Annotated in this window: 60 protein-coding genes and 3 pseudogenes (1 of these 63 running past the window's edge); 27 read left to right on the forward strand and 36 right to left on the reverse strand. The window is 57.7% G+C overall.

Translation table 11 applies throughout. The features are described from left to right. The 5 genes from GGE33_RS23560 to GGE33_RS23580 all read left to right on the forward strand — a co-directional run. Positions 1 to 92: the 3' end of an alkene reductase gene (locus GGE33_RS23560; protein WP_183828766.1), read on the forward strand. It extends 1003 nt beyond the left edge of the window; only the last 92 of its 1095 coding nucleotides appear in the window; its start codon lies off the left edge, out of view; the stop codon is at positions 90 to 92. Positions 93 to 207: 115 nt separating this feature from the next. Further along, on the forward strand, positions 208 to 1032 hold the full coding sequence (locus GGE33_RS23565; RefSeq protein ID WP_183828770.1) for an oxidoreductase: 825 nt from the start codon (positions 208 to 210) through the stop codon (positions 1030 to 1032). Positions 1033 to 1109: 77 nt separating this feature from the next. Continuing rightward, a complete protein-coding gene (locus GGE33_RS23570; RefSeq protein WP_183828774.1) occupies positions 1110 to 2114 on the forward strand; it encodes a zinc-binding dehydrogenase in 1005 nt (334 codons plus the stop codon). Positions 2115 to 2863: 749 nt separating this feature from the next. Beyond that, the gene (locus GGE33_RS28035) at positions 2864 to 3133 is read left to right on the forward strand and encodes a DUF982 domain-containing protein (protein ID WP_183828777.1); all 270 of its coding nucleotides are present in this window, start codon (positions 2864 to 2866) and stop codon (positions 3131 to 3133) included. 517 nt (positions 3134 to 3650) lie between these two features. Then, entirely contained in the window at positions 3651 to 4367 is a 717-nt protein-coding gene (locus GGE33_RS23580) for a Crp/Fnr family transcriptional regulator (RefSeq protein WP_183828780.1), read from the forward strand. 179 nt (positions 4368 to 4546) lie between these two features. Here GGE33_RS23580 and GGE33_RS23585 read toward each other — a convergent pair whose 3' ends face one another. From GGE33_RS23585 to GGE33_RS23620, 8 genes and pseudogenes are all read right to left on the reverse strand, one after another. Beyond that, a complete protein-coding gene (locus GGE33_RS23585; RefSeq protein WP_183828783.1) occupies positions 4547 to 4705 on the reverse strand; it encodes a DUF6894 family protein in 159 nt (52 codons plus the stop codon). A 63-nt stretch (positions 4706 to 4768) separates the two neighbouring features. After that, positions 4769 to 4999, reverse strand: coding sequence for a DUF6894 family protein (locus GGE33_RS23590; protein WP_183828786.1), 231 nt, complete (start codon positions 4997 to 4999; stop codon positions 4769 to 4771). Positions 5000 to 5540: 541 nt separating this feature from the next. Next, positions 5541 to 7108: pseudogene (locus tag GGE33_RS23595) on the reverse strand (glycoside hydrolase family 43 protein). A 60-nt stretch (positions 7109 to 7168) separates the two neighbouring features. Further along, entirely contained in the window at positions 7169 to 7957 is a 789-nt protein-coding gene (locus GGE33_RS23600; protein ID WP_183828789.1) for an ABC transporter ATP-binding protein, read from the reverse strand. 2 nt (positions 7958 to 7959) lie between these two features. After that, positions 7960 to 8808 carry an ABC transporter ATP-binding protein gene (locus tag GGE33_RS23605; RefSeq protein WP_183828792.1) on the reverse strand — a complete coding sequence of 283 codons (849 nt, stop codon included), beginning with the start codon at positions 8806 to 8808 and terminating at the stop codon, positions 7960 to 7962. Next, positions 8801 to 9715 (reverse strand): ABC transporter permease, encoded by a 915-nt coding sequence (locus GGE33_RS23610; protein WP_183828795.1) that lies wholly within the window; start codon positions 9713 to 9715, stop codon positions 8801 to 8803. The genes GGE33_RS23605 and GGE33_RS23610 overlap by 8 nt, the downstream gene beginning before the upstream one ends. Then, positions 9716 to 10777, reverse strand: a complete 1062-nt coding sequence (locus tag GGE33_RS23615; RefSeq protein WP_183828798.1) for an ABC transporter permease — start codon at positions 10775 to 10777, stop codon at positions 9716 to 9718. 26 nt (positions 10778 to 10803) lie between these two features. Next, a complete protein-coding gene (locus GGE33_RS23620) occupies positions 10804 to 12396 on the reverse strand; it encodes an ABC transporter substrate-binding protein (RefSeq protein WP_246436433.1) in 1593 nt (530 codons plus the stop codon). Positions 12397 to 12513: 117 nt separating this feature from the next. On the opposite strand from GGE33_RS23620, the gene GGE33_RS23625 reads away from it, so the two are divergent. From GGE33_RS23625 to GGE33_RS23640, 4 genes are all read left to right on the forward strand, one after another. Next, on the forward strand, positions 12514 to 13224 hold the full coding sequence (locus GGE33_RS23625) for a GntR family transcriptional regulator (protein ID WP_183828801.1): 711 nt from the start codon (positions 12514 to 12516) through the stop codon (positions 13222 to 13224). A gap of 13 nt (positions 13225 to 13237) precedes the next feature. After that, the gene (locus GGE33_RS23630; protein ID WP_183829131.1) at positions 13238 to 14146 is read left to right on the forward strand and encodes a dihydrodipicolinate synthase family protein; all 909 of its coding nucleotides are present in this window, start codon (positions 13238 to 13240) and stop codon (positions 14144 to 14146) included. 13 nt (positions 14147 to 14159) lie between these two features. Further along, positions 14160 to 15299, forward strand: coding sequence for an enolase C-terminal domain-like protein (locus GGE33_RS23635; protein ID WP_183828804.1), 1140 nt, complete (start codon positions 14160 to 14162; stop codon positions 15297 to 15299). A gap of 381 nt (positions 15300 to 15680) precedes the next feature. Further along, positions 15681 to 15917 carry a hypothetical protein gene (locus GGE33_RS23640; protein WP_183828807.1) on the forward strand — a complete coding sequence of 79 codons (237 nt, stop codon included), beginning with the start codon at positions 15681 to 15683 and terminating at the stop codon, positions 15915 to 15917. A 76-nt stretch (positions 15918 to 15993) separates the two neighbouring features. Here GGE33_RS23640 and GGE33_RS23645 read toward each other — a convergent pair whose 3' ends face one another. Next, on the reverse strand, positions 15994 to 16239 hold the full coding sequence (locus GGE33_RS23645; RefSeq protein WP_183828810.1) for a hypothetical protein: 246 nt from the start codon (positions 16237 to 16239) through the stop codon (positions 15994 to 15996). 453 nt (positions 16240 to 16692) lie between these two features. Here GGE33_RS23645 and GGE33_RS23650 point away from each other — a divergent pair, with 453 nt between their 5' ends. Together GGE33_RS23650 and GGE33_RS23655 are read left to right on the forward strand one after the other, a co-directional pair. After that, complete coding sequence (locus GGE33_RS23650; protein WP_183828813.1) at positions 16693 to 17163, forward strand: Hsp20 family protein; 471 nt, start codon at positions 16693 to 16695, stop codon at positions 17161 to 17163. A gap of 98 nt (positions 17164 to 17261) precedes the next feature. Next, positions 17262 to 17558, forward strand: coding sequence for a DUF982 domain-containing protein (locus GGE33_RS23655; protein ID WP_183828821.1), 297 nt, complete (start codon positions 17262 to 17264; stop codon positions 17556 to 17558). A gap of 29 nt (positions 17559 to 17587) precedes the next feature. On the opposite strand, the gene GGE33_RS23660 is transcribed toward GGE33_RS23655, so the two are convergent. Continuing rightward, complete coding sequence (locus GGE33_RS23660) at positions 17588 to 17806, reverse strand: hypothetical protein (RefSeq protein WP_153353708.1); 219 nt, start codon at positions 17804 to 17806, stop codon at positions 17588 to 17590. A 210-nt stretch (positions 17807 to 18016) separates the two neighbouring features. On the opposite strand from GGE33_RS23660, the gene GGE33_RS23665 reads away from it, so the two are divergent. After that, a complete protein-coding gene (locus GGE33_RS23665; RefSeq protein WP_183828838.1) occupies positions 18017 to 19291 on the forward strand; it encodes a sensor domain-containing diguanylate cyclase in 1275 nt (424 codons plus the stop codon). On the opposite strand, the gene GGE33_RS23670 is transcribed toward GGE33_RS23665, so the two are convergent. The 4 genes from GGE33_RS23670 to GGE33_RS23685 form a co-directional block, all read right to left on the reverse strand. Continuing rightward, the gene (locus GGE33_RS23670) at positions 19272 to 19526 is read right to left on the reverse strand and encodes a hypothetical protein (RefSeq protein WP_183828841.1); all 255 of its coding nucleotides are present in this window, start codon (positions 19524 to 19526) and stop codon (positions 19272 to 19274) included. The genes GGE33_RS23665 and GGE33_RS23670 overlap by 20 nt on opposite strands. Positions 19527 to 19555: 29 nt before the next feature. Continuing rightward, positions 19556 to 19792 carry a hypothetical protein gene (locus GGE33_RS23675; RefSeq protein WP_183828844.1) on the reverse strand — a complete coding sequence of 79 codons (237 nt, stop codon included), beginning with the start codon at positions 19790 to 19792 and terminating at the stop codon, positions 19556 to 19558. Between the two features lie 71 nt (positions 19793 to 19863). After that, the gene (rpsU, locus tag GGE33_RS27595; protein ID WP_183828847.1) at positions 19864 to 20106 is read right to left on the reverse strand and encodes a 30S ribosomal protein S21; all 243 of its coding nucleotides are present in this window, start codon (positions 20104 to 20106) and stop codon (positions 19864 to 19866) included. A 475-nt stretch (positions 20107 to 20581) separates the two neighbouring features. After that, positions 20582 to 21481 carry a LysR family transcriptional regulator gene (locus tag GGE33_RS23685; protein ID WP_183828850.1) on the reverse strand — a complete coding sequence of 300 codons (900 nt, stop codon included), beginning with the start codon at positions 21479 to 21481 and terminating at the stop codon, positions 20582 to 20584. A 143-nt stretch (positions 21482 to 21624) separates the two neighbouring features. Here GGE33_RS23685 and GGE33_RS23690 point away from each other — a divergent pair, with 143 nt between their 5' ends. The 10 genes and pseudogenes from GGE33_RS23690 to GGE33_RS23735 all read left to right on the forward strand — a co-directional run bounded on the left by GGE33_RS23690 (position 21625) and on the right by GGE33_RS23735 (position 27218). Beyond that, positions 21625 to 22191 carry an invasion associated locus B family protein gene (locus tag GGE33_RS23690; RefSeq protein ID WP_183828854.1) on the forward strand — a complete coding sequence of 189 codons (567 nt, stop codon included), beginning with the start codon at positions 21625 to 21627 and terminating at the stop codon, positions 22189 to 22191. Beyond that, positions 22188 to 22439 carry an Atu4866 domain-containing protein gene (locus GGE33_RS23695; protein WP_183828856.1) on the forward strand — a complete coding sequence of 84 codons (252 nt, stop codon included), beginning with the start codon at positions 22188 to 22190 and terminating at the stop codon, positions 22437 to 22439. Before GGE33_RS23690 ends, GGE33_RS23695 begins: the two co-directional genes overlap by 4 nt. A gap of 64 nt (positions 22440 to 22503) precedes the next feature. After that, positions 22504 to 22776, forward strand: a complete 273-nt coding sequence (locus GGE33_RS23700; RefSeq protein WP_183828860.1) for a hypothetical protein — start codon at positions 22504 to 22506, stop codon at positions 22774 to 22776. A 46-nt stretch (positions 22777 to 22822) separates the two neighbouring features. Continuing rightward, positions 22823 to 23827, forward strand: a complete 1005-nt coding sequence (locus tag GGE33_RS23705) for a helix-turn-helix domain-containing protein (RefSeq protein ID WP_183828863.1) — start codon at positions 22823 to 22825, stop codon at positions 23825 to 23827. Positions 23828 to 23973: 146 nt separating this feature from the next. Continuing rightward, positions 23974 to 24723 (forward strand): SDR family oxidoreductase, encoded by a 750-nt coding sequence (locus tag GGE33_RS23710; RefSeq protein ID WP_062579306.1) that lies wholly within the window; start codon positions 23974 to 23976, stop codon positions 24721 to 24723. A 57-nt stretch (positions 24724 to 24780) separates the two neighbouring features. Next, positions 24781 to 25329: a flavin reductase family protein gene (locus tag GGE33_RS23715; protein WP_183828866.1), complete on the forward strand. Its 549-nt coding sequence runs from the start codon at positions 24781 to 24783 to the stop codon at positions 25327 to 25329. Between the two features lie 52 nt (positions 25330 to 25381). Further along, positions 25382 to 25666: a DUF1330 domain-containing protein gene (locus GGE33_RS23720; RefSeq protein ID WP_183828869.1), complete on the forward strand. Its 285-nt coding sequence runs from the start codon at positions 25382 to 25384 to the stop codon at positions 25664 to 25666. A 37-nt stretch (positions 25667 to 25703) separates the two neighbouring features. After that, positions 25704 to 26012: a putative quinol monooxygenase gene (locus GGE33_RS23725; protein WP_183828873.1), complete on the forward strand. Its 309-nt coding sequence runs from the start codon at positions 25704 to 25706 to the stop codon at positions 26010 to 26012. 1 nt (position 26013) lies between these two features. Beyond that, positions 26014 to 26884, forward strand: a pseudogene (locus GGE33_RS23730) (oxidoreductase). Further along, a complete protein-coding gene (locus GGE33_RS23735; RefSeq protein ID WP_246436434.1) occupies positions 26802 to 27218 on the forward strand; it encodes an SDR family NAD(P)-dependent oxidoreductase in 417 nt (138 codons plus the stop codon). The pseudogene GGE33_RS23730 and the gene GGE33_RS23735 overlap by 83 nt, the downstream one beginning before the upstream one ends. A gap of 56 nt (positions 27219 to 27274) precedes the next feature. Here GGE33_RS23735 and GGE33_RS23740 read toward each other — a convergent pair whose 3' ends face one another. The 7 genes from GGE33_RS23740 to GGE33_RS23770 all read right to left on the reverse strand — a co-directional run bounded on the left by GGE33_RS23740 (position 27275) and on the right by GGE33_RS23770 (position 32278). Further along, on the reverse strand, positions 27275 to 27709 hold the full coding sequence (locus tag GGE33_RS23740) for a DoxX family protein (RefSeq protein ID WP_183828876.1): 435 nt from the start codon (positions 27707 to 27709) through the stop codon (positions 27275 to 27277). Between the two features lie 181 nt (positions 27710 to 27890). Then, positions 27891 to 28667, reverse strand: coding sequence for an SDR family oxidoreductase (locus GGE33_RS23745; RefSeq protein WP_183828880.1), 777 nt, complete (start codon positions 28665 to 28667; stop codon positions 27891 to 27893). Positions 28668 to 28678: 11 nt separating this feature from the next. Further along, on the reverse strand, positions 28679 to 29125 hold the full coding sequence (locus GGE33_RS23750; protein ID WP_183828883.1) for an ester cyclase: 447 nt from the start codon (positions 29123 to 29125) through the stop codon (positions 28679 to 28681). Between the two features lie 25 nt (positions 29126 to 29150). Continuing rightward, positions 29151 to 29924: an SDR family NAD(P)-dependent oxidoreductase gene (locus GGE33_RS23755; protein WP_183828886.1), complete on the reverse strand. Its 774-nt coding sequence runs from the start codon at positions 29922 to 29924 to the stop codon at positions 29151 to 29153. A 73-nt stretch (positions 29925 to 29997) separates the two neighbouring features. Beyond that, positions 29998 to 30606 carry an NAD(P)H:quinone oxidoreductase gene (gene wrbA, locus GGE33_RS23760; RefSeq protein WP_183828889.1) on the reverse strand — a complete coding sequence of 203 codons (609 nt, stop codon included), beginning with the start codon at positions 30604 to 30606 and terminating at the stop codon, positions 29998 to 30000. A gap of 151 nt (positions 30607 to 30757) precedes the next feature. Beyond that, positions 30758 to 31354, reverse strand: coding sequence for an NADPH-dependent F420 reductase (locus GGE33_RS23765; protein ID WP_183828892.1), 597 nt, complete (start codon positions 31352 to 31354; stop codon positions 30758 to 30760). A 27-nt stretch (positions 31355 to 31381) separates the two neighbouring features. Continuing rightward, on the reverse strand, positions 31382 to 32278 hold the full coding sequence (locus GGE33_RS23770; RefSeq protein ID WP_183828895.1) for a pirin family protein: 897 nt from the start codon (positions 32276 to 32278) through the stop codon (positions 31382 to 31384). Between the two features lie 99 nt (positions 32279 to 32377). Between GGE33_RS23770 and GGE33_RS23775 the strand changes: the two genes are divergently transcribed. Continuing rightward, complete coding sequence (locus GGE33_RS23775; protein ID WP_183828899.1) at positions 32378 to 33292, forward strand: LysR family transcriptional regulator; 915 nt, start codon at positions 32378 to 32380, stop codon at positions 33290 to 33292. Positions 33293 to 34035: 743 nt separating this feature from the next. Here the strand turns inward: GGE33_RS23775 and GGE33_RS23780 are convergent. Continuing rightward, positions 34036 to 34545 (reverse strand): Lrp/AsnC family transcriptional regulator, encoded by a 510-nt coding sequence (locus GGE33_RS23780; RefSeq protein WP_183828902.1) that lies wholly within the window; start codon positions 34543 to 34545, stop codon positions 34036 to 34038. 98 nt (positions 34546 to 34643) lie between these two features. Between GGE33_RS23780 and GGE33_RS23785 the strand changes: the two genes are divergently transcribed. The 3 genes from GGE33_RS23785 to GGE33_RS23795 are packed head-to-tail and all read left to right on the forward strand — an operon-like array spanning position 34644 to position 37790. Further along, a complete protein-coding gene (locus tag GGE33_RS23785; RefSeq protein WP_343062642.1) occupies positions 34644 to 36131 on the forward strand; it encodes an aminotransferase class V-fold PLP-dependent enzyme in 1488 nt (495 codons plus the stop codon). Positions 36132 to 36134: 3 nt separating this feature from the next. Next, positions 36135 to 37007 (forward strand): MBL fold metallo-hydrolase, encoded by an 873-nt coding sequence (locus GGE33_RS23790; protein WP_183828904.1) that lies wholly within the window; start codon positions 36135 to 36137, stop codon positions 37005 to 37007. A 6-nt stretch (positions 37008 to 37013) separates the two neighbouring features. Continuing rightward, entirely contained in the window at positions 37014 to 37790 is a 777-nt protein-coding gene (locus tag GGE33_RS23795; protein WP_183828907.1) for a TSUP family transporter, read from the forward strand. A gap of 24 nt (positions 37791 to 37814) precedes the next feature. Here GGE33_RS23795 and GGE33_RS23800 read toward each other — a convergent pair whose 3' ends face one another. The 8 genes from GGE33_RS23800 to GGE33_RS23835 all read right to left on the reverse strand — a co-directional run bounded on the left by GGE33_RS23800 (position 37815) and on the right by GGE33_RS23835 (position 47117). Next, positions 37815 to 39074, reverse strand: a complete 1260-nt coding sequence (locus GGE33_RS23800) for an NAD(P)/FAD-dependent oxidoreductase (protein WP_183828910.1) — start codon at positions 39072 to 39074, stop codon at positions 37815 to 37817. Beyond that, entirely contained in the window at positions 39071 to 40570 is a 1500-nt protein-coding gene (locus GGE33_RS23805; RefSeq protein WP_183828913.1) for a tripartite tricarboxylate transporter permease, read from the reverse strand. The genes GGE33_RS23800 and GGE33_RS23805 overlap by 4 nt, the downstream gene beginning before the upstream one ends. Before the next feature lie 9 nt (positions 40571 to 40579). After that, positions 40580 to 41038 (reverse strand): tripartite tricarboxylate transporter TctB family protein, encoded by a 459-nt coding sequence (locus tag GGE33_RS23810; RefSeq protein ID WP_183828916.1) that lies wholly within the window; start codon positions 41036 to 41038, stop codon positions 40580 to 40582. Positions 41039 to 41041: 3 nt separating this feature from the next. Beyond that, the gene (locus GGE33_RS23815; protein ID WP_183828919.1) at positions 41042 to 43429 is read right to left on the reverse strand and encodes a molybdopterin-dependent oxidoreductase; all 2388 of its coding nucleotides are present in this window, start codon (positions 43427 to 43429) and stop codon (positions 41042 to 41044) included. Position 43430: 1 nt separating this feature from the next. Continuing rightward, positions 43431 to 44402 carry a Bug family tripartite tricarboxylate transporter substrate binding protein gene (locus GGE33_RS23820; protein ID WP_183828922.1) on the reverse strand — a complete coding sequence of 324 codons (972 nt, stop codon included), beginning with the start codon at positions 44400 to 44402 and terminating at the stop codon, positions 43431 to 43433. Positions 44403 to 44517: 115 nt separating this feature from the next. Continuing rightward, positions 44518 to 45297 carry an SDR family oxidoreductase gene (locus tag GGE33_RS23825; protein WP_183828925.1) on the reverse strand — a complete coding sequence of 260 codons (780 nt, stop codon included), beginning with the start codon at positions 45295 to 45297 and terminating at the stop codon, positions 44518 to 44520. Between the two features lie 12 nt (positions 45298 to 45309). Further along, on the reverse strand, positions 45310 to 46254 hold the full coding sequence (locus GGE33_RS23830) for a 4-hydroxy-tetrahydrodipicolinate synthase family protein (protein ID WP_183828928.1): 945 nt from the start codon (positions 46252 to 46254) through the stop codon (positions 45310 to 45312). A 179-nt stretch (positions 46255 to 46433) separates the two neighbouring features. Next, positions 46434 to 47117 (reverse strand): TetR/AcrR family transcriptional regulator, encoded by a 684-nt coding sequence (locus GGE33_RS23835; RefSeq protein WP_246436435.1) that lies wholly within the window; start codon positions 47115 to 47117, stop codon positions 46434 to 46436. A 182-nt stretch (positions 47118 to 47299) separates the two neighbouring features. Here GGE33_RS23835 and GGE33_RS23840 point away from each other — a divergent pair. After that, positions 47300 to 47413: pseudogene (locus tag GGE33_RS23840) on the forward strand (transposase); the annotation flags it as partial. 124 nt (positions 47414 to 47537) lie between these two features. Here the strand turns inward: GGE33_RS23840 and katE are convergent. The 6 genes from katE to GGE33_RS23870 all read right to left on the reverse strand — a co-directional run bounded on the left by katE (position 47538) and on the right by GGE33_RS23870 (position 54933). Then, positions 47538 to 49685, reverse strand: a complete 2148-nt coding sequence (gene katE, locus GGE33_RS23845) for a catalase (RefSeq protein ID WP_183828931.1) — start codon at positions 49683 to 49685, stop codon at positions 47538 to 47540. A 91-nt stretch (positions 49686 to 49776) separates the two neighbouring features. Then, entirely contained in the window at positions 49777 to 50313 is a 537-nt protein-coding gene (locus GGE33_RS23850) for a YciE/YciF ferroxidase family protein (protein WP_183828934.1), read from the reverse strand. Between the two features lie 68 nt (positions 50314 to 50381). After that, on the reverse strand, positions 50382 to 50984 hold the full coding sequence (locus tag GGE33_RS23855) for a general stress protein (protein WP_183828937.1): 603 nt from the start codon (positions 50982 to 50984) through the stop codon (positions 50382 to 50384). A 29-nt stretch (positions 50985 to 51013) separates the two neighbouring features. Then, the gene (locus tag GGE33_RS23860; RefSeq protein WP_183828940.1) at positions 51014 to 51331 is read right to left on the reverse strand and encodes a PepSY domain-containing protein; all 318 of its coding nucleotides are present in this window, start codon (positions 51329 to 51331) and stop codon (positions 51014 to 51016) included. A 273-nt stretch (positions 51332 to 51604) separates the two neighbouring features. Next, positions 51605 to 53788, reverse strand: coding sequence for an amylo-alpha-1,6-glucosidase (locus GGE33_RS23865; RefSeq protein WP_183828943.1), 2184 nt, complete (start codon positions 53786 to 53788; stop codon positions 51605 to 51607). Next, positions 53785 to 54933, reverse strand: a complete 1149-nt coding sequence (locus tag GGE33_RS23870) for a glycosyltransferase family 4 protein (RefSeq protein ID WP_183828946.1) — start codon at positions 54931 to 54933, stop codon at positions 53785 to 53787. The genes GGE33_RS23865 and GGE33_RS23870 overlap by 4 nt, the downstream gene beginning before the upstream one ends. Positions 54934 to 55411: the final 478 nt, after the last annotated feature.

Consider the following 55411-nt stretch of genomic DNA (forward strand, 5'->3'; position numbering starts at 1 on the left):
CCTTGGCCGAGATGAACCCGGCGACCCTCTATGGCGGAAGCGCTGCGGGTTATACCGACTATCCGCGCTTTACCGAGACTTCCGGTCGTTGAGCGATATTTGGGGCCGTATCTCGGCGCGGCCCCTCTCAAACCGATCATAATCAATCCCTGAAAATTCCCAAGGCAGCGCGGACGGATGTCGTGTGCCAGATCGACAAGAAAGCCCATGGCGACCTTTGCATCAAAAGGACAGAAGACAGCATTCGTGACCGGTGCTTCCAGTGGTATCGGGAAGGCGGCGGCATTGGCGTTCAGCCGAGCGGGCTACCGGGTGGTTGGCACAAGCCGCAAGGCCGTACCCGACGAGATCCGCGACGGCATCCGCATGATCGCGTGCGACGTGACCTCAGACGCTTCCGTTGCCGGCGCCGTGGCGCTGGCCGATGCAGAACTCGGCCGTATCGACCTGCTGGTCAACAACGCCGGCTATGCCGTATCCGGTGCCGCGGAGGAAAGTTCCATCGAGCAGGTCCGTGCACTGTTCAACACCAACTTTTTAGGTGTCGTGCGGGTGACGAACGCGGTTCTCCCGATCATGCGTCAGCAGCGCGATGGGCGAATCTTGAACATCGGCTCGGTTGTCGGACTGATCCCAGGTCCCTTCGGTGCCTATTACACAGCAAGCAAACACGCAATCGAGGGCTATTCTGAATCCCTGGACCATGAGGTGCGGTCGTTCGGCATTCGGGTCGCCGTCATCGAGCCATGGGCGACCAAGACGTCGATCGAAGCCAACTCACCACAGGGCGATCTTCCCGTTGCTGCCTGTCGCGAAACATTCGCCCGCTACCAGGGCGCATTCAATGCGGCGATGGCGGAAGGCGACACGGCGGACGACGTCGCGGCGACGATCCTTGCCGCAGGACAGGCCCGGAAGCTGCAACTTCGCTACCCCTCGGGCAAGGCTGCCCGACAGACCGCGTTTGCACGGCGGTTCCTACCACGGGCGCTGTTCGATCGCATCCTGCGCAAGCAGTTCAATATCGCCTAAGATTGCAATGTCATTCCCGAAAGCTCCGGCTTTCCTGCCCGCCTGACCTGATCGTCATTTCACACCGGAGAAAGCCTGTGAAAGCCTTCGTCGTCGACAAATACAAGAAGAAGGGTGCGCTGCGCCTGGCCAACATGCCCGATCCCAGCATCGATGCCAATGATGTGCTCGTTCGCATCGGGGCCACCGCAATCAATCTTCTCGATTCCAAGGTGCGTGACGGCGAATTCAAGCTGTTCCTGCCGTATCGCCCGCCATTCATTCTCGGTCACGATCTGGCTGGAACGGTTCTCCGGGTCGGCGCCAATGTCCGACACTTCAAGGCGGGCGATGAGGTCTATGGCCGCCCGCGTGATCACAGGGCTGGCACCTTTGCAGAGATGATTGCGGTCGATGCCGCAGACCTCGCGCTGAAGCCGACAAGCCTCGCCATGGAGCAGGCGGCCTCGGTTCCGCTGGTCGGATTGACCGCCTGGCAGGCATTGGTCGAGATGGGCAACGTCAAGTCGGGCCAGAAGGTGTTCATTCAGGCCGGTTCCGGCGGCGTCGGTACCTTCGCCATCCAGCTCGCCAAACATCTGGGCGCCACCGTGGCGACCACGACCAGTGCCGCGAACACCGACTTGGTCAAAAGCCTAGGTGCCGATGTGGTGATCGACTACAAGACGCAGGATTTCGAACAGGTCCTGTCAGGATACGATCTGGTACTGAACAGCCAGGATGCCAAGACGCTGGCAAAGTCGGTGACTGTGCTGAAGCCCGGCGGAAAACTCATCTCGATCTCCGGTCCACCGGATGTTCCCTTTGCCAAATCGCTGAAGCTGACCTTGTACCTGCGCTTCGTCATGAGAATGCTCAGCCGGGGTATTCTGAAGAAGGCAAAGAGCCGGGGCGTCGACTATTCCTTCCTGTTCATGCGCGCCGAAGGGCAGCAACTGAGGGAGATCGCCAAGCTGATCGACGCTGGCGCCATCCGTCCGATCGTGGACAAAGTGTATCCCTTTGCGCAGACGCCAGAAGCCTTGGCTTATGTCGAGACCGGGCGGGCCAAGGGCAAGGTTGTTGTTGCCGTTTCGCAATGACCGTCTCGCCAGCAGTAGTTCAATTCCACTAAAGCATGATGTCCGCTTCCATGACTCTTGCGAGATGAGCGGACATTCTCCTTCCGGCCCCCATACGGACATTCGAGAAGAAGTGGTTGGCCGGGTTGGAAAAATTATGGCGAATGTAGCAATGAATGACGGGGTCGGCAGTTCGATTTCTTTCAAGAGCTTAAGCCGCATCCGATCTTGGTTCGATCGTTTGAGTTCAATCAGGCGGATTGAAGGTGCCTAGCAACGTATGCCCTTCTGGTCGACGAAAGGCCTTTGGTAGTTCTCGCCTCTATGAGACTCCGATCCTGAGATGCAATATTGTTCGATGATCCAAGCTCTCCAGCAGGCGTTTCAGCTTCTGCTAGACCACCATTGACTCATCATCCGAGGTTGATCTGGTGCAACCTGAGATTCCTTCCCATCAAGATCGAAGGCCTTCGCAAGGCGCAATCTCCGCGGCGTCTCTGTCGATGGTGGAAAGGCAGCAGCTGATCACACGGGGCTCGAGATTCTAAAGGCTGGACCGTATACCCTTGTATTACTGCTTTGTCCGCTATCGTGCAGTAAATGTAGACTTGCTTAAGTTACTACACTATAGTTTAGCGACCGCCGCCTTGTTAGGCCGAGGCGCCGCCTATCGAGAGCGAGCTCAGTATACGCCTTAAGAGCCAAGGCCTTTCAATCATAGTTATCGAACAGACAGAGACCGGAACAACTGCAACAAGGCACGCCTCAACATGGGCTTGATCATTCGCGTGAATTTCTTTGCTCGGTGGTCCAGGCCGGTTTACGTCGGCCTTGGCGATCACCTGGACACTACCATCACAGGCCCGGCTGATGCGATTAGATACATGGAGAGCAAGTTTCAAAGCCAGCGAGGAACAAACTATTTTCGGGCTCATGCACTATGCCATCACGCCTTGCTCGGAGAAGTTTGTCCAGACGTGGCTCGACAGCCTTTTCTTGATGCTTGGGTGGATCAAAATTTTCATCTGGCTTCTGAGTGAGGGGTTGAAGAATGAAATGTCGTCGATGTCGCGACACAAAATTCGTGTGCTCCACTTATCTCTATAGACCGGGATCGGGCTGGTTTAGTTGTGATTGCGGCGCTGACGCGATCACCTGTCCTCACTGCGCTGCAAGCACATGGCATGGCCCTGCGACGCATGTTCTAATGGTCCTTGTCGACCCGTTTATTGCTTTGAAAGCAAGGGCCACCCGATCGCTTTATGTCGGTTATCGGATACGCCTGGCATTCACTCGCGGAACGTAAGCCAAGATGCGGTCACATCCGAAACTGGACGGTGGGTAACCCAGTCATATCGAATATCTAGCGCATCGCTGCAACTAACCGTGTGCTCCGCTTGTCCGCTATCGTGCACACAGGCATGGTCGGATTGTCGCCGCCGCCGCCGGGTCTTAAAGGAACCACTATTCGAGTATAAGTTTTCCACATCGTCCGCAGACTTTTTTGGCGCGGACGGCTGGGAGATCCGATTGCTCTTGCCCTTGCGAGGAAGAGCAATGTCACTCCTGCACCAACGTGATTTCCAAAATAAACTCCTTCGATTGCTGACTGACGTCGATTTCAGGACCCTTGTGGGCTATTTGGAACCTATCGAACTGCCGCGCCACTTTGTCTTTGCCTTACCAAATCGGATCACCGAACATACATATTTCCTTGAATCCGGGATCTGCTCCGTCGTCGTCCGATCCAGTACTGGGTTGGAAGCCGAAGTCTGTATCATTGGTTCCGATGGGATGGCGCCCCCGACTTCGGTGCTCGGTGCCACTTCTGTACCGTTTGAAATCACAATGCAGACGGAGGGTTCGGGATATCGTATCGAGACGGCCCAGCTCATCGCCGCCTACAATGCCAGCGTTTCGTTGAGAGGCATTATCAACCGCTACATTCACACTGCGGCCGTTCAGACTGCGTACAGCGCGTTTTCAAACGCCAACCATCAAATCGAACAGAGGGTCGCTCGCTGGATACTGATGTGTCATGATCGATCATTGACTGATACGATCAGGTTCACACACGCGTCTCTTTCAGAGATGCTTGCCGTTCGCAGGCAAAGCGTCACCACATGTCTCCACTTGCTCGAGGGAAAACAACTGGTGCGATCTCTTCGGGGTGCAATTGTGGTGCGTGACCGTGCAGGCCTGGAAAAATTGGCGGGGGACGCATACGGTGTCCCTGAACATGAGTACAATCAGTTTGTGAAGCCGGATCGATAACCGGGCCGCACGCTTTCTCCCATTCATATCGATGACTTTGGTTGTTCTGCCTCCGCTTTGGTCATAGCGAGAAAAGCGCCGCGTTACAGCTGAGGTCAATCAGAGGGATCTGGCTTCGAAATGGATGGAGACGTTTAAGATGGGACGGCTCTGCTCATCCCTAACTCTGATATCCATGGTCAATCCGGGCCGTCATTGGCAACCACGTCCATCAGATATTCAGCCATCGCCCGCCTTGCTTTGATGTGAGCAGCGTGATGATCTGACCACTGATCACCGGTTGTGTCATGGGACTTTTCTTCACCATTCTCGAGATAGTGAAAGTAATATATCGGCATTTCTAGAGATTCTTTCTCGATTAAAATAGTTTGCGAAGTAAACACTGCGAGGTCTTTAAATATCTAATCTAGCGCCTCTCCAGTGGTAACCTTTGCGAGCTCCCGGTTATCGCTGTCGCAAATGGTGATGCTAATCAACGTCAGTTGTATTCCTGCCTTCAGATATTGAGCTGCGATCTCGCGGATGGCTGCTCGAGCATCATCTCGCGCAGCGTTTAAGTCGGAAGCCTCACCGCCATCGGGATCGGCAATCGTTTCCTCTGAGAAATCAAGACTAAAAAAGTACCGAGGCATACCAGCTCCCGTGTAACCAGCCGCGGCATTCATCGTGACTTGGAGGAGAGGAAAAGTCATTGGACGGTAGCGGACAAATTGTCCTTTGCACGGTACCGGACAAAATGATGGTCAGATTGCTACTTTAGGTTTGGTTTCGCCTCGTAGATGATCCAAATATGTTTCAGTGATTTTTGGCTGGCGAGGCGTTCGATTATGAAACGTAGTCCAGTACTCGCGGCGCATTTCTCAAAACTCCGAGAGCTGTACCGTATAAACGGCAAACCCGCGCCTGAATGATAGCGGGTCGATCCCAGGGCTGCCGCTGAGGATCACCTGCTAAGATCCGTGACGTGACTAATCTCGTTTCGAGCCACGACCGTCGGCTTTAACTAAGAAGGCTAATTACAGCCGATGGGCTCGCCTCAATGCATCTGCAAAGACAAAACCCTAGACGCTCAACCATATTGCTTCCTTGGCAATGCGTCATCCTTTCAACCACTCACCGAATCCTGGCTTGATGGATGAAGCTGGGTCGTCGGTTCGTACCCGTTCGAGACCTTTAATGTATCGCAGCGCGATGAGCGAACGAGGAAAAATCAGCCGGCATCGCTTTACCGCTTGTGTCGTTTGCTGCCATGCCCACAAAGGCGCCGGTAAAATTGGCATGCTCCCCTTCGCCACCTTCATCTGATAGGACGGAGTAATCGAGAACGGGACCGATCCTTGTCCAATCGCCATCTTTCCAGAAATAGAAACGCCCGGCCGCGCCTCTCACCTCCAGCTTCATGTGCACAGGACCATCGGGCACAGGCTGCTCCAGCACCGCATCCGCCATCCCGTTCGGCCAGCCGCCGGCGCAGGAGAGAATTTGCAGCACACGACCGGCGGTTTCGTCATGGGTCAGGCAAAGCTGCTGTAGTAGGCGACCAGTCCGGCCTTCTGATGATAGCTCGCGGGCTCGGTGTCCACCTCTGTTTCCGCATCGAAATCGAAATCAGTCTGACGTCGGGCGACCAGGGATTGCTCGAATAAAGAGCCGATCGCTTCTCGTCCCGTCAGCCTCAGGTGGCCCGGCCGCTCGTGAAGGGAAAACAGGCGCTCCGGACAAGGCGTTCGCAGCCACTGGAAGTCGACCGGCAGCCCAGCAGCCGGAGCAAACGTGGAGCGTTCGGTTCGCGCAATAGGATCGGCCGCATCGACGCCCTTCGGCATCGGGATGCGTTGCTGTGGTACGAAGGGCTCTCCCTCCAGCCGCAACCAGCCATCTCCACCCTACTTGCATTTCTGGATGGCGGTTTCCCGGCCAAGGACGGAACGCCTGATACCCGGCCGCCGGGGACGGCTGCAGAGATGCACCATATAGGTCTCGCCATCAGGCGTTTCGACGATATCGCCATGGCCGGCGCGTTGCAGCGTCGCCTCCGGGTGAAAGCGGCTGGTAACGACATGGGTGTCGGGGTGCAGTTCATACGGTCCCGTCAGATCGCGTGCGCGCGCCATCGTTACGGCGTGTCGCATGCCGGTGCCACCCTCGGCGACCAGGAGATGATACCAGCCGTCACTCTGGTAGAGATGCGGGCCTTCCGCCAGGCCATGCGCGGAGCCGCGGAAAATGTTGGTAACCGGGCCAACCAGCTTGCCCTGGCCATGGTCGTATTCCTGCAGCACGATGCCGCCGGAAGCTGTTGGCCGACGACGGTAATCCCATGTCAGGTTCACCAGCCATTTGCGGCCATTCTTGTCGTGAAAGAGCGATGGATCGAAACCCGATGAGTTGAGATAGGTCGGGGCGGACCATGGCCCCTCGATCGTGTCCGAGGTGACGAGATAGTTGTGGCAGTACTTGAAGGAACCGGATTTGCGTTTCACGTCCGTGTAGATGAGCCAGAAGCGACCGTCTGCATGCGTTAGGCACGGTGCCCATACGCCGCACGAATCCTGCACTCCACGTAAATCGAGCTGTTCGGCGCGGTCGAGAGAACGGCCAACCAGTGTCCAGTCCCGCAGGTTGCGCGAATGGTAGATCTGAACGCCGGGATACCATTCGAATGTGGAGGTGGCGATGTAGTAATTCTCGCAGATGGAAGGGTCCGGGTGGAAACCGGGAAGAATAGGGTTCTGGATCATATCGGTCTCGGCTGCCTGGACCTCTGGATACGCCTGTCATGACCCGGCGCGTCGAAAACACTATGCGGGCAATGCGGCGCCGTTACGGTTCCGCTTCTCGCTCACATAGCCGCGGCTGCCATCCATCAGGATGCGCGTATAGGGATGCTCTATGGTGTTTTCGAGCAACTGATGCCGCGTCGCAATCTCCACGAAACCGCCGCTCTGCATGATCGCCACCCGATCACATAGATGCGCGACCACCGCGAGATCGTGGCTGACGAGGATATAGGTCAGCTGTTCGCGCTCGCGCAGATCCTTGAGCAGATTGAGGATTTCTGCCTGAATGGAAACGTCGAGGGCAGACGTCGGCTCGTCCAGCAGCAGTATTTTCGGCTCAAGGATCAGGGCGCGGGCAATGGCCACGCGTTGCCGCTGGCCGCCGGAAAGCTGATGCGGATAACGGTAACGGAAATTGAGTGGCAGGCCGACATCGGTCAGCACCTTTTCTATCCGTTCCTGACGGCGGTCCTTGCCGTGGATTTCCAGCGGCTCCAGCAAGGTGCGACCAATCGTGTGGCGTGGATGGATGGAGCCGAACGGATCCTGAAACACCAGTTGCTGTTTCGCCAGTTGGCTGCGCGTGCGTTTCTGACCGATGGTTTCGCCATCGATTTCAAGCGTTCCGGTCCATTGCTTGTTGCGGCCGGCAAGCGCGCCCAGAATGGTGGACTTGCCGCAACCGCTTTCCCCAACGAGACCGAAAGTCTCGCCTTTCTCGACCTCGAAGGAGACGTCTTTGACAACCTTGAGGGCGGTCTCGCCGTGGCCGTAGGACACGGCCAGATGATTGGCCTTGATCATGGACATGTTCAGTTCTCCAGCCATGCCGGGTCTCGACGCAGAACTTCCAGCCTGTCCTTGGGATGGTCGAGGCTTGGAAGCGCGTTGAGGAGACCGCGTGTGTAAGGATGTTGGGCCTGATCGAGATCGGCAGCGGCGATCGTTTCGACAACACGGCCGGCATACATGATGATGACGCGGTCGCAGAAACTGCGTACGAGGTTGAGGTCGTGGCTGATGAAGATCAGGCCGATATTGCGCTCCACCACGAGGTCGTCGAGGATGGAGAGAACCTGCTGACGCACGGTCACATCAAGTGCCGAAGTCGGTTCGTCGGCGATGATCAGCGATGGCTGGGCGATCAGCATCATCGAGATCATGATGCGCTGGCCCATGCCGCCGGAGACCTCGTGCGGATAAAGATCGAAAACCCGTTCCGGATCGCGGATGTTGACCCGCTCCAGCATGGCAAGGGTACGGCTGCGCGCCTCCTGCGGCGTGGCGCGCTCGTGCAGGATCACCGTTTCGGAAATCTGCTCGCCCACGGTCATCACCGGGTTCAGCGAATATTTCGGGTCCTGCAGGATCATGGCGATGCGGCGTCCGCGAATGGCGCGCATCTCCTCCTCGCTGGCCGTCAGGAGATCGATATCCTCGAACTGCATGCGGCTGGCCTTGACGAGCGCCTGCGGCGGTTGCAGCCGCATGATGGCGCGGCCGGTCGTGCTCTTGCCGGAACCCGATTCGCCGATAATGCCGATCTTTTCGCGGCCGACGGTGAAGGACACGTCGCGCACAGCGGTGGTGACGCCCGAAAGGGTCGGGAACTCAACGGACATGTTCTCGACATTCAGAATGGTGTCGGATGTGTTAGCCATTGCGGGGATCCATGATGTCGCGCAGCCCGTCGCCGAGCAGATTAAAAGCAAGGCTGACCGTCAGGATCGCGATGCCCGGAACCGTCGTCAGCCACCATGCGTCGAGCAGATACTGGCGTCCGGACGCGGCCATCGCGCCCCATTCGGCCATCGGCGGCTGGGCGCCAAGTCCGAGGAAACCGAGACCGGCTGCCGTGAGGATGATGCTCGACATGTTGAGCGTCAGGCGCACCACGATGGAGGGCGCGCAGAGCGGCACGATATGGCGCAGCAGGATGCGTCCGGTGCCGGCGCCCTGAAGTTCAGCCGCAACGACGAAATCGGCGTGGCGGAAGGTCAGCGTTTCGGCACGCGCCAGACGCGCGATCGGCGGCCAGACGGTGAGCGCGATGGCGATGACCGCATTTTCGATGCCGGGGCCAAGCGCCGCCGAAAAGGCCAGCGCCAGAACGAGGCTTGGGAAGGAGAGAAAGATATCGGTGATGCGCATCAAAACGACATCGACCCAGCCGCCGAGATAACCGGCAGTGGCGCCGATGACGAAGCCGATCGGTGCGACGATCACGGTGACGAGGATGGTGATATAGAGCGTCGTGCGTGCGCCATAGATCAGGCGTGAGAAGACATCGCGCCCGAACTCATCGGTGCCGAACCAGTGAGCCGCGGAGGGCGCCTGCAATGCCATCGCGAAGTCCTGCGTGAAGGGATCGTGGATGGCGATGACAGGCGCCAGAGCTGCGACGACCACGAGCAGAAGGACGACGGCAAAGCCTGCGAAAGCCAGAGGGTTTGCAAGAAGGCTCAGCCAGGCGAGATAGATGGAGTGCAGCCTAGCCTGACGCGAGGAGGTGAATTCCTCGCTGATCAGCCAGTCATGCAGATTTGAGGAAGTGCCGGACTTTGCCATTTAGCGGGTCCTCGGATCGATGAAGCGGTAGACAATGTCGGAGAGCAGGTTGATGGCGATCGAAATGATGCCGATCAGAAGCACGCTGCCGAGCACGGCGTTCATGTCGGCGAAGAACAGCGCCGAGGTGAGGTAGGAGCCGAGGCCGGGCCAGGCGAAAACCGTTTCGATCAGCACCGTGCCGTCCAGCAGACCGCAATAGGCAAGCGCGATAACGGTCAGAAGCTGGACGCGGATGTTGCGAAACGCGTGCCGCCAGACGATCGGGCGCTGACCAAGTCCCTTGGCGCGCGCGGTCAGGATGTATTCCTGGCGAAGCTGCTCGAGCATGAAGCTGCGCGTCATGCGGCTGAGATAGGCCATCGACGCGTAGCCGAGGATGACTGCCGGAGCGATGATGTGATGCAGCGCACTGCGAAAAACATCCCAGTGACCGCCAAGGACGGAGTCGATCAGGATGAAGTTCGTGCGTGCCTGCACGATGCCCTCGTCATAAAGATAGATACGACCACCGGGTGGAATGGCGCCGAGATAGGCGTAGAAAACCAGAATGACGATCGTGCCGAGCCAGAAGATCGGTGTCGAATAGCCCAGAAGGCCAACGACGCGCGCGACATGATCGACCCATGTTCCCTTGCGCACGGCGGCAATCACGCCGAGCGGGATGCCGAGGCCTGCACCGATGATGGTTGCCAGCGTCGCCAATTCGATCGTGGCCGGAAAGACGCGGGCAAGATCCTTCGAAACAGGTTGTTTGGTGATGATCGATTGGCCAAAATCCAGATGGACGACATCGCTGAGATAACCGGCGAACTGGACATAGATCGGCCGGTCCAGCCCCATCTCCTTGTAAACGCGATCATAGGTGGCTTGATCCGCCTGGTCGCCGATGACCGCGATGACTGGATCGGCGGGAACCATCCGGCCGACGGTAAAGGTGATCATCATCAGGCCCAGCAGGGTCGTCAGGATCACCACGAATGAGGTCGCGACCTTGCCCGCAGCTTTTGGAAGCGCGGATTTTCTTGGCGCAGAGGTCTCTGAGGTCGGGATAATGCTCATACCGCTATCCTTGAAATATTATGAGGTCAGTCGGCCTTGGTCACGGTGTCCCAGCGGGTCAGCCATGTCGGGTGGCCGACATACCCCTTCACTTCCTTGCGGACCGCTTTCGGATCGGTGCGCTGGAAAGAGGTGACGAGTGCAGGGGAGGCGCGCAGATAGGCCTCGTTGATCCGTGCATAAAGCGCGTCTCGCTTTTCCGCGTCGGTCTCGTGAGCTGCCGCAATGACCACGTCCTGAATGTCTTTGGGAACGTCCCAGGCGGATCGCCAGGCCACGAGGCCTGCGAGCTTCGCGTCATCGGCATTGTTGGCATTGGTGGCATAGGATTGCAGGACCGCATGCGGATCGGGCAGGCGCTCGCCGGTGCGCGACGAGAACAGTTCGAACTGGCGGGCGCGAAACTTTCCGATCTGGTCGCCGATCTGCAGGTCGAGCTTGATGCCGGCCTTGGCGGCATTGTTCTGCAGCGAAATGCCGACTTCGGATTCCGGCGTACCGGGCTGGGCGAAATAGACTTTCGAGAAACCGTCCGGATAACCCGCTTCGGCCAGCAGTTGCTTTGCCTTGTCGATATCGAGCTTGTAAGGCATCGCGTCCGATGCGCCGGGCAGGCCGGCAGGGATGATGGTCTGCTGTTTGGTGCCGTAATATTTCATCACCGAACCGGCCAAGCCGTCATAATCGATGAGATAGCGGAAAGCCTCGCGGACTTTGGGATTGGAAAGGATCTCGTCCTTCTGGTTCAGGGCCAGATAATAAAATCCGAAGCCCGGCACCTTCTGGACAGTCACCTTACCGTCTCTTTCAAGACCGGAAAGGTCCGTCGATGACAGGCGGGTGGCAACGTCGACATCGCCGGCGTCGATCTGCAGGCGTTGCGCCGACGATTCAGGCACATGCCCCATATAGACGCGCCGCATTGCCGGCATGCCTTTCCAGTAATCCTTGAAGGCATCGGCGATCAGCAACTGATTGGAACGCCAGGTGACGAGAGAGTAGGGGCCGGAGCCCGCGTCCGCCGTCTGCAGGTAGTTGCGTGCCCAGTCGCCGTCCTTCTCCTTGGTAGCGAGAAACGCGCTGTCTACGATGGAGGTCGAGTAGCTGGCGAGGGAATAGAGGATGAGATTGGGATTCCAGACTTCCGGTGTCCGCAGCACCAGTGTGTGATCGTCCTCTGCCCGGATCAACTGATCCACGTTCTTTGCTGAAAAGCCCCATTGGCGAAGATCCGTTGAGGGCGCCAAGCCCAGTTTGACCAGCCGATGCAGCGACCATTCGACGTCACGTGCCGTCACCGGGTTGCCCGAGTGGAAGGTCACGCCCTGCCGGATCTTGAAAGTGAAGGTCTTGCCGTCCTCGGAGATAGTCCAGCTTTCCGCAAGCGATGGCTGGGGATCGGTGATGTTATCGGGCGGCAGGGCTATCAGGCGGTCGTAGAGGTTTGCAACAACCTCTGCAGCCTCCAGTTGATTGATCTCATGCGGGTCCAAGCCGCGCATCGTCGTCATCATGATCGCGATCACAAGCTCGTCCTTCGGTGTCGCTGCTATGGCCGCGGTACCGAGAGCCGTTACGGTCATGGCACACGCAAGCAGCGCACGTTTCAACATCTTCATATCTGCCTCCCAAGGCTCCTCAACCTCGCCATATCAAAATTTCAGTATCGACATGGATTTGAAATCTGATATATCAAATTTCACACAAATTGATCCTCGTCAACGGATTTTCAGAAAATGACTGCTGCCAGCCTATCCACCGCAAGCCAGGCCGAATTCGAAAAAATCGACGCCAGCTTTCAGATGACGGTGCGAGATCATGTCCATCGCGCCATGCGCAGTGCCATCATTTCGGGGCGTTTCCAGCCGGGCCAGAAGATCAACGAACGGAACCTTGCCGAGCAGTTCGGGGTCAGCACGACCCCGATCAAGGAAGCCTTACGCCAGCTGGAGACGGAGGGTCTGGTGGAGGCGCTGCCGCGACGCGGCGTGGTCATTCGTTTCAGCATGTCCTGGGCAGAGGAAATGATTCTTGCCCGCGCCGCGCTGGAATCGATGATCGCGCATCTGGCGGCAAAACGTATCGATGAAAAAGGCAAGGCCGCGCTCTCGGTGATCGCCAATCGCATGAAGGACGCGACAGCCTCCGGTGATGCGGACAGCCTGATTGCGCTCAACGAGACCTTTCACGATCACGTCCACAGAAGTTCGCAATGTGGCTATCTCGCCAAGCTGATCGAGCGGCAGCAGTTCTATGACGCAAGCATTCGCCGGGTCATCCATCTCGATCCAACCGAACGGCAAAAGGCACTGGACGAGCATGTCGCCATTGCCGAAGCGATTGCCGCAGGCGACGCCGAGAAGGCCGAGCGGACCATGCGCGACCACGTCGTGCGATCAGGCGACACGTATCTGAGCATCGTTTTCAAGAAAAAGGGAGAGGTCTGACGTGAGTGATAAAATGAAAACCGTCAGGAAGGCGCTAACCGGGATTTCCGGTGTTCCGGTGACACCTTACAAGGGCGATGGCGCGATCGAAGTCGCCAAGCTGAAGACGCTGATCAAGGCAATGGCGAAGGCGCGGGTGCACAACCTGATGGCCGCCGGCAATACGGGTGAATTTTTTACGCTGACCATGGATGAGGTGCGGGAGGTTCATTCCGCGACGATCGAGGCGGCGGATGGCAAGGCGCTGGTCAGCGCCGCTGTCGGCCGCTCTTTGACGGAAGCCAAGGCGCTTGCGAAGGATGCGATCGCAGCCGGTGCCGATGCGATCATGGGGCATCACCCGATGGATCCCTTTGCCGGTCCGTCCTATCAGGCCGCCTATTTCCTGGAACTAGCCGATTTTTCGACGGTTCCGGTCATTGCCTATGTTCGCAGCGACGGTTTTTCGGTCGCCGATTTCCGAAAACTCGCCCTTCACCCCAATATTGCCGGCATAAAGTTCGCATCGCCGAACCTCATGCTTTTGTCGGAGGTCATTCGCTCCACGCAGGATGCGCCTGCCATCTGGGTCTGCGGTCTTGCCGAAGGCTGGGCGCCGGCTTTCTACGCCATGGGCGCGCGCGGCTTTACATCGGGCCTGGTCAATGTCTTTCCGGAACGCTCACATGCCGTCCACCAGGCGCTGGAAGCGGGTGATTATGCCCGTGCACGTGCCCTGATCGACGGCATTGCCGGTTTCGAGATGTTGCGCACCAAATACAATAATGGCGCCAATGTCACGGTCGTCAAGGAAGCGCTCGGCATGCTCGGCACCGATGTCGGGCCGGTGCGTGTGCCGGGCGTGGTCGCGCTCAACGACGAGGAGCGAAGCATTCTTCGCGGCGTCGTCGATCGTGTCAAAGCCGAAGCGCTGGCTGCCTGAGCGGAGAAAATACGTGTATATTACCGGTATCAAGACCTACATGCAGCGAGTGGATGAGCGTCCGCGCCTTCTTCTGAAAATCGAGACGAGCGAAGGCATTTCCGGTTGGGGCGAATGCTACAATCACGGCCCCGACTTGGCGTTGCCGCCGCTTCTCGACTACCTCTTTCACCAGATCGAAGGGGAAGACCCGCGCCGGGTCGAATTCCTCGTGTTGAAACTCAATCAGCAATGCCGCTTTCCTCCCGGCGCCCTCGGTCTTGCCGCGATTTCGGCAATCGACCATGCATTGTGGGATATTGCCGGCAAGGCTGCGGGTCTGCCGGTCTACAGGCTGCTCGGCGGCAGCGTGCGTGATCGGGTGCGGGTCTATTGCGGCGTCTATACCGCACCGGATCCCGAACAGGTACTCGACCAGACTCTGAAACTCAACGCGGATTATGGCTATACTGCCTTCAAGCTCAGCCCTTACCGCCGCGATCTGCATTCCGGCCGCTGGGGCGAACTGGTGAAGGAGACCGGCGACTGGTTCGGCCGCATCCGTGAGATAACGCCATCGCATTTCGAATTCGCCTTCGATGCGCATGCCAAGGTTTTTGAGCCCTACAAGGCCGTTCAGCTTGCCGCGGCCATAGCGCCGAACGATCCGATGTTCTACGAGGAGCCGATCCGCCCGGAACACATTCCGGCGTGGAAGGAACTGAAGTCGAAGGTGAGCGTGCCGCTTGCTACCGGCGAGTCGCTTTACAACCGCTTCGAATTCCTCAATCTGCTGACCCAGCAGGGCGCCGATATCATACAGCCCGATATCTGCGTGGTCGGCGGCGTGTCGGAAATGCGCCGTATCGCGACGATCGCCGAAGCCCATTACGTTTCCGTCGCGCCGCATAACCCGATGGGACCATTGGCGACTGCCGTCAACGTGCATTTCTGCGCGGCACAGCCGAATTTTCATGTTCTGGAATTCAAGCCCCATGGCCACGCGCCATGGGCGCGCGATCCATATATGCCGGTCGACGGGTACATGGAACTGCGGCCCGATCGCCCCGGCTGGGGCATCGAAATCGACGAGAAGGTGCTCGAGAAGGACGACTACGTCCACTGGGAGCGCAAGGTCACCCGCAAGCCGGATGGCTCAACGGCTTATCCATAAAGAGCCGAGAAGTTACGGTTACCTCAGCGCCGAAAAATCAGCGACTGAGGTAACCGAAAAATCGAACTGCCGCTGCTTAAACAAATACACCATCTAATGGCCTTTGATATTCGACATCTTCCATTATGTAGCATTGTGTTTCTACCGGGGTTTCACCTTGCAAAGACATGCTTCCTCAGATGTATGGCAGATCTGAGCCTTTGGTCGACGGTTTGAATTCGCTCAAGACCCTAACTGTTCCGTTCTTCCCAGCAAGAGGCTTTCAATAAAGATGGGCGACAACGAGGCGCTTCTCTCACGGTTTCCTGGCCTGCCGTCCACAAGGTCTCTGTCATTGAACGCAATGACCGACATCAAACTGAACGAACGAACCGCTCTGTCGTGCGGGTCGGCCTAAGCAAAGTCCCCGATTCGGCCTGCTCGGAAGACGACCTCGGGTTCTCCCTCTTCGCCCACAACTGGATCGCCTCGGCGTTTCCATACAGCGACGCCCGCGTGCCGGGTGGCAAGATCCTTAGCTTCCTCAATGGCGGCATCCTCGGTCGCGGCAGGGCGAGGATCGAATGCTGGCACTGGTTGGCCGCGGTCGTCGAGATCGAATGCAAGGACATAGATTGATATAAAGGTTCCGGGCATTCAGTGTGCTCCTTGATAGGGGGGAACGTCCTGCGACATTCCCAACTCGCCCGCTAAGCTACGTGTTATCCGCCAATCGCTGCTGTCGGTTGACATCGGTCATCGCGTTCTGCTGATCGAGGAGGTATCGCTCCACGTCTCCACCACAAGCCTCCTTGATCTCGGCCACCGTGAACCCTTCTGCTTCTGCAGACTCCACCAAGGTTTTCGCCTGATCGCGAAAGTCTGCCTTGTTCTCATGCAGGCCCGGGTCGCGAATTATTTCCTGCACGCGATCGTCCAGCCAATCCGTGATACCAACCATTTTTCATTTCCCTTTCAGCTTCAGTTTGCCGCCAGACGTGCAGCATCGGTTTCCTCTCGAGGGGTCAAGGTGCCAGGCATTCTTCACAAATACCGCAGCCGTCTTCATCCATGGCGGAGTTGGGACGCTGGCGACAGCAACAAAGGCAAATACCCATCTCGTGTTGAGTGGCGTGCTGCGGAGGCAAAATCTCAATATCGGCGTCCGAAAACATCTCGGTCATTCCATCATCCATCCCGATGCTCCCAAAGCGAAGATCGCGACTCGAGATAGGATCGGATCTCCGGCGAACAAGATGATTTCGGAGAGCTGAAAAAATTTTCGAGCGGGGTCTTGAACGACAAAATATCAAAAACCAAATCGGTCAACGCCGACGGCCCAACGAGGGGGTCGGCTGACCGAGGAGGCGGATTCCCCCGCTTTCTTCCATGTTGCTTTACGGAGGATATGGTTATGAGAACTGAACTTGATTTTGCCCCGCTCTATCGTTCGAGCATCGGCTTCGACCGCGTGTTCAATCTGCTCAGCAATACGCAGCGTCTCAACGCAATCGAGACCTGGCCGGCCTACGACATCGTCAAGACTGGTGAAGACGACTACCGCATCACGATGGCGGTGGCAGGCTTTGGCGAAGGCGATCTCGATATCACGCAGGAGCGCAATGTCCTGGTGATCAAAGGCGGGAAGGCTGAAGAGCTGCAGGGCGAATATCTCCACCGCGGCATCGCCGGTCGTTCCTTCGAGCGTAAGTTTGAGCTTGCGGATCACGTGAGGGTGGAAGGGGCCGATCTAAAGAATGGCCTGCTGACGATTGCCTTGAAGCGCGAGGTGCCCGAAGCCATGAAGCCGCGCAAGATCGAAATCGGTGTCGCTTCATCCGCCGGAGAGCCGCTCCGGCTTGAAGCTGACCGCAAGGTCGCTTGACCCGAACACCTAAGAAGAATTAGCGATTGCTATCAGCCGGTCCGATCCAGGGCCGGCTTCAGTTATCAGTCGATATCGAGCAAACGAAGGAGGTTGCCATGTTGCTCGCTCAATTTGACAAGCCCGTCTACGCACAGCGCCGGTATTTCGTGCAAGAGATCACCGGACTGGATGACGTATTCGATTTTCTTGACGAGTGGCCCAAGGAGAAGCGCAATCTCGCTTATGAGACCCTTGTTCGATATTGTCGTGAGGCGGCGAACGGTCATTGGCCGATCGACGCGGTCCGCGAGAACTTTCGAGTGTTTCTGAAGCAGGACGGCAAGCTTGCCGAGCTGGAAGACGTCCCGCCTCATCTACGGCGTGATACGAGCGCGAAGATCGGCGGGGCGTAACAGCTAGAAACGCTGCGACAGTTTCAAAGCTAGCGGCCGGCGTAGATCCGGTGCATTGTCTCTGCGGCGGCCTGTTCAACTGGAATCTCGAAGAAAATCTCCGGATTGCTCGCCAACGCCTGAAACGTTCGCTCGATCAAGTCGTCTTTCTCGGGGCCAGCGAGATGATAGCGTGCCGCATAGCGGCCCAGCAGCGTCCTCAATATGCGCATGTCGCTCGTGGAAAGACCCCGGCTCTTGTTATCCATGTCTTCCTCCCTGATCTTACCGGTCTCGAAGGTCGACCCTTATTGGGGCCTTCGGTTATTCCGATAAGGCCCACGATAATTTCGGAGGTGTCTGACATCAACGAGCCGGCGCAGATGTAGGCTGCCGTGGGCGACAATGCTGGCCGGCACCTTGATTATCATACCCTAAAACACACCTATCGCCGTGAAGCTCTTGTCTTTGGAGGAAAGATGGTAGCGGAACCGTATACGGCCGATGATCCCGAAACCCGCCTGGCGTTGTTCGACTTTGCCTTCGAGAATGCTCCGATCGGGATCGCTCTGGTCGATCTTGAGGGACACATCATTCGTGGCAATGCTGCCTTTGCCAAGCTGCTGTCGCTTCCCCTCGAAAAGGTGCTGGGAACGCATTTCAGGGACTTTACCCATCCAGAGGATATCGAGGCGGACCTCATCCTGTTTCAGCAGGTTCTGCAGGGAAGGCGGGACGGCTATACGATCGAGAAGCGTTACCTACGCCCATTTGGCGAGATCGTTCACGTCCTGATCCATGTTGCCGCGATGCGCGATGCTGCGGGCAAGGTCGTGCGCTTCATATCGCAGATCGAGGATATCACCCGCCACAAGGAGCATGAGCGTCAGCTCGCCGAGCGAGCAGCGCAGCTCGAGTTAGCGCTTGAAGCCGTCCGTGGTGGCTTCTGGCAGATGGACATCCTGACAGGCAAGTTTGAGACCTCGGATCGACTGGCTCAGTTCATCGGAGGCCCCACGGCGGCGAGGCTTGATCTCGAGCGCTACGTCAACAGGGTCAACGTAAACGACGGCGCCCAGGCCGATCTCACACCGCTGATCGCTGGTGAGCTCGATCAGAATGTTGCCGAATATCGTCTCGACACCGTTCACGGCGAACGCTGGATGCGCTGTGATCGGCGGCTTTTGCGTGACAGCGACGGCCATCCGATCAAGATTGTCGGGATGGCAATCGATTTTACCGAGGAACGACGCCGGATCGAGATGCTGGAGGAGACGGCGCGTACCGACGTGTTGACTGGATTGCTGAACCGGCGTGGGCTGTCGATGGAATTCGCGGCATTAAGGTCTGCTGACGGTTTTGCCATCCTTGCACTCGACCTCGATGGCTTCAAGGAGGTCAACGATGCTCATGGCCACGCGATGGGAGACGTCGTGCTGCAAACCACAGCCGCGCGCCTGACCTCAGCCGTCAGAGAAAGCGATCTTGTGGCACGCACGGGCGGGGATGAATTCGTGTTAGTCGTCGCGGGCGACCAGTCCACAGGCGAAGCGGCTGCTGAGCGGATACTCGCACGGATGAGGGAGCCTATCCCAATTTCCAATGAGATCGCCGACGTTCGCACCAGCATTGGCGGCGTCTGGACGGGCGAAAAGCGTGATGTATCCGATCTCCTGAAGGAGGCCGACGCGCTTCTGTATGATGCGAAGGCTGCCGGAAAGGACGCCGTCAGGTTCAGTCGGTATCCGGGGTAGTGGCTTCGGAGGAGGTGGACTCCAATGCACCAGCGGCAGACTTGGATCGCTGGGTGCGACGTGTCGCGAGGTCATTGTATCGAGACCTGAGGTCGGACATGTCGTACTCACCGCTGATCCACAGCTCGACCCAAGCCAAAAACTCTGGGTCATCGTCGACAGGCGTGCCGCGCGACATCGCCTTGCTGCGAACCTGATCGAAAATCATTCGCCGTCTTTCGCTGTCGATCGCCAATCTCAGTTCCTCCATAAGGTCGGGAGGCGCTAAAGAAAAACCGCGATCCCCTCCGTATTGACGACGTAGATGAACTCTTCCCATGCCTCATGGGCGGATGCGAACCGTTCATCCCAGTCGGTGAGCTGGTCTTCTAGGCTTGTCACTTCCATCCGCCAATCATCTGCGCCTGAAAGGCGGAAGATTTCCACAACGACGGTGATGCCGTTGTCGGTGTAGCGGCCAGAAAGTTCGGATCGTTCGGATAGGGGCTGATGTGGGTTCATTGTCTATCACTGGACGTATATAGCGATGCTTTGGTTGGCCGGGTGACCGGCTTTGCGAATTCACGCGACTATTACTTAGATCTTGACGGTTTCGACTTCTTCGCGGGGCCGATACCTAACTCCCTGTTCAGCTTTTTCTGAGCGAGTTTGCGGGCGCGGCGAATGCCTTCTGCCTTTTCTCGGGCCCGCTTCTCCGAGGGCTTCTCGAAGTGCTCGCGCAAACGCATTTCCCGGACGATGCCCTCCTGCTGCAGCTTCTTCTTGAGGACGCGGAGGGCTTGGTCGACGTTATTGTCTCGGACGAGGATAAGCACGGTGGCTCCTGTGTGGTGAAATCGGCTCGGGAAAATCGATAAACGCATGTACGCGCGAATTGCAATGGTCGATCCCTGGACGAAATGTACTTTCGCGGAGCTTCGGCTTTAGCCTGGCGCCGGCCTGCCTCAACTCTTCCCACGGCAGGTTTGTTCGTTTCAGATCATGTCTTTCGGGAGCACACAGTTTTCTTCAGGTCAATAGTTGCCAGTATGAGTAAACGTTTGGTCGAATGAAAAACCTTTTCGAAATTAGCCACCCAAATGACGGGTCAGTGGTTCCCATCGGCTGAAGAGCGAGGCGTTACCGCCGGATACCCGCGCTGCTTCTCATGTTGTTCGTCAGCATTGCCCGCACGGACGTGCTATACGGCTTTCGGTCGATATCGAATTCAAACGTGAGGCTGAGTTTCTCGAATTGCGGGACGTGCCGATTGGAAAACGGCGAAACTGATCCAACTCCAGCCGCTGACGGTTATAGTTGGGCCGCTCGGTAGGTACGAACATGCTCGATGAGCGCGCGCAGCTTGGGCGCCATATTTCGGCGATTGGGGAAGTATAGGAAAAACCCTGGAAAGGGCGGCAGATAGTCGTCCAACACCGTGATCAACTCGCCGCGATCGATGTAGGAGCGAAACGTCTCCTCCAACGCAAATGTAATGCCGCCACCAGCGAGCGCAGTCCGGATCATCAGGTACAGATCGTTTGTGGTGATTTGCGGCTCAACGGCAACGTCGATAGAAATTCCATCCTCCTCGAACTCCCATCGGTACGGCGCAGCACTGGGAGACGGACGCCAACCGACACAGCGATGACGCACCAGTTCCCGAGGATGCCGGGGCGTTCCGTGGACTTCGAAATATCGCGGTGTCGCGACGACCACTTCTCTCTCTTCTTTGGTCAGTGGAACCGCGACCATATCCTGCTCGATCACATCACCCAGCCGGACGCCCGCATCGAAGCCGGCAGCTACGATGTCAAAGACGTCGTCAGTCACCGTGACGTCGATCGTGATGCCGGGATGGGCTTCAGCGAAGGACGCGATCAGTGGGCCGGACAAAAACTGTTCGGCAATCGATGTCACCGCGATCCGCAGCAAGCCGCTCGGCCTTGCGTCGCCCGCTACATTCTCGAACGCAGATCTGACCTCTGCCATTGGTTGGGACAGTGTTTCGCGGAAGCGGTTGCCCGCTTCGGTGAGCCGCACACTACGGGTCGTGCGGCTGACGAGCGCGATGCCGCAGATATCCTCGAGCCGGCGGATGCCCTGGCTTACGGCCGAGCGTGTAACCCCCAGCCGGTCGGCCGCGGCCCTGAAGTTCCCCTCTTCGGCGACCGCCAGAAACACTGGCACCAAGTTTAGGTCAATTGTCATTGTCGCATCCTGCTAACCAATCACGTTAGCGGAAAGGGAATACAAGCGACAATCGAATTTGTCTACCTTCTACCCGTGGCCGACAAACGCATCTCGCACAGCACGGCAGGCAACAAACAACGATCATCGAAGGAGATATTCCAATGACGAACATCAAGATCACGCTCGCAGCAGCATTGGTTCTGGGGATCTGCGCCGGACCTGTCGCTGCACAGGATAGCACGTGCCCCCGGGAAGGCGCCGAGGCTCCTCTCGCGCTCCATGCCGACTGGATCATGAAGGGCTGGGAGCGTCATGAAGGCGATGGTAAATTCGTATTCGCGGAAAAGCTGAACAAATATTACGACCTGGAAAACACCAAGGGTGTTTTCTACGACAATTTTGCGCCCGGCAGCACACAGCTCTTTGACAACTCGGCTCGCTACGGCGCCAACTGGGAGGCGTTGCAGAACGCCGCCCGATCTGTCCGCCACGGGTTGACCGGAGGTCATGACGCGATCGTCGGCGAGACAGTCGCTTCGACGACACTTGGCTTCGTTGGCCGCATCGATCGCCTTGACGGCAAGGTGGTCGCTTTCGATGGCCGCTCGCAGTTGGGCTGGGAATGTACCGCTGGCAAATGGAAAATCCGCCATGAACTGAACTACGCTTGGGTCGTCGAGCCCGAGACCATTCAGTCTTTCCTGGGCAAGACGGAGGTGGCCCAATGACCGCCGCAACGCTTTCACACCCTTATGTCGGCATGTGGGAGACCGCAGACGGCCGCGTACGGCACCAATTGCTCTCGAACGGCCGCTACGACGAGGCGCGTGGCCGACGCGAAAGTGCCTATCAGGGACGATACGAGGTGTCGGGAGACCACATCGAGTACTGGGACGATACCGGCTTTACTGCCAACGGCGACTTTGTTGATGGCGTCCTCTACCACGCCGGCATGGTTCTCTATCGCAGGCGTTAGTCAGTTCATGATATCGCCGGCAGACCCTGCCGGCGTGCTCGATCTTTTTTCAATGGAGTAGACCATGTGTGGCGATAAAGCAGCAGTTACATTCATTCGAGCGCTGCCGGGAGAGGGAGCAGCCTTGCGTTCGCTCCTTGAAAAAGATGCTCTCGGAGGCTTTCCGAATAGTGCCACGAAACCCGAGATACTCACTTGCGACGTCGATGTGGATTTCATCTGCCTCAAAGAGTCGGATGAGACCGGTTTTATCTTCCTATCGGACGAAACCAAATGCTGCATCGCATCATTAATGGTGGTTGTGGGCGGAGATGTGAAGCGGGACAGGTTCCATTGAGCCCGTAGGCAACCTTCGCAGCTGCTCGTTTAAGAGAGGGTCCGCATTGGAAACCATCGAACCATCCCGTCAAATCGATTTGCCGCCGATCCCGGCCGTTACCGGGAAGCCCATTTATCCAGCGGTACTCGTGCCTGAACTGGAAGAGGTCATTGCAAGGCCCGAGCGGACGTCCCCGCTCGGGCTTGAACAGTATATAGCCGGTCGCACGCTTGTTAGTGGCGATAGTCCGGCGTGGAATGACATGTTCGTGCAGGTCTATTCACGTCTCAATAAGCAGGAACCCTTTCTCGTTCCCGCTGTTGCAGAGCCACTAATCGTTTGGGTGATGTCGGGCGAAGCAGTCGTTGAGGAACGTGACCTTGACGGCGACTGGGTCGCAAACACGGTCACGGTCGGGGATTTTTTTCTGACCCGCTCTCCCACCCCATATGAGATGCGCTGGCGCGCTATCGGCGACGCGCCTTTCCAGGTTATGCACCTTTATCTCTCCGTTCCGCTGTTCGAGCGCGTCGCCTACGACGTGCTGGGCTGCGCCGCCCCTCCTGCACTTCGCGACATTTCCGGGGGCAAGGACACGCAGCTGTCACACATTCTCGCGTTGATCCATCAGGAGTTGACGTCTGAAGGGAAAGGGAGCCAGCTGTTCATTCAGGGCCTCGCCCAGTCCCTTGCCGTGCACCTGATCCGGAATTACGCGGCGAGTGAAGCTACCGCCGATCGGCAGAACGCGCTCCCCGGCTTTAAACTCCGTCGGGCCGTGACCCACCTGGAGGAACATCTAGCCGAGCCGTTCAATCTCGCCAAGTTGGCTGAGACGGTCGGCATGAGCGAATTTCATTTCAGTCGCTTGTTCAAGAAGGCGACCGGGCTCTCGCCCTCGCGCTACTTCATTCGCCAGCGCGTTAACCGGGCACAGCTTCTCCTGCAGGAGACGGATACCAGCGTCATCGAGATTGGCATGTCCGTCGGCTATTCGAGCCCAAGCCACTTCGCCCAGGTCTTCCGTCGCGAGACCGGCCTGCCGCCGAGCCACTATCGGCGAGGCTAAATTTTCGACCTGTCGCGATTTCGAGCAAGATCGCGACAGGTCGAGCAAGGCCCCAAGAGAAGGGCGCCGACGATCGGCTTAACTTCCTCCTTGTCGAAACGAAACGCCCACCGCGGTGGTGGGCTTTGAGACAAGGAGTGAAGACAATGACCAACCTCAACGGAAAGATCGCACTGGTCACCGGCGCATCGAGTGGCATTGGCGCTGCGACCGCTGCAAAGCTTGCTGAAGCCGGTGCAAAAGTTGGTATCGCTGCACGGCGCACCGACAAGCTCGAAGATCTCAAGAAACAGATCGAAGCCAAGGGCGGAGAAGCTCTTGTGATCGAGATGGACGTGGTTGACACGACCTCGGTCGATGCGGGCGTGAAGAAGCTGATCGATGCCTATGGTTCGATCGACATCCTCGTCAACAATGCCGGTCTTATGCCGCTTTCCGATATCGATCAGTTCAAGGTCGATGAGTGGCAGCGGATGGTGGACGTGAACGTGAAGGGCCTGCTCAACACGACGGCCGCCGTTTTGCCCCAGATGATCAAGCAGCATTCCGGCCACGTGTTCAACATGTCCTCGATCGCCGGTCGCAAAGTCTTCAAGGGCCTGTCGGTCTACTGCGCGACAAAACATGCGGTCACGGCTTTCTCTGATGGCCTGCGTATGGAAGTCGGTCAGAAGCATGGCATTCGCGTGACCTGCATCCAGCCGGGCGCGGTTGCCACCGAGCTCTACGACCACATCACAGACCCGGGCTACCGCAAGCAGATGGATGAGCTGGCCGGCCAGATGACCTTCCTCCAGGGCGAGGATATCGGCGACACCATCGTCTTCGCCGCCCAAGCCCCGGCTCATGTGGACGTCGCCGAGCTGTTCGTTCTGCCAGTAGAACAGGGTTGGTAACAGACCGGCCCTGAAGGGTCCCTGCCTAGATGCAGGGACCTCTCAAGGGAGATTGTCATGAAGGAATTACCCGCATCTCAAGCATATCGCGTTCTGGAACCTGGCCCGATCGTCATGGTCTCAACGAGCGATAACGGCAAGCCCAATGTGATGACAATGGGCTTCCATATGATGATCCAGCATGACCCGCCGCTGATCGGTTGCGTCATCGGGCCCTGGGATCACAGCTATCAGGCTCTCCGGAAAACCGGAGAATGTGTCATCGCTGTTCCCGGTCTTGATCTCGCCGAGACCGTTGTCGACGTCGGGAACTGCTCAGGCGATCGGGTAGATAAATTCCAGAGGTATGGTCTCAAAACGCGACCTGCCAAGGACGTATCAGCACCGCTTCTCTCAGACTGCCTGGCCAACATTGAATGCCGGGTCGTCGATACCAGGCTCTCGGATCCTTACAACCTCGTCATCCTTGAGGCGACGAGGATCTGGATAAACGAGAACCGTAAGGAGCGTCGAATGCTGCATCACCGGGGTGACGGTACGTTCACCGTCGATGGCGGCACACTCGACCTTCGAGATCGGATGGTCAAATGGCGCCATCTCCCCTGAGAGGCGCCAGGCCCAAAATGCACCAGCAACCCATTACGAAAGGAAGAAAACCATGTCTGCTTATCTCGTCGTTGATCTCGACATCCACGATGTGAAGTCGATCGAAGACTACCGATCGAAGGCATTGCCGCTCGTTGCAAAAGCTGGTGGCAAGCTGATCGCCATCGATGAGGCCCCTCTGGAACTTGAAGGCTGGACCGCCACCAACATGCTTATCATCGAATTTCCGGACAAGGATGCGATACGCCAGCTCTTCGCATCCCCCGAATACGCGCCCTTGGCCGCTCAGCGGCAGGCTGCGGCCGCATCGCGTATCATTGCGATCAACGGCGTCTGAAAAACCGCATCGGCTTTACTGAACAAGGAGACCCGAAATGGCTGAACTGACCAACGTGGCCTACTTCACCGCAAAGTCAGGCCGTTCTCAGAATCTAGGTGCCGAGCTGCTTCAGCTCGTCACCCCCTCGCGCAATGAGGAAGGCTGCCTGCGCTACGAAATCCACCAGTCCAATGACGTTCCCGACGTCTGGATGGTACTCGAAGACTGGCGGCATGCCTCAGATTTCAAACTGCATATGAGCACGAACTACGTCCAGGCCTTCATGGCGAAGGTCCCGGACCTGTGCGTCGAAGACGTGGAAATCTGCGGCTACCACCAACGGTCTCCGCAGGCCTGTACATGAAATGAGCACGCAAAAAACCAAAGTCTGGCTCGTGACCGGATGCTCTACAGGCTTCGGTCGGTACATCGCGGAACACCTATTGGAGGCGGGTGAACAGGTTGTCGTCACCGCCCGCAAGTCCGACAAGATCGCGGATCTTGAACAGAAGGGTGATGCCCTGATCCTCCCGCTCGATGTCATCGACCGGGATCAGTGCCAGAAGGTTGTCGATGCCGCAGAAGCACAATTCGGACGCATCGACGTTCTGATCAACAACGCCGGGATCGGTTTCTTCGGTGCTATTGAAGAAACCCCCGAAGCCGACGCCCGTCGCCTGTTTGATGTCAACTTCTTTGGTGTCGCCAACACGATCCATTCGGTGCTTCCGCATATGCGAGCCCGCCGCAGTGGTACGTCAATCTGACATCAATCGGCGGCCTGGTCGGCTACACAGGCGTGGGCTACTACTGCGCCACCAAATTTGCCGTGGAAGGGCTTTCGGATACGCTTCGAAAAGAAGTCGCCCCACTCGGGATCAACGTCATGACAGTCGAGCCAACTGCCTTCAGGACGGAGTGGGCAGGCTCGTCGAACGAGGTATCCGCCTCCATTGAGGATTACGAGGCGACAGCGGGCGAGGCACGTCGTGCTTACCACGCATCGGTCGGAAAGCAGGCCGCGACCCGGCACGTGCGGCGAAGGCTATCCGGGAAGCCGTGCTGGCTGAACAGCCTCCGCACCACCTTCCGCTCGGCAATGATGCCGTGGACGCAGCCCTGAAGAAGGCGGAAGACCTGAAGGCAAACGTTGTTGCCTGGGAGGACTTGTCTCGTTCATCTGAAGGAAACCTGGGGTTCGATCGTCAACATCGGCTCCGTGTCATCCCTTGGTAGCGGCTGGAGCCATGCGGCCTACAATGCTGCTAAGGGTGGCGTGGCGAACCTGACGCGCTCAGCAGCCTGCGACCTCGGCAAGTTCGGTGTCAGAGCAAACACAGTGGCACCGGGACTTATTGTCACGGGAATGTTGGATGCCATCATGGACGATGACGCGCTTCTGGAGAAAGCCTGGGACCGGATCCCGTTGAGACGAGCAGGCCAACCTGAAGAGATTGCCTCGGCAGTCGCTTTTCTTGCCAGTGATGAAGCTGCCTGGATTACTGGGATCGTCTTGCCGGTCGATGGGGGGCAGACCTGCACGGATGGCGGCCCGGAATGGGGTAAGTAAAAACGCGAGAAGCCCGGACGATGGTCCGGGCTTTTTCCTTTGATCGGCTGCTTCATTCAGCGGCGGGCGTCGAGGCTGTAACGGCCCGCGCCGAACGCGACGACCTGCAGCAGGCCGCCGGCCATTGCGATGTTCTTGAAGAAGTGGATGAACTGGTTGAGGTCGCTGAGGTTGTTGTGGAACGTGAGCGCCGTGGCAACGCTGAACAGGGCAAGGATCAGGGCGACGATGCGGGTCTGGAAGCCGAGGATCAAGGCGATGCTGCCCAGGAGCTCAGTCACGACCGCTGCACCGTAGGACAGCGGCGGGAAGGGCAGGCCAACCATATTGATATAGCCGATCGTCCCAGCTGGATCAGAAATCTTGCTGATACCGGACAAAAGGAAGATTGCCGCCAGAAGGACACGGCCGGCAAGCGGCGTCACGCCGTTGATGAGGGCCGAATGGGAGAGAGTTTCAACGCGCTGGGCGATTGCATCGGAATAAGACATGGACGTTCTCCTTAAGTTTGGGGCGTAGCCACCGTGGCTGCGTCGTGAGGAGAAATTGCCATCATCCGAGCGAACGAAAAAGCTGGATAATATCGCAGATTATCGTCGAAAAAATCGAACGATTGAGGCAAAGAAAAAACCGCGCTTTCGAGGGCGCGGGTCCGACTGGAGGGTCGAGAAATCAGATAACGGAGAGCAGCTCTCCATCCACCAGTAGCGCGGTGCCCGACACATAGCTCGACAGGTCCGAGCCAAGGAAGGCCACAGCATCTCCGACTTCCGCCGGTTTGCCAAGCCGGCGGAGCGGCGTCCTCTGGCGAAAGCCCTCGGAGGCCTGGGAGATACCGGGGCTCGTGCGAAGAAGCTCGGTGTCAATGGTGCCGGGTGCGACTGCATTGACGCGGATACCGTCGGGGCCAAGAGCGTCGGCCAATGATTTGGCCATCAGCACAACGCCGCCCTTGCTCGTCGAATAAGCAACAGTGATGCCGGCGCCAGAGATCCCGCCCATGCTTGCCATGAGGACAATGCTGCCCTGCTTGTTGAGTGCTTTCATCTGACGCGCAGCTGCCTGCGCGCCAAACAGCGGGCCATCGAGATTGACAGACATCAGGCGGCGGTAATCGTCTTCCGGAACCTCCGCCCCGTCTGTCTTCAACGTAATGCCTGCATTCGCGACCATGACATCGACGCCGCCGAATTCTTCTGCCGCCGCAACGAGGGCGTCGTTGTCAGCCTTGCGGCTGACGTCTGCTTTCACGAAGACGGATTTAGCCCCCAGTTTTCTGATCTCGGAGGCAGTCGGCTCACCGCCTTCGCGCGGTGCTTCCACCACGTCCGAGACGATAACTGCTTTGGCGCCATGTTCGGCAGCCCGAATGGCGATCGCACGTCCAATGCCGCTCGATGCGCCGGTTACGATCACGACCTTGCCGTCGAGAATGTTATTGTTGCTCATTGTGGTGATCCTTAATGTTCCGGCACTTTGGGGGCCGAGGAGGGCAGGGCGTCGAGTTGCTGCAGAAGATAATAGAGGTTCGCGACACCCCAGTGTTCTACGATCTGGCTGTTGCGAATGCGCATGGCATCGACAGTTTCGAACTTGATCTGGCGGCCCGTTGGCGCGATCCCAAGGACGACGCCCCGGTGCGTGCCGTGATAGGTCTTGAAAGTCGTCACGATGTCGCCGTCGACCGCTTGCCAGTGAATTTCCGCGCGGAAGTCCGGGAAGGCTTCGCGCAGCGCGTGGTAAAGACGACGCGCTCCTTCCTTATCTGGCGTCCCCCCTGGCTGCGGTGTGTGGTCCAAAAAGTCGTCGGCGAAAAGCTCGTCAAAAAGTTCGAAGTTGCCGCCAGACTGCACTTCGAGTGTGTTGCGGCGGACGACTGCTTTCAATGCTTCAGCTTGGTCTGACATGGGATTTTCCTTTCAAGGTTCGGTGTCAGAGTTCAAACCCACCGATCGTCATGCCGCCGTCGACGGTCAGCATGTGTCCGGTGACATAGGAGGCGGCGTCGGAGGCAAGCCATATTGCCGCGGCCGCGATTTCCTCCGGCCTGCCTCCGCGTTTGGCGGGAATGGCGTTTTGAGCGAGTGCGGCAAAGGCGGGGTTCTGTTGGCTGTTTGCCACAACCATCGGCGTTTCAGTCCAGCCGGGCGCAATCGCGTTGACGCGGATGCCGTGCGCTGCGTTCTCCATTGCGACAACCCGGGTCAGCCCATGCACGCCGTGCTTTGAAGCAGCGTAGGCATTCATGCCTCCCGGTCCCGTCAAAGCGGCGACGGAAGCCGTGTTCACGATAGAGCCACCACCACTGCGCTTGATCAGCGGGATCTGGTACTTCATCCCGAGAAAGACACTCTGCAGATTGACGGCGATGACCCGCTGAAAGTCTTCCAATGGATAATCTTCAATCCGTTTTGCAGGGCCGGTTATCCCGGCATTGTTGAAGGCCGCGTCGAGCCGACCGGATGCGGCATCGATCTGTTCGATCCATCCGACGACCTGAAGCTCGCTCGCGACATCGAGCTCGGTTGTGAACGCCCGGCCATCGTCGGCGCGGATGAGCTCTGCCGTTTGGGTGAGACCCTCGGCATCGCGATCAGCCAGATGCACTGTCGCGCCGTCGCGAGCGAGCCCAAGTGCTATCGCCCGACCGATCCCAGAGCCTGCACCGGTGACCGCGACGACCTTGTTTGAGAAAAGCGAGGGCATGACTTCTCCTTGCCAGCCGATCGCAATCGGCTGGTCTGGTTGGAGCTGAATTTTAAGAGTGAGTTAGGCTGGTTTAGTTGCGGGCAGCGACAAGAGCAGCCGCAGTGCGGGCGACGATCTCACCCTGATGGAAGGCACCGGCGAGATCGATCTGCGAAGGCTGGCGCGACCCGTCGCCACCGGCAACTGTCGTTGCGCCATAAGGAGCGCCACCCACAATTTCTTCACTGCTCATCTGGCCCTGATGGCTATAGGGCAGGCCGACGATGATCATGCCAAAGTGCATGAGGTTGGTGATGATCGAGAAAAGGGTGGTTTCCTGGCCGCCGTGCTGGGTGCCGGTCGATGCGAACGCAGCGCCCACCTTGCCGTTGAGAGCACCCCGTGCCCACAGGCCACCGGCCTGGTCGAGGAAGGCCGCCATCTGCGACGACATCCGCCCGAAACGTGTGCCGGTACCGACGATGATCGCGTCATAATCCGCCAGTTCCGCGACTGTCGCAATCGGGGCGTTCTGGCTGATCTTGAAATGAGCCTTTTCGGCAATTTCGAGTGGGACAGTTTCCGGGACACGTTTGATCGTAACGTCGGCGCCGGCGCTTCTTGCGCCTTCTGCGATTGAGCCTGCCATTGTCTCAATGTGGCCGTATGACGAGTAGTATAGAACGAGAACCTTGGTCATTTTGCTTTGCTCCGTTGGAGTGGGTGAATTCGATGGAGGCAACATCTGATTTTTCATCATTCGATAAAAGCTGCATAATTTTGTCCATTACATTCGATTTTATCGAGCGATTCCGTTGTCGAAAATCAAGTTTGCCTTCCCTGTCGAGCGTTCAGTCTTTCAGCAAGTTGAGCGCGACCAGCGCCTGCCCGAAATGTTGAAGTGAACCGGAGGCTTTGAAACTGCCAAGGTCGGACGGCGCAAAGCCCAAACGAGCGATCAGATCTGCTACCTTCTTACTGGCCTCTGGAAAGTTTCCCGACAGAAAGAGAACGCGCTTTCCGCTCGCTTTCACCGGATCGGCAGCCAGGACAGCGGCCGGGAGGGTGTTGAACGCTTTCACGAGCTGAGCGCCAGGGAAGAGATCGGAGACGATTTCCGAAGACAGCCGGCCACCAAGTTCACGTGGTTTGAAAGCAGGAAAGTCGATAGCGTTCGTCGCGTCCACGATGGTGTGGCCATCCCAGACTGCTTTTTTGCCAGCAACTTCCGGTACCGCATCATAAGGCACGGCCAGAATTAGAACGTCGGATTGAAGAGCCTGATCTAGTTCGACGGCCTTCACCGTGCTGCCGAACTTGTCGGTGACAGGCTGACGCGAGCCTGGACCGCGTGTGTTGGCGATAACGGCGTCAACGCCTGCAGCATGGAAGCGTTCAGCAAGTGCAGAGCCGATCGCACCAGAACCGATGATTGCATAGGTAGTCATTGTATTTCTCCTTGATTAGATGGGGTTTCAGTTGAAGTTGTCGGGTAGGGGAATAAATTCGTCGTCGCCCGGTACGCCGGGGAATTGTCGTTCGCGCCACAGATTGGCCGCATGGCGAATGCGCTCATGGTCCGTGGCCACGAAATTCCAGCGGATGAACCGCTTTTCAGGAAGCGGCTCGCCTCCGAAGGCAAGAAACCGGGCTGGCTGGTTTGCCTTTGCAACGATCTCCGCGCCCGGCTTGAACACGATAAGACGATCCGGCCCGTAGGTACCGTCTTGCCCGATGATCTCGATCGCACCGCTGACGACGAAGATCGCTCGCTCGATATGCTCCCCGTCGATCCTGTAGCGCGATCCAGCCTCAAGCTGAATCTCTGCAGAGAAGAGGTCAGAGAAGGTACTGGCAGGTGATCGACGTCCGTGCAACGTGCCGGCGAGAAGCTTCATATTGATGCCCTCACCATGGGTTGTTGGTAGTTCATGTGCGCCGATGTGCTGAAAAAGCGGTGCAGTCTCTTCCGATTGCTTGGGAAGAGCGATCCAGCTCTGCAGGCCCGTGAGTTTGCCCCCATCCTTGCGGATATGTTCCGGGGTCCGCTCGGAGTGAACAATGCCGGAACCGGCGACCATCAGATTGACTTCGCCGGGGCTGATCGACTGCACATAGCTCTCGCTGTCACGATGCAGCAACTCACCGTCGAGAAGGTAGGTCAGTGTTGAAAGACCGATATGTGGGTGCGGGCGGGTATCAATCCCCTCGCCAGCGCCGAACCGCACCGGCCCGAAACTGTCGAGGAATATGAAGGGCCCGACCATCTGGCGCATGGCCGCAGGCAGCGCCCGGCGAACGGAGAAGCCTCCGAGGTCACGGGTCGATGGCAGGATAACCTGCTCGATGTCAGCGTTAGACAAATAGGACATTGTCAGCTCCGGCGGTTGAATTCGATGGATTGAAGGTAGGCCCCCTAGACGTTTCGGAAAACTCAGATAATTTCGGCGAAAACGTTCGAGGAATTAGAAATGTCAGACCCCGGCCAACCAACGCTGGATCAGCTTAAAGTCTTCATTACCGTTGTAGAGACGGGCAGCTTCGCCGCAGCTTCCAGGAAGCTCAACCGCGCCACGTCTGTGATCAGCTACACGATTGCCAATCTCGAAACGCAATTGGGTGTCACGCTCTTCGACCGGCTCTCAACGAAGAAGCCGCAGCTGACACTGGAGGGGCGGACGGTCCTCGCCGAAGCTAAGAGCGTTGCCCACGGCATCGATAATCTTCGAGCCAAGGTGAAGAGTATGCTTCGCGGCGTAGAGCCGGAGGTGCACCTCGCACTGGACGTCATGCTACCTGCCGCCCGAGTCATGGACGCCTTGAAAGCCTTTCGAAAAGAGTTTCCGAGCGTATCACTTCGTCTTTATGTCGAAGCTTTGGGTGCGGTCACGCAGATTGTTCTCAACCGTACAGCAGCGATCGGCATCAGTGGCCCGCTCGATGTCGAGATCGCGGGCCTCGAGCGCATCGGTGTAGGTTTTGTCAAACTCATCCCGGTCGCTTCACCGGATCATCCGTTAGCTGGCGGATCTCACCCTCCGGGCGCGGCGCGAGGACATATCCAATTGGTCCTGACCGACAGATCGCCTCTCACTCAGGGCCACGAGTTCGCTGTTGTCGGGAACCATACCTGGCGCCTCGCGGACCTTGGCGCCAAGCATATGCTGCTCAAGGAAGGCATTGGCTGGGGCAACATGCCTGAACCAATGGTGAGAGATGATATAGAGACAGGGCGCTTGGTGCACCTTGATCTTCCTGACTGCAAGGGCGGTCCTTACCGCCTTCAGGCTGTTTACCGAACGGACACACCTCCAGGACCGGCCGCCCGCTTTCTGATCGACCATTTCCAGAGCCAAGATATTGATGATCCGATAGCGGCTGGTTAGACTTTGGGAAAAGACGCGACCGAACAGTTTTGGCGTGTCGATGCAATTACAGATTACCGCCCGCATCGCCCGGGGACGCAATGTTGCCGTCAACGAGATGGCGTTTCCGCTTGGCTGTCGTAGGTCAACTCGCGACCGCGAGATAAAGCGCAATACTTTTCATCGTCGCGACCCGCCGGACTGCCACAGTGAGGGCGGCGCTCAGCGCGCAGCGCGAATTCCCATGTTTTCAGGCGCTTAGCTGATCTGTCTCAAGGGCGAAGGTTCGCATCCCTTCAAGAGCTCAATTGCCGTCTCGATTTCAGGCTTAGTCGCATTAGATCGACCTCTCCGTACCCAATGAGGATTGAGCGGTAGTATCGTCGCTTTGAACATGCACGCAACGAGGCTCGCATGATCGCGTGCTATTGTTAGGTTGCGTGCGATAAATTCGATACTTTCGCTCAATTGTGGGTGGACGTTGAACCCGAGAAAAGGCGCTTGAGCTTACGAGAACGGCTCGTAAAGAAAATCAGTTTTTTTCGCGTTCCGTGGTCCATCGGGAGGGGTTCACACCATTCTCATGTAGATCAGCACAAACAGCTAGCCTATCCACGCTTGTGCTACACCCCTAACGATTTGACGCGAGGCGTCGACATGCTAACGAAAGGTGGAAGCGACTTAAACTTCGTCGACGGACAGTGTCAGCTATGGCGGAGCCGTAATCAGACTATTTTCGGCATTTTTTGTCTGCAACAGGTGAGCTACCGCTCGGTGGCTTTTGCAAACCCGCGGTTTAGCTTTGCAAAGTCGACGGCGCGGTTGTTGATGATGGCTTCCATCGAGAAAAATCCTGTGACAGTCATGAGGTCGAAGTTTGTCACAAGCTTCTGATAAAAGGCATCGTAACCGGACATCCCTTTGGTTACGACCTTGATCAGATAGTCCCAGTCACCACCAATACGATAAAAATCCACCACTTCAGGCAGACGCTCCACATGGCCGCGGAAGTCTTCCATCCATTCCTTTGAATGGTGTCGCGTTCGGATCATCACGAACACTGTCAAGTCGATGCCGAGAGCAGAGAGATCGATGGTGGTATGAGCGCTGCCAATCATACCGATGGACGTGAGCCGCTGCAGCCGTCGCCAGCAGGCATTCTGCGAAAGCCCAATCTTCTCGGCGAGTTCACGCTGCGGGATATGTGCATTGCTTTGCAGCTGCGTCAGGATTCTAAGATCAAAATCATCGATTTTTTCTGCTTTACCGATCATACAACCACAAAAACCTCGAAATTGATAAAAAACAAGTGAGGTTTTCGACGTTCTACCAGATTAGATTCGTCGTCAATATCTGCATTCGGAGAAAGACCGTGAAACTTGCCGCCCCACTTGTATCGCCGATAGAGACAAGCCCGCTTTCCCGCTTCCGTCACGATCTTCTGCAGCATAATGACCTGCTCGCCCACATGCGCGGTGATCTGGTCGGCGCGTCCACCAAGATCGACGGGCAATACGGCATAAAAGATCTCGTCTATGCAGATTATGTCGCTTCCGGCCGGGCCTTGTTTTCAATAGAGCGCTTCATTCTGGAAGAGGTCCTGCCCTATTACGCCAACAGCCACACCGAGGCCTCCTATTGCGGTGGCTTCATGACCCGTTTGCGGCGTGAAGCAAGGGCACTGATCGCGGGCTTTTGCGGGGCAAACGAGGCCCATGCCGTGATCTTCACCGGATCCGGCGCCACTTCCGGCATCAACCGCCTGGTCAAACTGTTTGGCGTCACCGACGCAATCGCGTCAGGCCAACCCGTGCGCGTCATCCTCGGTCCGTACGAACACCATTCGAACATCCTGCCCTGGCGCGAAAGCCAGGCGGAAATCATCGAGATACCGGAAGGCCCGACAGGTGGACCTGACCTGGAGAAGCTTGAACAGGCCTTGCGCGAAGGTGCTCCAGCGCTGACGATCTGCAGTCTTTCGGCCGCTTCGAATATTACCGGCATCGTCAGCGACGTCGCAAAGATTACCGAGCGTGTGAACAACGCAGGCGCAAAGATGATTTGGGACTATGCCGGCGCAGGACCATATTTGCCGATCTCCATGCAGCCCGAGCCCGGGGTCGAGATCGATGCGATCGTAACCTCCCCTCACAAGTTCATCGGTGGGCCGAGTGCATCCGGGATACTGGTTCTCCGCCGCGATGCGCTGGCAACGGAAAAGCCCTCCTGGCCAGGCGGTGGCACGGTCAGGTTCGTCTCGCCCACAACCCATGACTACAGCAGCAGTATCGAGGCACGCGAAGAGGCCGGTACGCCGAATGTAGTCGGCGACATCCGTGCCGCGCTTGCCTTTATCGCCAAGGATGCGATCGGCGGAGCGGAGATGGAAAGGCGGAACACGTTGCTTACCAAGCGCGCTTTTGCCGCCTGGAAGGATGTTCCCAATCTGGAGCTCCTTGGCCTTTCGGAGCCGCAACGATTGCCGATATTCTCGTTTCGGGTGAAGGATGGCAAGGGTGGATACATCCACCAGCAGCTTGTGACACGCATGCTCAGCGACCATTTCGGCATCCAGGCACGCGGCGGCTGCGCCTGCGCCGGGCCTTATGTCCACCGTCTGCTTGGTATCGATGATGGACAGTCGGAAGAAATGCGGCAGGCCATTCTCGCTGGTAACGAAATCAGGAAGCCCGGTTTCACCCGCCTGAATTTCAGTGTCCTTCTCTCGGACGCAAAGGTCGAATTCATCCTTTCGTCCGTCGCCCAACTGGCGAGCGATGCGAGCAAGTTTGAGAATGACTACGATTTTGATTCGACCCGGGCGATCTTCTTTCCCTGTTCCGCCAAAAAGGTCGCCTGACCAATGCAGCGGCCCGAAGTCTCGGCATTTTATGACGCCCGCACCGGCTCGGTACAATATGTCGTATCCGATCCGAAAACGAAGAAATGCGCCATCATCGATCCCGTTCTGGATTTCGACGAGAAGTCCGGATCAACCGCGACGACGAATGCCGACGCAATTCTCGCCCACATTGCCGACAACGGGCTGGCGGTCGAATGGATTCTCGATACGCATCCCCACGCCGATCACTTCTCGGCTGCACAATATCTGAAATCGCGTACCGGCGCACCGACTGCGATCGGCGAGAAGGTCAGAGGCGTCCAGGCAATCTGGAAAGATCTCTATAACTGGCCTGATCTTGCCTGTGACGGCAGCCAGTGGGATCGCCTTTTCGCAGACGGAGAGATATTCCGGATCGGAGAACTCGAAGCCCGCGTGATGCATTCTCCGGGCCATACGCTTGCCTCCATCACCTATGTGATTGGTGACGCGGCCTTCATTCACGACACATTGTTCATGCCCGACAGTGGCTCCGCGCGTGCCGATTTCCCGGGAGGCAGTGCAAACGCTCTCTGGAATTCCATTCAGGCGATCCTTGCTCTTCCGGACGATACGAGACTGTTTACAGGCCACGACTATCGAGCGAACGGCCGGGCGGCATGCTGGGAGTCCAGCGTCGCCGAACAGAAAAACACGAATCCACACGTCAGCGGCAGGTCCGTTGAGGCTTTCATCAACCTGCGCGAAAGCCGCGACCGGACCTTGCCGATGCCGAGATTAATTCTGCACGCGCTACAGATAAATATCTGCGGGGGACACCTGCCGAAGGAGGAGACGAACGGCAGGCGCTATCTCAAGATCCCGCTTGATGCGCTACCAGGCTCGATCTGGTAACCCGGCGTGAGTAATCTCGTCCCGCAAGCGGTTCTCGCCATAGGTTCCGGTTCGCTGATCGGTTTCGTGCTTGGGCTTATCGGCGGCGGCGGATCCATACTCGCAACGCCGCTTCTTCTCTATGTCGTCGGAATAAAGGATGTCCACACGGCGATCGGGACTGGTGCGATTGCAGTCTCCGTGAACGCCTATCTCAACCTCGTCAGCCACGCCGCTCGCGGCCATGTCTGGTGGCGTTGCGCCCTCATCTTCACGATTGCCGGTACGCTTGGCGCTTATTTCGGCTCCAGCCTCGGCAAACTGGCGGATGGACGCAGCCTTCTGTTTACGTTCGGCCTGCTGATGATGTTCGTCAGTTTCGTGATGCGGCCATCGAATGCGCAGGCCGATACGACACCGCGATCGTTGACATCTGCGGATTACCGCAAGACGACGGTCGTCGCACTTCTCACCGGCCTTTGCTCCGGTTTTTTCGGAATAGGCGGCGGCTTTCTGATCGTGCCGGGTCTTTATTTTGCGACACGCATGCCGCTGATCAATGCTGTCGGATCATCCTTGCTCGCCGTCGGCACATTTGGGCTGACTACCGCGGTCAATTACGCTCTGTCGGGCCTGGTCGATTGGCATGTCGCGGGCAATTTCATTGCCGGCGGCATCGGCGGTGGAGTTATCGGCACGCTTCTCGCCACACGGTTATCGAAAAGCAGAACGGCGCTCGTTCAGATTTTTCGCTGGGTGATCCTCACCGTTGGCCTCTACATTCTGTGGCGCAGCCTGGATTGAGCGCTCACGCCAAGACGGGTTGCCTCAAAAGCGAGACACAGAGAAGTTCGCAACATCGGTGGAAGGCGTACGCCCCGCAATGAGGTCTGCAACGATGCGACCGCTTATCGGGCCGGTTGCCAAGCCGATGTGACCGTGACCGAATGCATAGAAAATATCCTGCGAACGGCTCGAATGCCCGATGACAGGCAAGCCATCCGGGGTTGACGGGCGATTCCCCATCCAGCGATCGATCTGGCTCTCGTCAAACGGTGCAGACAGCGCGGGATAGGTTCGCTTGGCATGTCGAAGCAATATGTCCGCGCGTGCCCAATCCGGCTCTTCGCTCGTGCTTGCGAGCTCGACCTGTCCGGCGACACGCAAACCTGCAAGCGTGGGATTGTTCCCCATCTTGCCGTCCCCCGGCATGATCGGCATTGCACCGATTGCGATATCGTGGGGTATCACGACATGGTAGCCGCGTTCGCTTTCGAGTGGCACGTCATCTCCGGCCTCTGCCGCAAGCACCTTGGAATGGATACCGGCGGAGATCAAGACGCTGTCACAGGCAATGAAACCGGTCTCGGTCAGGACACCAGTTAGACGACCGCTCTCAATTTTGAAGCCCGTCGCCTTCACAGTCTGACGCTTGGCACCGAGCTTTACCGCATGAGCGACGATGGCTCCAACATATCCCCCCGGGTCGACGCAATGGCCGCCGTCTTGCACCAGAACAGCGAATGAATAGCGCTCAGCGATACCGGGTTCCAATTCATGCAGCTCGGCCGCGGAAAGCTCCCGATAGACGACACCGTTTTCGCGACGCAGCCGCCAGGCAAGTGCCTCGGCCTCAAAGGCACCACGGTCAGGATAGGCATAAATAAGTCCCTTGCGCACGATCAGGTCGGGGCGACCGATTTCAGCGGCGAGGGCCATGTGTCTGTCGGGCGCATCGTGCAGCAGGGAGGACAAGATCGATGCAGTCCGCTCGACCTTTTTGACGGAAGCGCCGGCGCTTACGAAACGCAAGAGCCAGGGCATCAGGCGCAAGATGTGCCGCCACCGGATAGCCAGCGGCCCGGCCGGGTCCGCGATCATGCCGGGCACCTTCTTCCACAATCCCGGCATCGACATCGGGATGATCGATGCGGGGCTCAACCAGCCGCTGTTTCCGTAGCTCGCGGCCTGCCGTCCACCCGGTTCGCCTGGTTCGACAATGGTGACGTTATGCCCATCCTTGAGAAGTTCGATTGCGGTTGAGGCACCGACGATGCCGGCGCCGATGACCACGACATGGCTGCTCATTCCTGAAATGCCTCCTGTCGGACCGCCGTGAACTTCGGCAGGATCATCAGGATGAGCACGACAGCGGCGGCCACCAGCAGAATAGCAGAGATCGGCCGGTCGACGAAGATCGTGAAGCTGCCGCGCGAGAGAAACATCGCTCGGCGAAAATTCTCTTCCAGCATCGGCCCGAGGATCAGGCCCATCACCAGAGGTGCGGCATCACAGTCCAGCTTGGTGAACACGTAGCCCAGTACGCCGAAGATACCGAGCAGCCAGAGGTCGAATACCGAGTTGCCGAGCGAGAATACGCCTATGGTGCAAAAAACGATGATCGCCGGATAGAGATAGTTGAACGGCAAGGTCAGCAGCTTGGTCCAGATGCCGATCAGCGGCAAGTTCAGGACGAGAAGCATGAGATTGCCCACCCACATCGACACGATCACACCCCAGAAGATTTGCGGGTGGTCATTGATCAAGGTCGGACCCGGCGCGATCCCCTGCATGATCAGCGCACCGAACATGAGCGCCATGACCGCGTTGGCAGGAAGGCCAAGGGTAAGCAGCGGCACGAACGAAGTCTGTGCGCCAGCATTGTTCGCGCTCTCCGGCGCAGCCACACCTTCGATTGCGCCCTCACCGAAACCTTCCGGCGGTTTTGCCACCCGCTTTTCGATGGCGTAGGCCGCAAATGCCGCCAGCAACGCGCCGCTTCCGGGAAGCAGGCCGAGAACCGAACCGATGCCGGTGCCTCGCAAGATCGGGGCGCACATGCGGCGCCAATCCTCGCGGCTCGGCAACATCGAGAAGAAGGGCGCCTTGATCGCCGTGCGGCTGCCGGTGTGTTCAAGATCGCGAACGAGCTCTCCCAGGCCGAACAGGCCCATGGCGACGATCACGAAGTTGACGCCACTCGACAGTTCATCATAACCGAGCATGAAGCGCGGTGCCGCGGTTTGAACATCCTGGCCGATCAGTCCGATCAGGATACCGAGAAAGACCATGGCAAGCGCCTTGGGCAACGATCCCCGTGCCAACACGATCGAAGCGATCAGGCCGAGGATCATCAGTGAGAAATATTCCGCAGGCCCGAACAGAAGGCCGAACTCGGCAAGCGTGGGAGCAAACAGCGCAAGCAGCAGCGTTGCCACCGTGCCGGCAAAAAAAGATCCGATCGCGGCGGTCGCGAGTGCTATACCGGCACGGCCCTTACGGGCCATCTTGTATCCGTCAATCGCTGTAACAACGGATGAGGCTTCACCGGGCAGATTGAGCAGGATCGCGGTGGTGGAGCCACCATATTGCGCACCGTAATATATGCCGGCAAGCATGATCAGCGCGGTGACCGGCTCCAGACCGATCGTGAACGGCAGGAGAATGGACATTGTTGCTGCCGGTCCAAGACCAGGCAGAACACCGACAAGTGTGCCGAGAAGCGTACCGATCAGGCACCAGAACAGGTTGGTGGGGAGGATGGCCTGATCCAGGCCGAGAAGCAGGGCATTGATTGTATCCATGATCAATCCTCAGAAGCCGAACCAGGGGCCGATGATGGCGACAGGCATGCCAAGTCCGGTCACGAATGCCAAACTGCAGAGGCCACCGAGCAAGATCCCGTAAATCGCCATTCTTATCGGACGATACGGCCGCGACGCAAAGGCTGCGGTCAGGCTGCAGAGCGCAACCGCAACCAGCAATCCGGCACCGCGTACCGTGAGACCGAAGACGACGATCGAGAGGATGATAACGGCGAGCTTGCCAGGAAAAAATCGTACGGCTTCGTGGCGTGCCGTCGAACGAATTCCCTGGATCAGGACAAGCACGCCCATGGCGATAAGACCCACCGCCACCAAAGCCGGAAAGCCGGCTGGGCCTATCTTGCGCAATGTCCCGAATGACAGCTCGAAACTACCGATCAGGAATGCCAGTCCTATGGCGGTAAAGAGAGCTCCTGCGAGCACCTCCGGATTAAGGCGTTGAGACATCGTTCACCCCAAAGTTTCGGCTGGTGTTTCTGGATCGGGCATGCGCGGGTCGTCTACCAGAGAGGCCGATTGATAGATCCGGACCTGCTTCGCATTGCCCTCGAATTTTCTGATTTCCACGAGACAGGCATTCGGGCTGGGGCCTTGTGCAAGTCGTGACGTGCCATGATCGGGCGTCAACACGTTCGGATTGCCATTGAGTTCCAGAGACCCTTGCACTTCGGGATCGGACGGATCGAACCAGGCACCGGTTGCAAGCTGAACCACGCCGGGCATCAACGCATCGGTTATCGTCGCAATCGCAAGGCACGAGCCACGCTTGCTTGCGACTTCGACCAGGTCACCTTCGGCAAGCCCTCTCTTCGCGGCATCATCCGGGTTCAGACGCACAGGCTGGCGGCCACGCGATTTCGTGCGGCGCGACGGTGCAGCATGATCCCACTGGCTATGAAGCTTGTCATGAGGCTGGCAGGAAAGAAGGTGAAGGGGATAGGATTGAGCAACAGATGCGCCAAGCCATTCACACGGAGCAAGCCATGTGGGATGGCCGGGGCAATCGTCGTAACCAAAGCCGGCAATGACCTCGGAAGCGAGTTCAATACGGCCGGATGGTGTATTCAAGGGTTTCAGCACGGGATCTGCACGGAACGCGGCCAGGAACGGCTCGTCCTTTTGCGCCGGTGCCACTTCGACAAGGCCGCATTGGCGAAACTCATCCATTCCGGGCAGTTCGATATTGCGTTCGGCGGCGTCCCGGCGCGCATCCTCGTAAAGCCGCTCCAGCCATTGCGTCTCGGTAAGTCCTTCCGTGAAATCGGCCTCTATCCCCAGACGGCCTGCAATACGCCGCAGGATTTCGTGGTCGGTTGATACACCGATCGGCGCTTCGGCAATACCGGCCGAATAGGCAATGAACGCGTCACGGCCGCTCGCAACCACATCATCGCGCTCGAAGAAGGTCGCGGCGGGAAGCACGATATCGGCGTGCCGGGCATGGGCGTTCCACCAATGCTCATGGGCTATGATGGTGTCGGGCTTCTGCCAGGCTTCGACAAGACGGTTGAGATCCTGGTGATGGTGGAACGGGTTGCCGCCGGCCCAATAGACAAGCTTGATATCCGGATAGATGCGTTTTTGACCGTTGTGGTCGTATTCCGCACCCGGCTGCAGAAGCATGTCCGCGATGCGGGCAACCGGTATATAATCGGCGATGGGGTTACGTCCCTGGGGCAGAGACGGCCAGCGCACAGGCACGGTTGGCTGACCGATGCTGGCAACAGACGCATAACCGAAGCCAAATCCGCGACCGGGCAGACCAATGCCGCCGAGCAGTGCGGCGAGCGCGATAGCCGCCCAATAGGGCTGCTCGCCATGATCGGCGCGCTGCAGCGACCATGCCATCATGATGAATGTCTTGTGCGAGGCCATCTGCCGCGCCAGATCCGTAATAACCTGCGCGTCGATACCGGTGATCGCGGAGGCCCAAATGGCGGTTTTGGCAATGCCGTCCGCCTCGCCCATGACATAGGCCCGGAATGTCTCGAAACCCGCCGTGTAACCGGCAATGAAAGCCTCGTCGTACAATCCATCGGCAATCAGCGTATGGGACAAAGCAAGGATCAGCGCGGTATCGGTGCAGGGCCGCAGCGGCAGCCACTCGGCGCCAATATCGCCCTCCACGTCATCGCGCACCGGCGAGATATTGATGATCCGAGCGCTGGACTGGTGGCAGGCCTTGAGTGCATCTCGTGCCGTATGGCGCGATGCGCCACCGGCATTGACCTGTGCGTTGCGCAGGGGCGTTCCCCCGAACATCACGATCAGTTCGGCATGGCCGGCAATCTGGCTCCAGGGCGTGTGACCTGTAATCATGCCGCTGGTCGTGCCGATCACATGCGGAAGAATGACTTCGCCTGCGGCATAGCTATAGGTCTGGACGGAACGCACGGATCCGCCGGCCATGTTGAAGAAACGCTTCAGCTGGCTTTGCGCATGATGAAAACGACCGGCACTCGACCAGCCGTAGGAGCCAGAGAAAATAGCCCCGCTGCCATGGGTCGTTTTCACACGGGTGATTTCCGAAGCGACGAGATCAAGCGCTTCGTCCCAGGACACTTCGACGAACGGTTCTGCACCGCGCCGGCCGGAACCGGGGCCATTCTCCAGAAAAGACCTTCGGACAGCAGGCTTCAGAATGCGTGCGGGCGCAAGCCGATCTGCAATGAACTCGGATCCAAATGCGACGGGATCCGGATCCGACCGAAAAGGCTCAAGCCGATCGGGCCTGTCGCCGTGCTCATAAAAACCCCAATGAGTGCCGACAAGCCTGGGCTGAGAAAAAGGCTCCGCGCCATCCAGATTATGTCTGATGTCAGTCGGAGCCTTGTCCATGTCACTCAACCTTGATGCCGGCCGAATCGACGATCGTCTTGTAACGGGCGGTCTCGTCGGTCATGAAGGTCTTCAGCTCGGGGCCGGTCTTGTACATCGGTTCGAAGCCGAAAACGGTCAGCTTTTCCTTGAACTTGTCCGAGGTGACGACCTTGGAGATAGCGCCGTCCAGATAGGACGCTGCAGCAGGATCGAGACCCTTGGGAGCCCAGACACCGTACCAGGACAGCATTTCGAGCGGCTTCATTCCGCTTTCCTCGACCGTCGGAACGTCCGGTGCAAGCGGCGAACGTTTCAGGCTGGTCACCGCAAGCGCCTTGAGGCGGCCGGCCTTGACGTGCGGGAGCGAAGACAACATCGGATCGGCCATCAACTGGATCTGGCCGCCGATGAGATCGGTCAATGCCGGACCTGCACCCTTATAGGTAACGACGTCGATATCGACACCAGCCTCAGCTTTCAGCGCTTCGACGGCAAGGTGACCGGCAGAGCCGTAGCCGGAGGTAGCAAAGTTGAAACCTTCAGGATCAGCCTTCACTTCAGCGAAGAAGTCCTTGAGATTATTGGCCTTGATCGCCGGATTGGTCAGCACCAAAAGCGGGCCGGCAGCGATCCCGGCAATATGCGTGAAGTCGTTCATGACGTCGAACGGCACGTTCTTGTTGATCAGCGGCGTGACGACATGGATGGAGGCGTTGAGCAACAGCGTGTAGCCATCGGGATCAGCCTTCACGACATCAGAGGAACCAACGATGCCGCCGGCGCCGCCGGCGCGGTTATCCACCACGAATGTCTTGCCGGTGGTTTCGGAAAGCTCCGCGGCAAGCAGGCGCGCCACGCCATCCACGGTGCCACCCGGCGGATACGGCACGACGATGCTGACCGCACGCGACGGAAAGTCCGCGGCGGCGGCAAGCCCGCCAGAAAGAGCCGCGATCGATGCGGCGAGCAAGATTGATCCGGCACTTTTCATGGCTGCATGGTTCCTTCTGTTCCAGGACATAGCTACACGTTCGCTGCACGTCTGTGCATCGGCGATTTATGCATGGCGCCCAAAAGCGCCCCTCATTCAAGATATGCCGGATCCTTTAAAAGGTTCCGGGGTATTGGCCGCCATCGATCAACAGGTTCTGCGCAGTGACAAAACCCGCCTTTGACGAACATAGAAAGGCGATATAGGCGCCGATTTCATCCGGCTCGCCATAACGTCCGGCCGGATTTTGGGCTGCACGTTCGCGCCAGATGTCTTCAAACGGGCGACCGCTCTGCTTCGCCAGCACGGCGACATGATCACGCTGGCCGTCAGAAGCGATGATCCCCGGCAGCACGTTATTGATGGTAACGTTACGGCTGATCGTCTGGCGTGCCAGGCCGGCCACGAAGCCGACCAGTCCCGAGCGTGCCGCATTCGACATGCCGAGTTCCACCTGAGCGATCTTGACGCTGCGCGAGACGATATTGACCACGCGTCCAAAACCGCGATCCATCATGCCATCCACGGTCAGCCGCATCATCTCGATCGGCGTCAGCATCATGCGGTCGATGCCGCGCAGCCAGTCCTCGCGGCCCCAGTTGCGAAAATCACCCGGCAGTTCGCCATCGGCATTGTTGACGAGGATATCAGGCTCGGGGCAAGCAGCCAGAGCTGCCTGCCGACCTTCCGATGTCGTGATATCGCCGGCAACCGCCGTCACCTTGGCGCCGGTCAGCGCGCGGATTTCGGCTGCCGTTTTCTCGAGAGTCTCCGGCGTGCGGGCGAGAATGGTCAGCTCGACATTTTCATGCGCAAGGGCAAGCGCTGCTGCCCTGCCCATGCCGCGGCTGGCACCAGTGACCAGAGCCCTTTTTCCGGTAATCCCGAGATCCATCTCTCAAGCTCCTCAGGCTGCGAGTGCTGCCGGATTGATCTTCCAGCCATAGACCTTGTCGAGCCCGAGTTCCTGCACAATGCGAACCCCACGGGCAAGCGCTTCGCCTTCGAGACCGGTCAGGGGACGACGCAGCTCGCCGGCCGGCAGGCCGACAGCCTTCATCAGCGACTTCACGGCAACCGGATTGATGGCCGAGTAGTTGAAGTGGAGGAGCGGCAGGAGACGCAGATAGGCATCCTTGAAACCTTCGGCTTCGGCATAGCTCGTCCAGGGACGCGACATGACGGCGACTTCAGCAGGCGCAATATTGCCGCTCATGTTTGCCGTGCCATGACCACCGAGACTCATCGTCGGGACAACGAGGCCGAGGTTCGGGCTATCGCAGCACATGACGGATACGTCCGGACGCGCAGCCAGCACCTGTGCCACCTGGCCAACGCGCGCGGTGGATTCCTTGTGAATCACGTAGTTCGGATGCTTGAAGATGCGCAGCAGGTGATCCCAATGCAGGTCGCTCTTGACGCGCGGCGGGTTGTTATAGAGGCCGAGCGGCAGATCGGTGGCATCCGCAATTTCAAGGAAGTAACGCTCGATATCGGCTTCAGGCGCGCAGATATATGCCGGAGCTGCGAGGATCGCACCATCGGCACCGTTGTCCTTGGCAAACTTCACGTTGTCGATGGTCACATCGGTGTTGTTGCCGGTGCAGCCGAAGAAAATCGGCATCTTTTCCGACTTCATTTTGGCGGTTTCGACAATGATCTTACGCTTTTCGTCCTGCGACAGCATCGACACTTCGCCGGTCGAGCCCATGATCAGGACTGCTGCGGTGCCATTCGCTTCGTGAAACTGCAGAAGCTCGCGGAAAGCGCCGATATCCACGCCGCCGGAGCGGTCGAACGGCGTGATGAGAGCGACGAAAGAACCGGTAATCTTCCTGGCTGCTGCGGACATTTTGACTGCTCCGTTAGAATATAAACAATGTTTCAAACATAGTTTCAATTGGGGCGACGTCAACGACTTTGAATAATCACTTTGCTGGATTGAGAGGCAAAGTTTGCCCACAATTCGGGCATTGGTGGAAGAATATGCCTTCCAGCCCATGCCGGCCTAAAACGACCATGCGTCGACGGCTAAACGACCGGCGGCGCCTGAAAGCCAGCACAGATATATGCAGTCAGCTGAGAGATAATCTGCTCATCGTCATCCGTGTCGCAAAGCCCGCCGGAAAGCTGCTTCAATCTGAATGATGCGTGGTCCGAGTCGATCAGAACCTGCATGATGGCACCGATGGAAAAATTGTAGCGCCAGAAGATGTCGGCTCTCGTCAGCGAGGGTACCGCTCGGCTAAAGGCATCGATGAAGCGGAACACGGCTGGATCTACACGCCGAACGAAGAAACGCGTCGTCATTTCTCGAGGACGAGACCGGATCTGCAGGATCAACCGGGTCAACGGACGCGCACCATCGGCATCACGGCTGAACTCGACCATGGGGCGCACCAGCGCTTCGGCAACCTTGGCAAGCGACGGGTATGCCGGAGCCGCTGAAGCCTCACAAGCGTCGAGGGCTACGATACGAGCACTCGTGTAAGGTTCCATCATGATGTTCAGAACTTCGCTGATCAGTTCGTCTTTGGACCCAAAATAGTAACTTATCGCCGCAACATTTACCTCGGCGCGCAAGGTGATTTCTCGCACAGTCGCAAGATCGAGCCCCTGCTCGATGAAGACATCGCGTGCCGATGCAATAATCCGCTCACGCGGTTCCATCATTGCCTGCCTAGCTGCAGTCGACCCAGACGCCTTCCGTACCATCGTCATCATCCCCTCGAACAGCAGGGCACCCAGAAACGGAACGACCTGAAGCAAACCAGGCATATAGCACGGGGCGCGCGCACGTTGCCACCCTGAGACAATCACAAGGCTTCCTTAAATCCGAGCTAAACAGCCCCTAGATTTGTGGGCGCCTTCTTTCATTTTGAGGCAGGAAGAGCATTATGAGCACATCGAATTTCTGCCAAGAATTTAAGCGAGACGCTGTGCCTCAGATCGCGGAGCGCGGCTATCAGGTCGCGGAGGTTTCGCTGCGTCTCGGCGTCAGCCAGCACTCTTCTCTGCGAGTGAAAGAAGTGCTCGTATCCTGGAAAAGTTAGATGATGGACTGAGTGGCCAATGCTCGTCGACCGCTCAGCGATTCAAGTTGATGGTTGCGACGGACGCCGCACCTGTTTCGTCTCACGTTGCTGAAGGCGACGCTTTGCCGAGCTTCACAGACGGCTCGCGGCTCCAGACACGCAGCTTGCCGAGTTCTGCCACGAACGCGGATGGTCCTTCTTGCCCGGGCAGTGCAAGGATACCTTCGTCCAAGGCATCCGCAACACCGGCTTTGGCCAGAAGCGGCAATGCCGATGGGTCGTAGCCGATGAACTTGCAATGCTGGAAGGCGTCGGCGACGAAGTCGCGTGCTGCAGCCTCGTTGACGATATCTTCGATTGCGGCTGCGGATGTTAACAAAGCAACCGCATCAAACAGCACTGATGGGCCGCCGTCGATCATATGTTGTGCTTCGACCAGCATACCATCGGACGCTGTCACGCCACCGACCTTCGACGCGATCAGCTCGACGACACCTTTTTCCGCGGTGATGGCATCGGTCAGACCCTCCAGAAGCTTTGCGTCAACACCGTCGGTAACCAGGATTCCAAGTTTGCGGCCTTCGAAGCGCTCGGGTCCGCGCTCAACAATGCTAAGTGCAGGCGAGGGGTCGAGGTCCTGACGGGTCGGCATGGCCGCATCAGCAGGCTTAGGAATGGTCTTGAAGCCGAGCTTCTGGGCAACCGTTGTCGCCAACGTTTCATCGATGTTGAGCAAATGCGCGACCATACGTTCGCGGATGACAAGCGCTTCGACCTTACTAAGTTCGAAGGTAAGGGCGGACGCGATATGGCGCTGCTCGGGACCTGTCTGGCTGATGTAGAACTGGCGCGCCTGGCTATAGTGGTCGGCAAAGCTTTCTGGCCGTAACCGTGCCTTTGTCCCCTGTTCCTCAGACGCGAAATGTCGGTAACCGCGCGTTGGCGATTCCCGTGGTCCCTCGCCGTGCGAGTTTGGCTGGTAGTTGGTGCGTCCAACCGGATTGCGCATCGCCATATGACCATCCTGCTGGAAATTATGCATGGGACACTTCGGTGCGTTGATCGGCAGATGGGTGAAATTCGGTCCGCCCAGCCGTTTCAGCTGCGTGTCGAGATAGGAGAAGTTACGGCCTTGCAGCAGCGGATCGTTGGAAAAGTCGATCCCTGGCGGCACGTTCTGGGTCATAAACGCGACCTGCTCGGTCTCCGCAAAGAAGTTGTCGGGCATCCGGTCAAGCACCAGCCGCCCGATTGGCACCGGCTTCAAGATTTCTTCCGGAATGATCTTTGTGGGGTCGAGGACATCGAAGTCGAAGCTGTCGGCAAATACCTCGTCGAAGAGCTGGACCTGCAGTTCCCACTCGGGGAAATTCCCTGACTGGATAGCGTTCCAAAGATCGCGGCGATGGAAATCCGGATCGGCGCCATTGATCTTGACCGCCTCGTTCCATGCAACTGACTGCAAACCGAGCTTCGGTTTCCAGTGGAACTTGACGAAGGTGGATTCGTCCTTGTCGTTGATAAATCGGAACGTATGGACGCCAAAGCCCTCCATGAAACGGAGCGAGCGCGGTATCGTACGGTCCGACATGATCCACATGATCATGTTCATGCTTTCCGGCGTCAGGCTGATGAAATCCCAGAAATTGTCGTGCGCGGTCTGCGCCTGCGGAAAGGCCCGATCCGGTTCCTGCTTTGCGGCATGGATGAGATCGGGGAATTTGATGGCATCCTGAATGAAGAAGACAGGGATGTTGTTGCCAACGAGATCCCAGTTGCCCTCCTTCGTGTAGATCTTCACCGCGAAACCGCGCACGTCGCGCGCCAGATCGGCAGAACCCTTGTTGCCGGCGACCGTCGAGAATCGCACGAACGCAGGTGTCTTCTCGCCGGGGCGCTGGAGAAAGTCGGCGCGGGTGTATTTGGCGCAGGACTCGTATGTCTCGAAATAACCGTGAGCTCCATAGCCGCGGGCATGCACAACGCGTTCGGGAATTCGCTCGTGGTCGAAGTGGAACATTTTTTCCCGGAAATGAAAGTCATCGACGACAAGCGGACCACGTGGACCGACACGAAGCGAGTTCTGATCGTCGGCCACCGGGCCGCCTTGGGCAGTGGTCATCACCGGCGTGTCGCCATCGGCGGGCTGGTGAAGCTCCCCACCCGCACCACGCGTCAGTTTCTGATCGTGGATAGTCGCGGTGACAAACTTCGGATCTGCGGACGCAGTCGCTGGTATTTTGGCCATGGGTCAAGCTCCTGGACAGGGGTGTGAAAATGGGCGACTTGAAAGCAAAAAGGCCGCCTTGAAAGGCGGCCTGATCATTTGCTGAGGGAGTTTAGCTGGCCTTTTTCAGCGCAGGTTTGGCGCTGGCTGAGGCGTCGCCCGTGCCCTTGGCATTGGCTGTCCCTTCACCGAGGGCCGTCAGCTTCTGGTCAGTGGCGATCTCTTCCTGCAGGGTGGCATCGAGCAAGGTGACGGCTTCCTTCATGCCGAGCTGCTTGGCCCAGGATTTCAATGTGCCGTAGCGAGCGATCTCGTAGTGCTCGACGGCCTGAGCCGAAGAGATGAGGCCGGCATCGAGCGCCGCTGTGCCCTTGTATTCTTCCATGATCTCTTCGCCTTCAGCGAGGATGCCCTGGATGGCTTCGCAGGTCTTGCCGCGGGCCGGCTTGCCGAGGAGTTCGAAGATCTGTTCGAGACGTTCGATCTGGCCTTGGGTCTCGTCACGGTGCTGCAGGAAGCCGGCTTTGCCTTCTTCCGACTGAGCGGCACGCGCCATCTTTGGCAGAGCCTTCAGGATCTGTTTTTCCGCAAAATAGATATCCTTGAGGGTGTCAAGAAAGAGGTCGTTCAATGTCTTTTCGGTAGCCATTTGAGTATCCTTAGGTTGAAAATCTATGCGAATGCTAGATGTTGCGGCCGTAAGGGACGCGATCTGGATCAGAGTGCAGCGTTGCGGTAACGGCCGCGTTCCTCTTCGACTTCGTTAGCTTTGTAAGGATCGAGCGTATCGTCAAACCTGGTCCAGCCGTGCTCTTTATAGGACGCGCGGCGCTCAGCCGGATCAACCCAGTTCGAGCGCTCCAGGATTACCTCGGCTTCGGGAGCGAGTGCTTCGTCCACCTTTGCGGTTACCAGCGAACCGCCGCGGCGAACACCTTCGGCGTAGACATGCGCATCCTCTTCAGACACGCCCGAGTTTGTCATGGCGCCGATGATACCGCCCGTCGCACCTCCGGCAACCGCACCCGCGACAGCGCCCGCGGCGGTTGCCGCCAGCCAACCGGCCGCCACAACGGGGCCTACACCGGGAATGGCCATCAGGCCGAGACCTGTCAGCAGACCGCCCGCACCGCCGACGGCTGCGCCGATACCAGCGCCCGTGCCGGCACTTTCTGCCGCGTTCGACGTGTCCGCATGGCGGTTGTCGACATTGTTGGAAACAATGCTGATATCCTTGGATGGCACGCCGGCGGATTCCAGCGCGCTGACAGCGGCACTAGCGTCGGAATAGTCATCGAAAAGTCCTGTTACAGTTTTCATGATCAAAATTTCCTATTGAATGTGTTGAATTATTTGGCAACGACGTTGCCCTGGTAGTCGAGCGCGACATTGACGGATTTTCCGTCCTTCATGCCGGCAGCCATCCAGATGCCCTTGTCGTCCTTCCTCAGGTTCTTGACGTCGGAGAAGCCTGCCTTCTCAATGCGGGATTTTGCCTGATCCTGAGTGAAGCTATTGGCGCCCTCGACGGGTGCGGTCGCATTCCTGGACTCGGGCGTTGTTACGGCCGGGGTGTCACCGCTCGAGTTAGCGGCCGGTGTCGTCTGGGCATGCGCTGATAGAGCGGACGCGCTTATGAGCGCCGCGGCAAGAATTATGTTTTTCACTGAAGCTTCCTCTCGTATCGGACCTGTATTCACAGACCCGTTAGCATCTAACCTCTGCCGAGCAGTTTCGTTCCGAAATAAGCCGGAAATTGTGATTGCCGTCGGGACTAGAGCCTGCAGCATCGTCTGCGCTAAGGGCTGCCCGCCCGCCTCACGGAGGGGGTCAGCTCTTATCGCTCTACCACGATCAGGATTGCAGGCTTGCCGCTAGATTTGATGGCAGCACCACACTGACCGGGAGAATACGATCCAGAGCATGCCACCACCAACGCGCTACTTAACGATGTGGATCTTAGCATCTCCCCTTCGATCCAGAACATTCGTTGCCACGTCGTTTCCGTACCGATGCATTCGAAAATCGGCTGAAGATGAGCCGATCTGAACATTCCGCAGGACAATCTCATCCAAGAATCGTGGCATGGTCGCTTTACGGAAGCGGATTTCATTCTCACTGTGGGCCTGCTCGAGACCAAGACACGCCCCCAGAATTCCGAAGGTGGCTGAAGCGGCCCATGCCTGCGGAGAGCAGGCAACCGGATATAGCGTCGGACCTCGACCTGGTTTCCGGATAAAGCCACAAAATAACTCAGGCAGACGCCGCATCTCCTGCCCTTTGGCAGCGTCAAAAAGACCTTCGAACACGCGCGCTGCCTCCTCCTTAAGGTCGTATTGCGCAAAGCCGATTGCGATCGCGGCATTGTCATGCGGCCATATAGACCCGTTATGGTATGACATAGGATTATATCGAGCTTCACCCTGAGCAAGCGTCCGGATCCCCCAACCGCTAAATCCATCCCTGCTCAAAAGTGTTGCCGCCACTCGCTTGGCATGATCGAGCGAAGCGATCCCGGAAAACAGTGCATGTCCGGCGTTAGAGCTTCGCACGCGACAGGGCCGCTTCATCCCGTCAAGTGCCATAACGTAAGTCCCAAGATCCTCGTCCCAGAAGTCAGCTTCAAAACGGAGACGCAGTTTTTCAGCTGCTTCTTTTAGTTCGGTTGCCATACCGTGGTGCCCGAGCCGTGCAGCCATCTGAGCTGCAAACCGCTTGGCTGCGAATACATAGCCCTGAACCTCGCACAAAGCGATTGATCCAACTGCGTCGGTACCATCTTCGTGGAAGATTGAGTCGTGGGAGTCCTTCCAGCCTTGATTCTTGAGGCTACCGTTGCTTTCGGCTTGATATTCAACATAACCGTCGCCGTCACCGTCGCCATAGTCGTCCATCCAACGCAACGCAGCGCAGACGTTGGGCCACAACTCGATTACGGTCTCCAAATCGCCCGTGGCATCCAGATACATCCCCGCCAGCATTACAAAAAGAGGCGTTGAATCGACACTTCCGTAGTAGCGGCCGAATGGAACCTCGCCAAGATTGGCCATCTCGCCACGGCGCATCTCGTGAAGGATCTTGCCCGGCTGCGCATCCGATGAGGGGTCGACTTCACTGGCCTGCATCGAAGCTAGGGTGCGCAGGACGCCCCGCGCAATTGAGGGGTCCATCCACAGCATGAACATTGCGGTGAGAATTCCGTCGCGTCCAAAAATCGTGCTGAACCATTGAACCCCCGCATATGGATAGGAGCCGAATGGGGTTGAGGTGATTAGCATATAGACGTCAGAGATTGCACGACATGCGACCTCGTTGAAGAGCTCGCTTGAACTGTCCACGGTCGCAATATCTCGTGTTTGGGTGCGCCTGGCGCGACGGCTTGCACGGTAGGCTCGGAAGAAATCCAGCACAAGCGCCTGTTCCCCTTCATTGCAGGCAACCGTCAAAAATATTGAAGTCTTCTCGCCCGGTCCTAGTGCGAGCTCAAAAGTTGCCCGGTTTGACTCAAGGAATTTCGGAACCGGTGCGAAGGCAATCGAGGTTTGCCGTTCCACGTCATCAAGGCCCATATACAGAAACTCAACTCTGTCAGGCGCACTTATGCGGGACGTCTCGCGTCCCCGCTTCTCCCGGTTTATGCCGCGGACTTCGAACAAGTCGCGGAAGTCAGCACCGAATCGATAATCAATCGTCAACTTGCGATCGAAGGTCGTGAAGTTCCGTATGCTGAGCCGCTCGTAAAACACGCCTTTGAACAGGAATTTTGTGCGTTGCAGGAATATCGTTTCTCGGGGAAGCGTCCCCAAATCATCTTGGATCTCGGGGTTTGTAAGATCAACGGAGAGCGCCGCCTTGTCATCATGACTGGACGAATTGAGCAGCAAAAGCTTACGCCCCTGAAAGCGAAGCTCTAATTTCGAGAGGAATCTCGTATCCCTACAGAATAGGCCTTCTGCGGTATTTGTGCTGCCAATATCTCCGTGGCTATTCAAGACGGCAAAGCTATCCCCATCCTTCAGGTTTTGAAGCGACTCACCGACCAGAGAGGTTTCCACTACGAGATCGTACCGAGCGGTGTCGGGCTCCTCCGCTACATTCTTCGATGCTTCACTATCCATCGTCATGAGACGGACCGGTAAATAGAAGCCAAGCTAGCCCCAGCGGAAGGATTTGTCGCGGCAGTCAGTGGCCCTACGGGTGTCGAAAGACCATATTCCGGTGGACGGTGATTTGGAAACATTCTGGGCGACGGTTTCGACAGGCGTTCGTATTCGGCGACGTAGTTCGATGCCATCTTGGTAGATGTGAACCGCTGTTCAAACCGCTGCCGCACCGCCGTGCGGTCAAGAGTTATGGACATATGAACTGCTGTGACAGCTTCTTCAATCGTTTCGACGATAAACCCAGTCACACCCTCATCCATAACCTCTGGAACTGATCCTCGCCGCCAAGCGATGGTCGGCGTGCCTTCTCTCATTGCCTCGATCATGACCAAGCCGAATGGCTCAGGCCAATCAATTGGGAAAAGAAGGGCAATGGCGTTTCCGAGGAAATCACGTTTCTCATGATCGCCGATCTCGCCGATGAACTCGATCAGCGGGTGGTCGAGCTGCGGACGAATGACGTGATCGAAGTAGTCTTGGTCTGTTGGATCGACCTTTGCAGCAATCTTCAGCGGAATTCCGGTTCGCTTTGCAATGTCGATTGCGCGGTCCGGCCGTTTCTCAGGCGCTACTCGGCCTAGAAAGGCGAGATAATCGCGCTTTTGTTTATTTTTTGGCGCAGGTCCTTGTGGAAGTCCATGCTGAATGGTGGCCAGCCAGTTCGCGTTTGGCAGCGGCAAACGCTGATCATTCGAGATGGAGACCAGCGGCATCTCCGGAAAAGCACGGTAGACCGGATGAAAATCCGGCAGATCAAGCCTCCCGTGTAACGTCGTCAAACACCGTGTCGAAGAATCTCGAAAGCTAGGAAACTGAAGTAGGTCAACATGGAAGTGGATGACGTCGAATGACGAAGCCCGGCGGCGAACCTCTTCCAGCATCACGAGGAGACTTGCGGTGTGATCACGTATGCCCGCCAGGCGCAAGCCCTGGGGCACGGCCCGTACGAGTTCAGCAGAGGTTTCTGAGTCTGCGGTGGCAAACAAGGTAACATCGTGACCTTGCTCGACAAGTTCTTCCGTGAGCCAGGAGACGACGCGCTCGGTGCCGCCATAGAGTTTGGGCGGAACTGATTCCGCCAGTGGTGCGACTTGCGCTATACGCATTGGATTGTTCTCTGTTGTGCTAAGCACCAGTCCAGCAAGATATTTCGTAGGACCGCCAGCATCCGCTCACGAGGGCGTTGCTAATGCACAAGAACAGCGTAAGCAGTATATGGAGCGACAAGCGGGTTTGACTAGGCTTTTGCGCTGCATTACCTGCCATTGCAGCCTAATTTTCGCGTTTCTGGCCACCGTAAACATCCTTTACTCTCAATCCGTAGTCATAAGGCGTGAGAGTGAAGATACCGAGAACTTAGCCTGTTCAATCATTGACGCGCCGGCGGTCGAAGAAGGCGCAGTGGTCGCAGTTGGATCATGAGTAGCCGAAGCAGAAACGCTGCCGCCGGAATGATCAAAGTCATGCCCCCCAGAAGACGAAATCAACCGTCAGCTAAGGCAGCGTCCAGAGGCTGACGAAAGGGGCAGCTGTGCCAGTTACCTCGTGTATGCCGTTGCCAGCATACGGATTGCGATAATCTCG

Source organism: Aliirhizobium cellulosilyticum, assembly GCF_014198105.1.
GTDB classification, from domain to species: Bacteria; Pseudomonadota; Alphaproteobacteria; order Rhizobiales; family Rhizobiaceae; genus Neorhizobium; species Neorhizobium cellulosilyticum.

What these genes read in the sequence shown, in the direction of transcription:
- GGE33_RS23675 (WP_183828844.1), bottom strand. Translation starts at nt 19,792, where the DNA reads ATGAACCCACATCAGCCCCTATCCGAACGATCCGAACTTTCTGGCCGC.
- GGE33_RS23715 (WP_183828866.1), top strand. Translation starts at nt 24,781, where the DNA reads ATGAAGGAATTACCCGCATCTCAAGCATATCGCGTTCTGGAACCTGGC.
- GGE33_RS23830 (WP_183828928.1), bottom strand. Translation starts at nt 46,254, where the DNA reads ATGTCCGCAGCAGCCAGGAAGATTACCGGTTCTTTCGTCGCTCTCATC.
- GGE33_RS23690 (WP_183828854.1), top strand. Translation starts at nt 21,625, where the DNA reads ATGACGAACATCAAGATCACGCTCGCAGCAGCATTGGTTCTGGGGATC.
- GGE33_RS23710 (WP_062579306.1), top strand. Translation starts at nt 23,974, where the DNA reads ATGACCAACCTCAACGGAAAGATCGCACTGGTCACCGGCGCATCGAGT.
- GGE33_RS23620 (WP_246436433.1), bottom strand. Translation starts at nt 12,396, where the DNA reads ATGAAGATGTTGAAACGTGCGCTGCTTGCGTGTGCCATGACCGTAACG.
- GGE33_RS23700 (WP_183828860.1), top strand. Translation starts at nt 22,504, where the DNA reads ATGTGTGGCGATAAAGCAGCAGTTACATTCATTCGAGCGCTGCCGGGA.
- GGE33_RS23645 (WP_183828810.1), bottom strand. Translation starts at nt 16,239, where the DNA reads ATGGTTGGTATCACGGATTGGCTGGACGATCGCGTGCAGGAAATAATT.
- GGE33_RS23820 (WP_183828922.1), bottom strand. Translation starts at nt 44,402, where the DNA reads ATGAAAAGTGCCGGATCAATCTTGCTCGCCGCATCGATCGCGGCTCTT.
- GGE33_RS23750 (WP_183828883.1), bottom strand. Translation starts at nt 29,125, where the DNA reads ATGTCAGACCAAGCTGAAGCATTGAAAGCAGTCGTCCGCCGCAACACA.
- GGE33_RS23660 (WP_153353708.1), bottom strand. Translation starts at nt 17,806, where the DNA reads ATGGATAACAAGAGCCGGGGTCTTTCCACGAGCGACATGCGCATATTG.
- GGE33_RS23630 (WP_183829131.1), top strand. Translation starts at nt 13,238, where the DNA reads ATGAAAACCGTCAGGAAGGCGCTAACCGGGATTTCCGGTGTTCCGGTG.
- GGE33_RS23665 (WP_183828838.1), top strand. Translation starts at nt 18,017, where the DNA reads ATGGTAGCGGAACCGTATACGGCCGATGATCCCGAAACCCGCCTGGCG.
- GGE33_RS23805 (WP_183828913.1), bottom strand. Translation starts at nt 40,570, where the DNA reads ATGGATACAATCAATGCCCTGCTTCTCGGCCTGGATCAGGCCATCCTC.
- GGE33_RS23580 (WP_183828780.1), top strand. Translation starts at nt 3,651, where the DNA reads ATGTCACTCCTGCACCAACGTGATTTCCAAAATAAACTCCTTCGATTG.
- GGE33_RS23800 (WP_183828910.1), bottom strand. Translation starts at nt 39,074, where the DNA reads ATGAGCAGCCATGTCGTGGTCATCGGCGCCGGCATCGTCGGTGCCTCA.
- GGE33_RS23865 (WP_183828943.1), bottom strand. Translation starts at nt 53,788, where the DNA reads ATGACGATGGATAGTGAAGCATCGAAGAATGTAGCGGAGGAGCCCGAC.
- GGE33_RS23825 (WP_183828925.1), bottom strand. Translation starts at nt 45,297, where the DNA reads ATGGATCTCGGGATTACCGGAAAAAGGGCTCTGGTCACTGGTGCCAGC.
- GGE33_RS23565 (WP_183828770.1), top strand. Translation starts at nt 208, where the DNA reads ATGGCGACCTTTGCATCAAAAGGACAGAAGACAGCATTCGTGACCGGT.
- katE (WP_183828931.1), bottom strand. Translation starts at nt 49,685, where the DNA reads ATGGCCAAAATACCAGCGACTGCGTCCGCAGATCCGAAGTTTGTCACC.
- GGE33_RS23610 (WP_183828795.1), bottom strand. Translation starts at nt 9,715, where the DNA reads ATGGCAAAGTCCGGCACTTCCTCAAATCTGCATGACTGGCTGATCAGC.
- GGE33_RS23745 (WP_183828880.1), bottom strand. Translation starts at nt 28,667, where the DNA reads ATGAGCAACAATAACATTCTCGACGGCAAGGTCGTGATCGTAACCGGC.
- GGE33_RS23725 (WP_183828873.1), top strand. Translation starts at nt 25,704, where the DNA reads ATGGCTGAACTGACCAACGTGGCCTACTTCACCGCAAAGTCAGGCCGT.
- GGE33_RS23850 (WP_183828934.1), bottom strand. Translation starts at nt 50,313, where the DNA reads ATGGCTACCGAAAAGACATTGAACGACCTCTTTCTTGACACCCTCAAG.
- GGE33_RS23600 (WP_183828789.1), bottom strand. Translation starts at nt 7,957, where the DNA reads ATGTCCATGATCAAGGCCAATCATCTGGCCGTGTCCTACGGCCACGGC.
- GGE33_RS23650 (WP_183828813.1), top strand. Translation starts at nt 16,693, where the DNA reads ATGAGAACTGAACTTGATTTTGCCCCGCTCTATCGTTCGAGCATCGGC.
- GGE33_RS23765 (WP_183828892.1), bottom strand. Translation starts at nt 31,354, where the DNA reads ATGACTACCTATGCAATCATCGGTTCTGGTGCGATCGGCTCTGCACTT.
- GGE33_RS23740 (WP_183828876.1), bottom strand. Translation starts at nt 27,709, where the DNA reads ATGTCTTATTCCGATGCAATCGCCCAGCGCGTTGAAACTCTCTCCCAT.
- GGE33_RS23835 (WP_246436435.1), bottom strand. Translation starts at nt 47,117, where the DNA reads ATGGTACGGAAGGCGTCTGGGTCGACTGCAGCTAGGCAGGCAATGATG.
- GGE33_RS23655 (WP_183828821.1), top strand. Translation starts at nt 17,262, where the DNA reads ATGTTGCTCGCTCAATTTGACAAGCCCGTCTACGCACAGCGCCGGTAT.
- GGE33_RS23790 (WP_183828904.1), top strand. Translation starts at nt 36,135, where the DNA reads ATGCAGCGGCCCGAAGTCTCGGCATTTTATGACGCCCGCACCGGCTCG.
- GGE33_RS23615 (WP_183828798.1), bottom strand. Translation starts at nt 10,777, where the DNA reads ATGAGCATTATCCCGACCTCAGAGACCTCTGCGCCAAGAAAATCCGCG.
- GGE33_RS23770 (WP_183828895.1), bottom strand. Translation starts at nt 32,278, where the DNA reads ATGTCCTATTTGTCTAACGCTGACATCGAGCAGGTTATCCTGCCATCG.
- GGE33_RS23775 (WP_183828899.1), top strand. Translation starts at nt 32,378, where the DNA reads ATGTCAGACCCCGGCCAACCAACGCTGGATCAGCTTAAAGTCTTCATT.
- GGE33_RS23870 (WP_183828946.1), bottom strand. Translation starts at nt 54,933, where the DNA reads ATGCGTATAGCGCAAGTCGCACCACTGGCGGAATCAGTTCCGCCCAAA.
- GGE33_RS23855 (WP_183828937.1), bottom strand. Translation starts at nt 50,984, where the DNA reads ATGAAAACTGTAACAGGACTTTTCGATGACTATTCCGACGCTAGTGCC.
- GGE33_RS23625 (WP_183828801.1), top strand. Translation starts at nt 12,514, where the DNA reads ATGACTGCTGCCAGCCTATCCACCGCAAGCCAGGCCGAATTCGAAAAA.
- GGE33_RS23755 (WP_183828886.1), bottom strand. Translation starts at nt 29,924, where the DNA reads ATGCCCTCGCTTTTCTCAAACAAGGTCGTCGCGGTCACCGGTGCAGGC.
- GGE33_RS23590 (WP_183828786.1), bottom strand. Translation starts at nt 4,999, where the DNA reads ATGCCTCGGTACTTTTTTAGTCTTGATTTCTCAGAGGAAACGATTGCC.
- GGE33_RS23685 (WP_183828850.1), bottom strand. Translation starts at nt 21,481, where the DNA reads ATGACAATTGACCTAAACTTGGTGCCAGTGTTTCTGGCGGTCGCCGAA.
- GGE33_RS23780 (WP_183828902.1), bottom strand. Translation starts at nt 34,545, where the DNA reads ATGATCGGTAAAGCAGAAAAAATCGATGATTTTGATCTTAGAATCCTG.
- GGE33_RS28035 (WP_183828777.1), top strand. Translation starts at nt 2,864, where the DNA reads ATGGGCTTGATCATTCGCGTGAATTTCTTTGCTCGGTGGTCCAGGCCG.
- GGE33_RS23605 (WP_183828792.1), bottom strand. Translation starts at nt 8,808, where the DNA reads ATGGCTAACACATCCGACACCATTCTGAATGTCGAGAACATGTCCGTT.
- GGE33_RS23720 (WP_183828869.1), top strand. Translation starts at nt 25,382, where the DNA reads ATGTCTGCTTATCTCGTCGTTGATCTCGACATCCACGATGTGAAGTCG.
- GGE33_RS23815 (WP_183828919.1), bottom strand. Translation starts at nt 43,429, where the DNA reads ATGGACAAGGCTCCGACTGACATCAGACATAATCTGGATGGCGCGGAG.
- wrbA (WP_183828889.1), bottom strand. Translation starts at nt 30,606, where the DNA reads ATGACCAAGGTTCTCGTTCTATACTACTCGTCATACGGCCACATTGAG.
- GGE33_RS23585 (WP_183828783.1), bottom strand. Translation starts at nt 4,705, where the DNA reads ATGCCGATATATTACTTTCACTATCTCGAGAATGGTGAAGAAAAGTCC.
- GGE33_RS23810 (WP_183828916.1), bottom strand. Translation starts at nt 41,038, where the DNA reads ATGTCTCAACGCCTTAATCCGGAGGTGCTCGCAGGAGCTCTCTTTACC.
- GGE33_RS23695 (WP_183828856.1), top strand. Translation starts at nt 22,188, where the DNA reads ATGACCGCCGCAACGCTTTCACACCCTTATGTCGGCATGTGGGAGACC.